This window comes from Microbacterium oleivorans (genome assembly GCF_001691565.1).
Lineage (GTDB): Bacteria > Actinomycetota > Actinomycetes > Actinomycetales > Microbacteriaceae > Microbacterium > Microbacterium oleivorans_B.
Window position 1 is genome coordinate 2,035,851 of sequence record NZ_MAYO01000003.1, and the last position, 56,959, is coordinate 2,092,809.

Here is a 56,959-nt window from a genome sequence, read left to right on the forward strand (position 1 = left end):
GCACCCGGGCCTGGAGATCGAGAGCTGCGCCTCCGGCGGGGCGCGCGTCGACCTCGGGATCCTCGACCGCACCGACCGGATCTGGACGAGCGACTGCCTCGACCCCGTCGAGCGCCTCGAGAACCAGCGCTACACCGCGCTCGTCGTGCCGCCCGAGATGATGGGCATGCACCTCACCACCCCGCACGTGCACTCCACCGGCCGCACCGTGTCGCTCACGATGAGCGGAGCCGTCGCCCTCTTCGGCCACTTCGGCATCGAATGGGACGTCACGACCCTGTCCGACACGGATGCCGCCACGGTCGGCGCGTGGGTCGCCCTCGCCAAACGGGTCCGCCCCCTCGTCGCCACCGGACGCCTGGTCAACGCGGACGTCGCCGACCCCGGACTCGACGTCCGCGGGGTCGTCGCGGAGGACGCGGCATCCGCCTTCTTCACGATCACGCAGACGCAGACGCTCATCTCGTCGCCGGCCGGTCGCGTGCGACTCCCCGGGCTCGACGCGAACCGCGTCTACCGCGTGCAGCTCGTCACTCCGGGCGGGATCGTCGAGACCCCCGCGCAGTCGCCGCTCGAGTGGGCGCACCACGACACGGTGCTGAACGGGCGTCAGCTCGCCGTCGTCGGCCTGCGTCCGCCCGTGCAGAACCCGCAGCAGTCGGTCGTCGTGGAGGTCACCGCGATCTGAGAGCCGTCAGATGCGTTCGAGCTGGTCGAGGAACTCGTCGGCCATCTCGACCTGACGGCGGAGCTTCTCGCGCCGAGCCGCAGCCTCGGCGCGGACGCCGTCGAGGCGGGCACGGCTCTGCGGGTCGTCGGCATCCTCAGCCATCGCGTCGACGACCTCGAGGAGTTCGCGCATCTCGTCGAGGGTGAACCCGAGCGGCTTCATGCGCCGGATGAGCAGGATGCGGGCGACGTCACCCTCGGTGTAGAGCCGGAACCCGCCGTCGGTGCGCGCCGACGGGGTGACGAGGCCGATCTCGTCGTAGTGACGAAGGGTGCGGAACGAGAGCCCGGTCCGCTCGGCGACCTCGCCGATGCGCATCGTGTCGTCGGTCATGCGGTTCCCTCCGAGTGGACAGCAAACCTCACGTTACGTTAGGTTTAGTCGTGCGCCATTTGCGCCCCCCTATTCTTCCGCGCCGCCCTCAGGCTTGCGCACGCCCCTCCCCCGACGGAGTCATCATGACCACCACCGCTCCCGCGCGCCCGCGCATCGAACCGACGGTGCTGCAGGCTCTCCGCAGCCCGCGCCTGCTGACCCGAGAGGTCCTCGCCGGTCTCGTCGTCGCGCTCGCCCTCATCCCCGAGGCCATCGCGTTCTCGATCATCGCGGGCGTCGACCCCCGGGTCGGGCTCTTCTCGTCGTTCATCATGGCCGTCGCGATCGCCTTCCTCGGCGGCCGCCCCGCGATGATCACCGCGGCGACCGGCGCCGTCGCGCTCGTCATCGCGCCCGTCGTCCGCGAGTACGGGATGGATTACTTCATCGCGACCGTCCTCCTCGGCGGGGCGATCCAGATCATCCTCGGGCTCGTGGGCGTGGCGAAGCTCATGCGCTTCATCCCCCGCAGCGTCATGGTCGGCTTCGTCAACGCGCTCGCGATCCTGATCTTCCTCGCCCAGCTGCCGCAGCTGTTCGGCGACGGCATCCCCTGGCTCGTCTGGCCGCTGCTCGCCGTCGGGCTGGTCGTCCTCTACGCGATGCCGCGGCTCACCAAGGCCGTGCCCGCGCCCCTGGTCACGATCGTGCTGCTGACCGCGGCCGTCGTCGTTTTCGCGTGGAACGTCCCCACCGTCGGCGACCAGGGCGAGCTCCCCGAGAGCTTGCCGTCCCTGTTCATCCCGAACGTGCCGCTGGCGCTCGAGACGCTGCAGATCATCGGCCCGTTCGCGCTCGCGATGGCGGTGGTCGGACTGCTCGAGTCGCTCATGACCGCCAAGCTCGTCGACGACATCACCGACACGCACTCCTCGAAGACGCGCGAATCGCTCGGCCAGGGCGCGGCGAACATCCTCTCCGGCGCCTTCGGCGGCATGGGCGGCTGCGCGATGATCGGCCAGACGATGATCAACGTGAAGGCATCGGGTGCCCGCACCCGCATCTCGACGTTCCTCGCCGGCGTGTTCCTGCTCATCCTCGTGCTGGCGCTCGGCGACGTCGTGGCGATCATCCCGATGGCCGCCCTCGTCGCCGTCATGATCATGGTCTGCATCGGCACGTTCGACTGGCACAGCATCCGCCCGGCCACGCTCCTCCGTATGCCCAAGAGCGAGACCGCCGTCATGGTCATCACGGTCGTCGCAACCGTCTGGACCCACAACCTCGCGATCGGCGTCGTCCTCGGCGTGATCGCCGCGATGATCATGTTCGCCCGCCGGGTCGCGCACTTCGTGACCGTCACGCGGACCCTGGATGCCGCGGCATCCACCGCCCACTACGCGGTCGACGGCGAACTGTTCTTCGCCTCGAGCAACGACCTGACGACCCAGTTCTCGTACCCGGACGACCCGGCGAACGTCGTGATCGACATGTCGCGCTCGCACGTGTGGGACGCCTCGACCGTCGCCGCCCTCGACGCCATCGTGAACAAGTACGAGCGGATGGGCACGGCGGTGACGATCGTCGGGTTGAACGACACGGCATCCGCGTTCCACGGCCGACTCAGCGGAAAGCTCGGCGCCGGCGAGTGATCGGGGGTTGACCGCGGTGCGACAGGCCTGAAGGATGCCGGGGGCGCCCCGCTTCGGAGCGTTCCGACGAAGGGGTCCCATGGCAGAGCCGGCACGATTCGCGATCATCGGCACGGGCTGGCGCTCGGAGTTCTTCCTGCGCGTCGCCGCGGCGGCGCCCGAGCGGCTGCAGGCCGTGGGCGTGCTCGCCCGGTCCGACGCGTCGGCGGCGCGGGTCGCCGGCTGGGACGTGCCAATCCACCGGTCGCTCGACGACCTGCTGGCCGCCAGGCCGGACTTCGTGATCGCGTCGGTGACGTGGCCCGCGATGCCGGGGGTGATCACCGAGCTCGTGGAGCGCGGTGTCCGCGTGCTCGCCGAGACGCCGCCCGCCCCCGACGCGGACGGTCTGCGGAAGCTGTGGCACGACGTCGGCACGAGCCGCCTCGTGCAGGTGGCGGAGCAGTACATGCTCATGCCGGGGCACGCCGCCCGACTCGAGGTGGTTCGGTCGGGCGCGCTCGGCACCGTCGGCGGGGTGCAGGTCTCGTCGACGCACCTGTACCACGCGACCTCGATGATCCGGACGTTCCTGGATGCCGGTATGGCCGAGGCGACCGTGTCGGCCCGGACCTTCACCGCACCGCTCGTCGATCCGTTGACACCGGCCGGATGGTCGGACGACCTCGCGCCGAAGGAGCGGACGACGACGATCGCGACGCTCGACTTCGGCGACGGACGGATGGGCCTGTACGACTTCGTCGACAACCAGTGGTGGAACCCCATCCTGTCGCGCCGGATCGTCCTCCGCGGCTCGCACGGCGAGCTCACCGACGACACCGTGCGCCGGTTCGAGGGCGCCGAGGTCATCACGTCGCCGATCACGTACCGCCGTACGGGTGTCGACCTGAACCTCGAAGGCAACGACCTCGTGTCGGCTGCCTTCGAGGGCCGGATCGTCTACCGGAATCCCTGGGTAGGAACGCGGCTGTCGGAGGACGACATCGCCGTCGCGTCGTTGCTCGAGCTCACCGGACGGTGGGCCCGCGGCGACGGCGCGGAGCCGTATCCGTTGGCCGACGCCTGCCAGGACCACCTGCTCGGTCTCGCGATCGGCGAGTCGGCGCGGACGGGCGCCGACGTGCGGGTCGCCCGCGACGTGTGGAGCTGACGGGTTCAGGCCTTGTCGTGAAGGGTGATCCGGTAGCCGTCCGGGTCGGCGAACGTGAACGTCCGGCCGAACGGGCCGTCGATGGGTGCTGCGACGATCTCGTGGCCGTCCGCGGCGAGCGCGTCGTGGATGTCCTGGACGTCGGTCGCGCGCAGCCAGATCGCAGCGCCCACGCCGGGGTAGGCCGCCGAGGCGAGATCCGTGCCGGGCACGACGTCACGCAGCGCGAAGGCGATCGGCGCGGTGTCGAACACGACGGCGTGCGGAGGCCCCGCGGGTGAGCGGACGAGGCCGAGGTAGTGCTCGTAGAAGCGCTGCGAGGCGTCGAGGTCGCTGACCTGCAGGGAGATGAAGTCGGGTCCGATGGCGGGCATGAGGCATCCTTTCGTGTGTCAGTTATCTGACACTAGCGAGTGTATGTCAGAATACTGACATGGTCCACTCCGACGAGATCGATCTGCCGACGTCGCTCGGCTATCTCCTGAAGGAGGCGGCGACCGCGCTGCGGGTCGCGATGGAGGATGCCCTCCGTCCGCTCGATCTGACCGTGACCGCCTACTCGTGCCTCGAGATCCTCGCGCAGCGGCCCGGATCGTCGAACTCGGATCTCGCTCGGGGCGCCTTCGTGACACGGCAGAGCATGAATGTCCTGTTGCAGACCCTGGAGCGCGAGGGCCTTGTGACGAAGCCCTCCACCGCGGCGGAGGGTCGCGTCCTGCCGATCACGCTGACCGACGCCGGACTGCAGCGCCGCGAGCAGGCGAGCGCCGTGGTCAAGACGGTGGAGGATCGGATGCTGGCCGAACTGTCGGCGGCGGAGCGCACTCAGGCGTTCGACGTGCTCACGCGCATGACGCGGGCGCTGCGCGAGGCCTGACCCGGGCTACGCGTTCGCGATGACGGCGACGACGGCCTCGCCGTAGGCCTCGCGCTTCTTCGCACCGATGCCGGTGATGCCGTCGAGGTCGGCGACCGACGTCGGGCGGTGCTCGGCCAGCGCACGCAGGGTCGCGTCGCCGAAGACGATGTACGCAGGGACGCCCTGCTCACGGGCCTGCTCGGCGCGCCACGCGCGGAGCGCTTCGAACAGGTCGCGGTCGCCCTCGGGCAGCGCGTCGGCGGCCGACTGCTTCTTCGCGCGGGTCGATCCGCCGCCGGTGCGCCCGAGGACGTCGCGCCGCAGCGGCACCGGCTCCTCGCCGCGGAGCACCGGCATGCCCGCCTCGCCGACCGCCAGGACGCCGTACTCACCCTGTGCGACCAGGATGCCGCGCGCCAGGAGCTGGCGGACGACCGAACGCCAGTCCTGCTCGGACAGGTCGTTGCCGACTCCGTAGGTCGAGAGCTTGTCGTGGCCCTGCTGGCGAATGCGCTCCGTGGAGGCGCCGCGGACGATGTCGATGAGGTGCCCGGCACCGAACGCCTGGTTCCGCTCGCGCTGCAGTCGCACGATCGTGGAGAGGAGCTTCTGGGCGGCGATGAGGCCGTCCCAGGTGTCAGGCTTCGTGAGGCAGGTGTCGCAGTTGCCACAGGCATCCGAGGACTGTCCGAAGTAGCCGAGCAGGTTCTGCCGGCGGCACGAGACCGTCTCGCAGAGGGCGAGCATCGCGTCGAGGTGCTGCCCCATGCGCATCTTGTAGGTGCGGTCGCCGGGCGACTGGTCGATGAGGCGGCGCTGCTGCACGACGTCGCCGAGGCCGTAGGCCATCCACGCGACGGCGTGCTCGCCATCGCGGCCGGCACGCCCCGTCTCCTGGTAATAGCCCTCGACAGACTTGGGTAGATCGATGTGGGCGACGAAGCGGACGTCGGGCTTGTCGATACCCATGCCGAACGCGATCGTGGCGACCATGACGACGCCGTCTTCGCGCAGGAACCGTGACTGGTGCCGGGCGCGGATCGAGGCATCCAAACCCGCGTGATAGGCCAAAGCGTCGAGACCCTGCGTCCGCAGGTACTCCGCCGTCTGCTCGACGGACTTGCGGCTGAGTGCGTAGACGATGCCGGCGGAGCCTTCGGGCTGGGAGCGGACGAACTGCACGAGCTGGCGACGCATGTCGACCTTGGGCTCGATGCGGTACTGGATGTTCGGCCGGTCGAAGCTCGCGACGAAGTGCCGCGCGTCGGGCAGATGCAGGCGCTCGGTGAGCTCGGTGTGCGTCGCGCGGGTCGCGGTGGCGGTGAGCGCCATGCGCGGGACACCGGGGAACCGCTCGGCGAGGTCGCCGAGGGCGAGGTAGTCGGGGCGGAAGTCGTGACCCCACTGCGACACGCAGTGCGCTTCGTCGATCGCGATGACGCTGAGCTGCGCGCGCTGCAGGAGCGCAGTCGTCGCGGGGACCGACAGCCGCTCGGGGGCGACGTAGAGCAGGTCGAGTTCGCCGTCGAGGAGCGCCTGTTCGACGCCCGCGCGCTCCGCCGGGGTCTGCGTCGAGTTGAGGAAGGCGGCGCGGACGCCGTTGGCGATGAGCGCGTCGACCTGGTCGTGCATGAGCGCGATGAGGGGGCTGACGACGAGGCCCGTGCCGGGACGCACGAGCGCGGGCACCTGGTACGTGATCGACTTGCCGCCACCGGTCGGCATGAGCACGACCGCGTCGCCGCCCGCGATCACGTGCGAGACGATGTCGCCCTGATCGCCGCGGAACGCCGTGTAGCCGAAGACCTCGGTGAGGACCTTGACCGGGTCGTCGCCGACGTGGTCACGGCGCTCGAGACGCAGGACGGATGCCGAGGGCGCGGCGGGGCGGGCGGGCTGAGCGCGCGTGGGCGCAACGCGCGTGGGTTCGGCGCGAGTGGCGCGGGCGACCGACGCGGCGTAGTCGTCGTACCGCGGGTCGGGCGGCGGCGGCGAGTCGAAGTCGTCCGGCGGCGGAACGTCGTCGGGATCCCACACGAGATCGGCGTAGGGGTCGTTCTGCCATCCGCCGTCACTCACCCGGTCAACCCTAGCCGCGGCATCCGACACGGTCTGCGGATGTGGAGAGCCCCGGCGCTCTTGCGAGGATGGGGAGGAGGGGCGAACGTTTCGCGAGACTGCACCCGCGCGACGAGGATGCGGCGCGTGGGCGCAGTCTCGTCGCACACGTGCAGTCTCGCCGCCAAGGGACGAGGCGCGGGCGGGGCCCGGATCCGGGGCGAGGCGCAGCGGCGATCAGCGGGGCGTGAGCTCGCGGACGTACCGACGGCAGACGTGGACGCGCGAGTAGCGGGCACGGAGGTCGGCTTCATCCTCGATGCGACCGCGCACGAAGGCCGTCACCGGGCTGCTCAGGCCGTCGGGCGTTCGGAACCCTGACGGATCGTCGCCGTCGCCGAGGTAGACGTGGAGGTAACGGGTGGTCTCGAAGAATCCATTCCGGCGGTACCAGGCGTTCGCCGCGACGTCCTCTCGAGTCCAGGCATCCAGGGTTCGGACCCCTCTGGCTTCAAGCCCGCGAATCCCCTGGTCAAGGAGCTGCGTGGCGACGCCGTCATGCTGCCAGCCGGGGAGCACTGCGACGGTGTCGATCGTGGCCTCGACGTCGTCGACCACGATGTCGAGGATGCCGACGATCTCGCCGTCACCTGCCGCGGCGACGAGCCCGATCGCACCGTTGGAGAGTTCTGGTCGCGTCTGCTTCACGTCGTCGTAGTACGCGGTGCGCAGGAAGCTCACAGCTCGGCAGACGACCCAGCCTTCGGCATCCGACTCGCGATACGGCCGGACGGATACGGGTTTCGTCATGTCGGGATCCTCTCTGGCCAGCCTCAACCTGCAGCGCACGACGTCACGGTAACGGGTGCCGGGGGTCGGGCCGTGTCGGAACCGATGTCGGAACCCCCTTCTAGTCTGGGACTATGTCCAGCCCTTCCCCGTATGTCGATGAGGTCCCCGAGGGGATCCCGACGACCCTGGACTGGGTCGTGCTGAGCGCGGACATGGCGACCATCCACGCGGCGCAGCGGTACGCGAGCATCGTCGAGTTGTGGGATGACGCGATCCGCGCGGCGACCCGGGATGAGGGTGCGTCGGTGCTGGTGGAACGGTCGGTGCGGCTTGAAGTCGCGTCGGCGTTGCGGATCACCGAGCACGCCGCGGGACGTCTCATGGGGGTCGGGCGGGCGTTGGTGAAGCGGTACCCGGCGGTGTGGGAGGCGATGAGCCACGCGGACATCACCGACACGCACGCGGCGATCATCGTCGACGGGCTCGATGAACTCGACGTCGTGCGGGATGACCTCGTCGGTGAGGTGCTGGCGCTGGCGGAGGAGATGCCGACCGGGCCGTTCCGCCGCGCGGTGCGACGGATCGTGGACCGGGAGCGTGAGGCGGCGATCGCGGAACGTCACTCTGATGCGGTCGCCCGCCGGCACGTGCGCGTCGAACCCGGTGCGGACGGGATGGCGTGGCTCACCGCGCACCTACCCGCCGTCGAAGCGCACGCGATCCACGGGCGGCTCACCGCTATCGCGAACACCCTCGATGATGAGCGTTCGCTGGACCAGAAACGTGCCGACGTGTTCGGCGACCTCCTCATCGACGGGGAGACCGAATCCCTTCCCGCCTCTGCCCGTGGCATCCGTCCGACCGTGGCGATCACGGTCCCCGCGCTCACCCTCCTCACCGGTGACGGCTCGGCCGCGCAGGTCGACGGCGTCGGCCCTATCCCCCTCGACCGTGCCCGGGAGCTGTGCGGGGCGGCATCCGGGTGGATGCGGGTCCTCACCCACCCCGAGACCGGAGTCGTCCTCTCCGTCGGACGAGAAAGCTACCGTCCACCCGCGGATCTGCGACGGCTCGTCGCCTGGCGGGCAGCCCGGTGCATGGCACCCGGATGCGGGATCCCCGCCGACCGGTGCGACCTGGACCACACCGTCGACTGGCAGCACGGCGGCGACACCGCATCCGAGAATCTCGCCCCACTCTGCCGAGGCCACCACACCCTCAAACACCGATCCGACTGGCGAGTCCGAGCCAAACCTGAGGGCGCGCTCGAGTGGACCTCACCCGCCGGGCGGGTCTACCTCGTGCACCCCGAACGACGCATCCCGCAGTTCACCACCGACCCACCCGGATACCCGCCGTTCTAGGGCTGCCTCACCGCACCATCCGCGCCTCGACGATCCCGGGCGTCCCGGGATCCGTCTGCTCCGCGTCCGGTTCGCGGATCACGCGGCGCACCATTTCTCGGCCAGAGTGCGGATCACGCTCGCATTTCGGTTCGTCGCGACCCCCAGCAGCGAAGCCGCACCCAACGGGTCGACCGTGCCGTCCTGATAGCCCGGCTCGAGCAGCGCGTGGGCCGCACGCCCCCGCACCAGCATCCGGCCCTTGTCGGACGCTCTCTCCTCGACAGCCGCGACCTGCGACGGCGACAGCTCGTCCTTCAGCAGGTAGACGTAGTGCCGCACGAGCCCGGGGTTCTCGTCATCCAGCGCCCGAGTCTGCTCGGCAAGCGCGCGGAACTCCGCAGCGGAGAACACGATCGTCGGCACGTCGAAACCTCGGTCCGCTCCGAAGGCCGTCTCCAATGTCTTCTCGACCCGTTCCCGCGACCGCATCCGCGACGCGAACCGGACATTGCCCGTGTTGATGTGCGTCACGACCTCCTCGAACCCGACACTCTCGACGACACGGCGGATGTCCTCCTTCGGGAACACCCGCTTCGCACCGAGGTTGATCGCCCGCAAGAAGGCCAGATACGTCGTCACCCGCCCAGTCTGCCCGGACCGGCCGACACCCCGCGAGGGAGCAGGATGAAGACATGAACGAGCTCACGCGCTGGCTTCGCGACCAACCGTCCCTCATCGGAACACCGCCGCCCCTCGATCTGTCCGACCTCCCGGCCGACCCTCACGACCTCTTCGACCGCTGGATCCGCGCCGCCGCCGACGCCGGCATCCCCGAAGTGCGTGCCGCGACCCTCGCGACGGCGGATGCCGCCGGCCGCCCGGACGCACGGACCCTCATCCTCAAGGGCGTCAGCGCCGACGGGTGGGAGTTCGCCGGCCCGCGCTCCTCCGCGAAGGGGCGCCAGCTCGCCGACAACCCCGCCGCCGCACTGAACTTCTGGTGGCAACCGGTCATGCGCGCGGTGCGCGTGCGCGGAACCGTGCACGAGGCCGCACCAGCCGAAAGCGCGGCCGACATCGCCGGCAGCCCCGCCGGTGCACTCCTCGAACCCGGCGAATGGGCGCTCTGGCGTCTCGTCCCCGAGCGCATCGAGTTCTGGCAGGGCTCGCCCGACCGCCGCCACGCCCGCATCGTCTTCACCCGCGACGGCGACGACTGGGCCCGCGAGGCCTAGAGCCTCACGACCTCGGTCACCCGCACGACCGCAGCGCCCTCCTCGACGGATGCCTCGAGGTCGACCTCTGCGCGGATCCGCCAGTCGTGGTCGCCGGCCGGATCGTCGATGATCTGCTCGACGCGCCATATGCCGTTCACGGCATCCGACTCGTCGAACACACACAGGGCGGGACTGCGCGCGGCGCCGCCTGTCAGGATCTCGTCGTGATCGTCGAAGTACCGGTCGAGGATCTCGGGCCAACCGGCATCCGGATCCAACTCGACCAGCGCGTCGTCGTTCTGCAGCGCGGCGAGCTGCACACGCCGGAACATCTCGTTGCGCACCAGCACGACGAACGCGCGCCGGTTCGCGATGATCGACGGCGGCGCGGGCGGAACGACCGGCGCCTCGGGATCGGCGGCCGGGTTGATGAGCGCGTTCCACTCGTCGACGAGACTCGAGTCGACCTGACGCACCAACTCACCGAGCCACTCGATGAGATCGAGCAACTCGTCGGTGCGCGCCTCGGCGGGCACCGTCTGCCGGATCGCCCGGTACGCGTCGGACAGGTACCGCAGCACCAGGCCCTCGCTCCGCCCCAGTTGGTAGAACGACACGAACTCGCCGAACGACATCGCCCGCTCGAACATGTCGCGGACGACCGACTTCGGCGACAGCTCGAAGTCCCGCACCCACGGCTGACTCGACGCGAACGTCTCGTACGCCTGCGCCAGCAGCTCCGCGAGCGGCTTCGGCCACGTCACCGACTCGAGCAGCTCCATGCGCTCGTCGTACTCGATGCCGTCGCGCTTCATCGCGCCGACCGCCTCGCCGCGCGCCTTGTACTCCTGCTGCGACAGGATCGCGCGCGGATCGTCGAGCGTCGACTCGATCACGCTCACCACGTCGAGCGCGTAATGACCCGTCCCGGTCTCGCTGTCGTCCGGGGACAGCAGGTCGATCGCGGCGAGCGCGAACGGCGACAGCGGCTGGTTGAGCGCGAAGTTGGGCTGCAGGTCGACGGTGAGACGGATGCCGTCGACATCGGCCACGACGATGTCCGCCGCCGTGAGGGTGCGGAACAGCGCGATAGCCCGGCGGGCCAGCTCGTACTGCCGGGCGCGCGGCTCGTGGTTGTCGAAGACGAGGGAGCGGACGTTCGCGAAGACGTCGCCGCCGCGACCGATCAGGTTGATGAGCATCGCCGAGGTCAGCTTCAGCTGAGGCGACAGCGGCTCGGGCTCCGCCGCGACCAGACGCTCGAAGGAGCCCTCGCCCCAGTTCACGACGCCCGTCGGCGCCTTCTTGCGGACGATCTTCTTGCGCTTGGCGGCATCGTCCCCGGCCTTCGCGAGAGCGACGGCGTTCTCGATCTCCCACTCCGGGGCCAGCACGACGACGCTGCCGTGTGTGTCGTACCCCGCCCGCCCTGCGCGTCCGGCGATCTGGTGGAACTCACGCGCCGAGAGCTGGCGCATCTTCGTCCCGTCGTACTTCGACAGCGCCGTGATCAGCACGGTGCGGATGGGCACGTTGATGCCGACGCCGAGGGTGTCGGTGCCGCAGATCACGCGGAGAAGCCCGCGCTGCGCGAGCGTCTCGACGAGCCGCCGGTAGCGCGGCAGCATCCCGGCGTGATGGACGCCGATGCCGGCGCGCACCAGCCGCGACAGCGTCTTGCCGAATCCGGTCGTGAACCGGAACCCGCCGATGGCGTCGGCGATCTCGTCGCGCTGCTCGCGGGTCGTGAGCTTCACGCTCGACAGCGCCTGCGCCCGCTCGAGCGCCGCGGCCTGCGAGAAGTGGACGATGTAGACCGGCGTCTCGCGGTTCTCGAGCAGCCCCTCCACCACCTCGTGCACGGGCCGCCGGGCGTAGGAGTAGTCGAGCGGCACCGGGCGCTCGACGCCCGCGATGTGCGCGACCGCTCGCCCGGTGCGGCGTTCGAGGTCGGTCTTGATGGCCGTGACGTCGCCGAGGGTCGCCGACATCAGCAGGAACTGCGCCTTCGGGAGGAGCAGCAGCGGCACCTGCCACGCCCATCCGCGGTCGGGGTCGCCGTAGTAGTGGAACTCGTCCATCACGACCTGGTCGATCTCTGCGTCGGGGCCGAGGCGCAGTGCGACGTTCGCCAGGATCTCGGCGGTGCAGCAGATGATCGGCGCGTCGGGGTTCACCGACGAATCGCCCGTGACCATGCCCACGGCATCCGGTCCGAAGATGTCGACGAGAGCGAAGAACTTCTCGCTGACGAGGGCTTTGATGGGAGCCGTGTAGTACGTGCGGCCGCCGCGGGCGAGGGATGCCGCGTGTGCCGCGACCGCGACGAGGGACTTGCCCGTGCCGGTCGGCGTCGCGAGGATCACGTGCGATCCGGACGCGAGCTCGAGGACGGCCTCGTCCTGCGCGGGGTACAGGTCGATGCCGCGCTCGATCGTCCACTCGAGGAAGCCCTCGTAGACGGCGTCGGGGGTCGACCCCGCCGGAATGAGGTCCCGGAGCGTCGAGGTCATCCCTCGAGTCTGCCCCACCGACGGCGGGACGGCGGCACACGACCGAGCACGCGTCAGGGCATGTCCGCCTTCGCGGCGAGCACGCGTGCCGCGGCCGCGTCGACCTGGGCGGCGAACTGGGGGTCGGCCTTCGCCTTCGCGAGCACCGCGTCGTACATCGCGGGGAACACCGACGGCTTCGCCGACACGAGCACGACGTCGACGCCGGCCGAGATCGCCTTCACGGCGCGGTCGGCCGGCGACCAGGCCGAGACGGCGACCGCCGCCGACAGGTCGTCCGAGAACACCACGCCGTCGAAGCCGACCTCGCTCCGCAGGAGTCCGACGACCTTCGGCGAGAACACGGCCGGGGTGGATCCGTCGATCCGGTCGTAGATCGCCGACGAGACCATCACCGCCGACGGGCCCGCCGCGACGAGGGGACGGTAGACGTCGACGTCCGGGCCGTCCCGCGTCACCGTCGTGTCGACGACGTCGGCCGTGGTGTCGGTGTTCGCGGACACGTGGCCGAGGCCGGGGAAGTGCTTGAACGTGGGGAGGATGCCGGCGCCCCGCATCCCCTCGGCGAAAGCCCCCGCCTTGTCGGCGACGGTCGACGCGTCGTAGCCGTACTGCCGTCCATAGCCGCCGATCGGCGGGTTGTCGAAGCGCGTCGCCTTGCTCGTGACGATGTCGGCGACGGGAGCGAGGTCGAGGTTCACTCCCGCATCGGCGAGCTCACGCCCCCACGCCCCGGCCTTCGCCTGGAGCTGGTCGGAAGGCAGGTCTGCCTGGCGGATGCCGTAGGGCATCGCGTCGAACCCCGGTCCCCGCAGCACCTGGACCTCGCCTCCCTCCTGGTCGGTCGCGACCCAGAGCGGCAGGTCCGGCTCGGCGAGCGAGGTGAACCGCGACACGACGCTCGCCGTGGCCGCCACCCCGCCCGTCGACCGTCCGCTCAGGAAGATGCCGCCGGCGTGCCGGTCGCGGACGGCCGCCAGGGTGCCCGGCGACGCCGCGGTCGCGGGGGTCCCGACCATGAAGAGCTGACCGACACGCTCCTCGAGGCTGAGCGCGTCCAGCGCGTCCGGCGTCGGGACCGCCGAGGGCGACGCGGCGGGAGAGGACGCCGGCGGGGACGCCCCCGGAGAGGGTGAGACAGACGGCGACGAAGCTGACGGTGGCGGGGACCCCGTGGGAGAGGGGGCGCACCCTGCAAGGATCGACGCGGCCATCGCCATGGCGAGCACGGACCATCTCCACGACCGACGCACACCGACATTCTGCGCCTGCTCCGGCCGTTGTGCGCCGGGGCCCGGTGTTCCGTATTCAGTCTCGACGGATACTCATAAGGACGTGCCACACCGGATCGCCGGGCATCCGCCCGTCATAGGTCGGCACCGAGACTGAATACCGAACGCGTGTCAGCGAACACCGAACACGTGTCAGCGAACATCGAACACGTGGCGAGGCGCACCGGATCGCCCGGCACGCGCTCTCGCCGACGCCGCCCGCCTCAACTCCTCCCCGGCGTGTGCAGCCTCGCGAGGTAGGCGCCCGCGCGCACGGGCGCGCCGGAGCGATCGGTGAGCGATACGACGACCGAGACGGCGGTCGCGAGGGGAATGGTCCACGCGGCGGGCTGCGCGAGTAGCGGAGCGGCCATGCCGACCCCGCCGACCGCCGCGTGCACGAGGAACGCGAGCCCGCACGCGACCGCGCCGATCACCATGCCCGCCACCGCGCCGCGGGCCGTCAGGCGCGACCACCAGATCGACAGCAGCAGGACGGGCGACAGAGCGGATGCCGCGAACACGAACACGGCGCCGACCGAGGCCACGAGTCCCGCCGGCTGGGTCAGCAAAGCGATGGCGAGCGGGACGAGGGCCACGAGCAGGGCGGACAGCCGGAACGAGCGGACGGAACCGCTGAACACGTCCTGGCTGATGACGCCGGCGAGCGAGACCGTGAGTCCCGCCGACGTCGCGAGGAAGGCGGCGAAGGCTCCCGCGACCACGAGGGCGGTGAGCAGTTCCCCGACGAACCCGGGGAAGACCCGTGCGGGCAGGACGAGCGCGACGGTGTCGGCGAGGCCCGGTCGGGCGAGGTCGGGCGCCACGATCCGCGCGAGCAGACCGATCACGCTCGAGACGGCGTAGAAGACGCTCACCATCACGATGACGAGGACGGTCGTCCGCCGCGCCGAACCGCCGGTGGGGCTCGTGTAGAACCGAACCAGCACGTGGGGAAGACCCATCGTGCCGAGGAGCAGTGCGAGCAGGAGCGACCCGGCGGCGTAGGCGTCGAGACCCGAAGGGCCCGCCTCGGCCGGGAAGACGACGAGCGGATCGATGTCTCTCGCGCCCCCGCCGACGGCGAAGGCGATGAGTACGGCGGGCACGAGCAGGGCGGTGAGCTTCAGCCAGTACTGGAACGCCTGCACGTACGTGATCGCCCGCATCCCGCCGGCGGCGGCCGCCGCCGCGACGAGGACCGCCACGAGCACAGCGCCGACCCACGGCGGGATGTCGGCCACGACCTGCAGCGTGATCCCTGCGCCGTGGAGCTGCGGCACGATGTACAGCCACCCGATGAGCAGGCACGCGGCGCTCGTCACCCGTCGCGCCCGTCTCGATTCCAGTCGCGCCTCGATGAAGTCCGGGATCGTGTAGGCGCCGCTGCGACGAAGAGGTGCCGCGACGAACAGCAGTACGAGCAGGTAGCCGGCGGCGTATCCGATGGGGAACCAGAACCCCTCGGCGCCGCTCAGCAGGACGAGTCCCGACAGGCCGAGGAACGTCCCGGCCGAGAGGTACTCCCCGCTGATCGCGGAGGCGTTCCAGACGGGCCTGACGGTGCGGGATGCCACGAAGAAGTCGCTCGTGGTCCGCGAGATACGCAGGCCGTACGCACCGATGAGCGTCGTCGCGCCGACGACGAGCGCGACGGCGACGAGGTCGAGGACGGCGTTCACCGCTCGTCCTCCTCGCGGAGCGCACGGTAGCGCCGCTCGTTGCGATTCGCGCCGCGGACGTAGAGGATCGCGAACCCCGCGATCGCGGGGTAGAACCCGAACGCGTGCAGCAGCCACGACAGCGGCACGCCGAACCACACGATCTGATCCAGCTCCGGGATCAGCGTGAGCGCGCCGTACAGGACGAGCACCACCACGACGAACCCGAACAGCGTGCCGAGCGCGAGGCGCAACTGCGACCGCCGCAACGCCCGCGCGTACGCAGCCTCGACGTCGTCGACGGGCGCCCCCGGGAGGGCGATCCCGCGGGTCGGTGCGCCGGGCTTTCCGGCGCCTGCCGAGACGCGGACGCGGCCCGCGCTCACGCGCCGCTCCGGCCGATCAGCGCCTCCCGCACGAGCGGCACGAATCGGCGGCTGACGGGGAGCGCGGTGTCCCCGACCCACACGGCGGGTTCGGCACCCGAGAGGCGTACCTCGGTGACGGATGCCGCCCGCACGAGGAACGAGCGATGGATCCGGACGAAACCGGCATCCGCCCATCGCGTCTCGAGCTCGGAGATCGGGATGCGGACGAGGTGCCCCGCGTCGCCGTCGGTCTGCAGCCTCGTGTAGTCGCCTTCCGCCCGCACCCAGCGGACGTCGCGGCGGTGGACGAAGCGGACGGTCGCACCGACCGTGACGGGCAGGACCTCGTCGCCGTCCACGGGTCCGTCGGTCACGACGATCCGGTCGACGGCACGGCGCAGGCGATCGGCCCGGACCGGCTTCAGCAGGTAGTCGAGCGCTCGCAGCTCGAACGCGTCGACGGCGTGCGCGTCGTCCGCGGTCACGAAGACGACAGCCGGCGGGGACGCCAGCGCGCTCAGCGCGGTCGCGAGGTCGAGACCCGACAGCCCCGGCATGTGGATGTCGAGGAACGCCGCCGCGACCTGGCGCTCCGTCAGCAGCCGCAGCGCGTCAGCGCCGGACGAGGCCGTGACCACCTCGCCGATCCGCTCATCTGCGCGCAGGAGGAAGGCGAGCTCGTCGAGCGCCGGCTTCTCGTCGTCGGCGACGAGGACGTCGATCATGGCGGTCACCTCAGCCCTGCCGATTCGTGATGCGGCTGCGACTTCGGCACGCGCATCCGCACCAGGGTACCGGCGCCCGTGTTCGTCTCGACGACGAGCCCGCCCTCGGCGCCGTAGAGCTGTCGGAGCCGGGTGTCGACGTTCCGGAGCCCGACGTTCGCCGCGTCGCCGGTGCGTGTCAGGAGCGCGTGCAGTTCGTCCGGATCCATGCCCGCCCCGTCGTCCTCGACCGTGATCTCGGTGTGGGTCGCGGCATCCTCCGATGCGATGAGGATCGTCCCGCCGCCCTCCCCCGGCTCGAGCCCGTGCCGGACGGCGTTCTCGACGAGCGGCTGCACCGACAGGAACGGGATGACGGTGGCCAGCGTCTCGGGCGAGATCCGCAGCGTCACGGTGAGGCGGTCGCCGAAGCGCGCCCGCTCGAGTTCGAGGTAGGAGTGGATGCTGCGGAGTTCCTCTGCGAGCGTCGTGAACTCGCCCTGGCGTCGGAACGAGTAGCGCGTGAAGTCGGCGAACTCCAGCACCAGTTCGCGTGCGCGAGGCGGATCGGTCGTGATGAACGAGGCGATCGCGGTGAGCGCGTTGTAGATGAAGTGCGGCGAGATCTGCTGCCGGAGCGCCCGCAGGTCTGCTTCGGCGAGCGCCGCGCGCGAGGCATCCAACTCCCCGAGCGTCGCCTGCGCGGCGCACCACTCGGCGACCTCCCCCGCCGCGCGGACGAGAGCGGCCCGGACGGGCGCGGCGAAGGCGACGAGCACACCCGCGACGGCACCGTCCACGCGGATCGGTGCGCCGACGGCCTCGAGCCCGTCCCCGCCATCGGCGCGGGGGAAGACGCGGCGCTTGCCGGTCTCGGCGACCTGCGCCGCGATGCGGCGAGCCGCGGCATCCAATCCCTCGGACTGGCCGTCACGCGCGACGATCACGTCGCCGACCACGAGAGCCACGGCTGTGCTGCCGAGGACGGCCCGCAGGTGCCGCGCCGCGCGGGCGACGTCGGGGGTCGCGAGACCGCCCCGCAGGTAGGGCGCCGCGAGGCTCGCCTGATGCAGCGCTCGGTAGGTGGCCTCCTCGGCCTCGCTGCCGAGCCCTCCCGCGCCGCGCGCGTAGCGCCGGGCGAACATCAGCAGGGCGGACAGCACGATGCCGCCGACCACGCCGAGCAGGGCGGCGAGGACGACGGCATCGGTCATGCGACGAGCCTAGATCGCGGGCGTCAGCAGCAGCGGGCGCCCGGGTTGCGGTCCTGGTCGTCCATCTTCTGACGCCAGAACTGCCGTTCGGTCATCGGCGCCTCGTCGGGGTGCACCCGGCGGTGGTGCGCGACGTAGGTCGCGTACGCCGTGTCGCCCATGAGGGTGGTCATGTACCAGCGGATGCCGCGGCCCACCCGCACGACGAGGTCGAGCATCGCCCGCATCGGCGTCACCGCGGCATCCGTCCGAACACTCATGTCAGTGCCTTCTTCCTCAGTGCCTGTTCGCGGCGCGCTCGTCGGCGAGGAGCGGCTCCCACTGCTTCTCGAGCTCGCGCTCGGAGGCGGTGCCGATGAACCCGGCGGGGGCGAAGCGGCGCGAGGCGACCGGCTCGTCCTCGTGGTTCTCGCCGCCGCCGCGGCGGATCGCGGCGATCGTGACGACCACGGCGGCGATGATCACGATGATGGCGAGGACGACGAACACGATCGACAGGGTGCCCTGCACGAAGGTGTTGCGGATGACGGCCTCCATGACCTTCGGCTCGCCGAGTTCCGTGTTCCCGGCGGCGAGCGCGTCGCGGTATCGGAAGTGGTTCGACCAGTATCCGATCGCCGGGTTCGGCGAGAAGATCTTGTAGGCCGACGCGGTGATCGTCACGACCGCCGCGAACGCCAGCGGCAGGGCGACGATCCAGAGCCACCGCACGTACGACGGGCCGCGCTTGGCGATGATCGCGAGGACCACGGCGAGCGCGATCGCGGCGAGCAGCTGGTTGGCGATGCCGAACAGCGGGAAGAAGGTGTTGATGCCGCCGAGCGGGTCGGTCACCCCGAGGATGAGGATCGCGCCCCAGCCGGCGACCATGATCGCCGTCGTGATCCAGACACCCGGACGCCACGACACGTCGCGGAACTTCGGGACCCAGTGGCCGATCGAGTCCTGCAGCATGAAGCGCGCGACGCGGGTACCGGCATCCACCGCCGTGAGGATGAACAGCGCCTCGAACATGATCGCGAAGTGGTACCAGAACGCCATCATCGCGGGACCGCCGAGGGCCTGGTGCATGATGTGCGCGAGACCCAGCGCCAGGGTCGGCGCCCCACCGGTGCGCGAGACGATCGACTCCTCGCCGACCGCCGCGGCCGTACTCGTGAGCATGTCGGGGGTGAGGTTCACCCCGGTGATACCGAGCGAGTTCACGAAGGCGACGGCACCCTCCACGGTGCCCATCGTCGACGCGGCCGACGCGTTCATCGCGTAGTAGATCCCCTGGTCGATCGAGATCGCGGCGACGAGGGCCATGATCGCGACGAAGGACTCCATGATCATGCCGCCGTAGCCGATGAAGCGCGTCTGGCGCTCCTTCTCGACGAGCTTCGGGGTCGTGCCCGAGGAGATCAGCGCGTGGAATCCCGAGAGGGCGCCGCACGCGATCGTCACGAACAGGAACGGGAAGAGGGGACCGGCGAACACCGGCCCGGTGCCCTCGAGGGCGAAGTCGGTGACGGCGGGAACGGTGATCTCGGGGCGGACGAGGACGATCGCGCCGGCGAGCATCACGATGACGCCGATCTTCATGAACGTCGAGAGGTAGTCGCGGGGGGCGAGCAGCAGCCAGACGGGGAGGACGGCGGCGATGAAGCCGTAGATGATGATGCCCCACGCGATGACGCTGCGGTCGAGGTGCAGGAACTCCTGGCCCCATGCGGTCTCGGCGACCCAGCCGCCGGCGACGATCGCGCCGATGAGCAGGACGAAGCCGATGATCGAGACCTCGGTGACCTTGCCGGGGCGGAGGTACCGCAGGTACAGGCCCATGAAGAGGGCGATCGGGATGGTCATCGACACCGAGAAGACGCCCCAGGGGCTCTCGCCGAGCGCGTTGACGACGACGAGGGCGAGGATCGCGACGATGATCAGCATGATCAGCAGCGACGCGACGATCGCGGCGGTGCCGCCGATCTTGCCGAGCTCCTGGCGAGCCATCTGGCCGATCGTCCGGCCGCCGCGGCGCATCGAGAAGAAGAGCACCGTGTAGTCCTGGACAGCACCGGCGAGCACGACGCCGACGATGATCCAGATGGTGCCGGGGAGGAAGCCCATCTGTGCCGCGAGCACGGGACCGACGAGCGGGCCCGCGCCGGCGATGGCGGCGAAGTGGTGACCGTAGAGCACGCGACGGTCGGTCGGAACGTAGTCCTTGCCGTCCTGCTTCACCTCGGCGGGCGTGGCGCGACGGTCGTCGGGGCGCAGCAGGTGCTTCTCGATGACCTTCGAATAGAAGCGGTAGCCGATCAGGTAGGTCGCGACGGCCGCGAATACGAACCAGATCGCGTTGACGGTCTCACCGCGGACGATCGCGAGCATCGTCCAGCCGAGGCCGCCCGCGAGGGCGATGAGCGCCCAGATGACGATCTTCAGCGGCGTCCAACGGCTGTCCTTCGTCTTCTGCTCCTCGGTGAGGGCGACGGGGGGAAGTGAGGGATCGGGTTCGAGCGTGGCGGCCTTGCCGCGGCGCGACGGTGCAGACATGGGCGACTCCTTCGGGCGCGTCTTTGCGTACACGCCAGGGTAGGAAGACGGATGCCGCGGCCCGGGGCGCTCGAGCGGCGTATGCGACGAGCGGCGCGGCCCGTGCGACGAACGGCGCGGTTCCCGGTTGTCCAGTCCTGGCGAGGAGGTACTCGCCGCACATACGGTTGACCCACACGACAGAGGGAGTCCCCGTGGCACACGACGCCGCACCGACGGTCACGCGCAACGACGAGAAGAACCGCTACGAGATCCACGTCGACGGAGCGGTGGCCGGCTACACGCTCTTCACGACCGACGACGCGGGCCGCACCGTGATGCCCCACACCAAGGTCGACCCGGCGTACAAGGGCCAGGGCCTCGGTTCGACCCTCGTCGCGGACGCCCTGTCGGACCTCGCCCGCCGTGGCGACGAGGTCGTGCCGCAGTGCCCGTTCGTCGCGGGCTACCTCGCCGAGCACGAGGTCCCCGGCCTCGCGGTCGCCTCGCCCGACGCGGAGTGAGGAATGACCCGCCTCGACGCCGACCCGACCGAGACCGTCGACGCCCCGGCATCCTGTGACGGCCCCCGAGCGCTCCTGCTGACGGCGCGCGAGGTTCCGCTCGGGGGCGTCCGCGGCATGCAGGTGCACCGCGCCCTGCCGCAGCGCGAGCTGCCGATGGTCGGCGCGTGGTGCTTCCTCGACCGGTTCGGGCCGCAGGTGACGACCATGCGCGTCGAACCGCACCCGCACATCGGGCTGCAGACGGTCACGTGGCCGTTCGCCGGCGAGACCCGCCACCGCGACACGATCGGCTCCGACGTCGTCATCAAGCGCGGGCAGCTGAACATCATGACCAGCGGCGCAGGCATCGCCCATTCCGAGTACTCGATGGGCGACGAGCCCACCGTCACCGACGCCCTCCAGCTCTGGGTCGCGCTCCCCGAGTCCCGCCGCCACGGCGGCCCCGACTTCGAGCGACACACCGACCTGCCCGTCGTGGACCTGGGCGATGGGGCGGCGGCCGTCGTCGTGGTCGGCGAGCTCGCCGGCATCCCCTCTCCTGCCACCATGTACACGCCGATCGTCGGCGCGGAGGTGTTCATCCCCGGCGGGACCCGCGTGCGGATACCGCTGAACCCCGCGTGGGAGCACGCCCTCGTCGGAGTCGACGGCTCCCCCGTCGTCCACGCCGCCGATGAGGAGTCGGTGACGCTCGGCGACCACGACCTGCTCTATCTCGGCCTCGCGCGCGACGTCATCGAGGTCGAGGCGCCGACCGACGTCACCGTGTTCGTGCTCGGCGGCGAGCCCTTCGAGAGCGACATCGTCATGTGGTGGAACTTCGTCGGCCGCAGCCACGACGAGATCGTCGCCGCACGCGAGGAGTGGGAGGCGGATTCGCCGCGCTTCGGGCACGTCGTCACCCACGGCGACGAACGGATCCCCGCACCGCCGCTGCCGACCGTGCGCCTCACGAAACGTCGCCGGCGGCTCTAGCCCTTTTGCACGGCCGGGCCCGGTCCGGCCGCGGATAGCCTTGGATCCGTGGCCCGAACCCCCTTCCTCTCCACACGCGTCCTGCTCGTGTGCGCGGCGCTCGGGGTCGCCACGGGGCTGCTCGGCGGCGTCGCCGGGGCCGTCACACCCGTCGTCCTCGCGGTGGCGCCGTGGGCGTACGGACTCGTCCTCGGCTCGCACGTGCTGCCCGGGATCATCGCGCAGCAGGTGTTCCGGATGCCGCTCGTCGCCCTCACGACGCACGTCCTGGCCGCGCTCGTCGCCAGCGCCGTCAACCCGGCGTGGATCTGGCGCTTCGTCGGAACGGCGCTGCTGTTCGGCGCGATCCAGGAGGGCGTGGCCGCCCTCACCCGCTATCGCTCGTGGGGAGCGTGGCGCTTCTTCGCCGCGGCGCTCGTCATCGGCGTCCTCGTCGCCGCCGTCGTCTTCGCGGCCGCCGACCTCGGCAAGCTCGCCGTGTGGGCCCAGATCGCCTACCTGGTCATCGCCCTCGCCGGCCCGATCCTCTGGACGGCCGCGGGACTCGCCCTCGGCGAGCGCCTGCGCCGGGCGGGCGTCGCCCGCGGAGTCAGGACCGGCTGACGTGACCGACGACCCGGCGCCGCTGCTGCATCTGCGGGGCGTCGCGATCACCCATGACGGAGCGGATGCCGCAGCCCCGGCATCCGCCTCGTTCGACGTCCGCCCGGGTGAGGTCGTTCTGCTGCTGGGTCCGAGCGGATCGGGCAAGTCGACACTCGCGCTCGCGACCAACGGGCTGATCCCGCAGGCCGTGCCGGCGCGGCTCGAGGGCACCGTCGCGGTGCGCGGCCTGTCGACCCGCGAGACGCCGGTCGCAACCCTCGCCCGTCACGTCGGTATGGTGTTCCAGGATCCCGACGCGCAGTTGGTGACCGGGAGCGTCTTCGACGAGGTCGCCTTCGGCCCCGAGAACCTGCGGATGCCGGGAGCCGATGTCCTCGCTCGCACCGAGCAGGCACTGCGTCGAGTCGGACTGTGGGACAGACGCACGGAGAACCCCGACCGACTGTCGGGCGGCGGCAAGCAGCGGCTCGCGATCGCCTGCGCGCTCGCGATGGGGTCCGAGCTGCTCGTCCTGGACGAGCCGACCGCCAACCTCGACCCGGCCGGCATCGAGGCCGTCTACGAGGCGCTCGCGCTCGTCGCGACCGAGGGACGCTCGATCCTGCTCGTCGAGCACAATCTCGACGCTGCGGTCGAGATGGCCGACCGGGTCGTCGTGCTCGACGCCGAGGGGTGCACGATCGCCGACGGCGGCGTCGACGAGGTGCTCCGCGAGCGTGCCGACGAGCTCGATGCCCTCGGCGTCTGGCTGCCCGTCTCGACGATGGCCGCGCTCGCGCTGCGACGGGCGGGCTGGGACCTGCCGCGGCTGCCGCTCACCCCGGCGGAACTGACCGTGTCGCTCGAGGCTGCCGAGGCGCCGATGCCGTATTCAGTCTCCGCCGAAGAAGAGGATGCGACGTCCGCGGTCGTTCCGCCGAACGCCGGCAGCTTCACACGCCACGCCGAGTCCTCGAGACTGAATACCGAACAGTCGGCGAGGGAAGACCACCCGGCGGTCGAGGTGCGCGGTCTGACGCTCCGGCGCGGGCGGCGGACGGTGCTGCACGACGTCGACCTGACGATCGGGGCGGGCGAGTTCGTCGCCGTCGTCGGCGCGAACGGCGCCGGCAAGACGACGCTCGTGCAGGCGGTCGCCGGCGTTCTCACCCCGCCCCGCGGCACCGTGCGAGTCGACGGTGCGGACCCCGCGACCATCGCGCTCCGCGACCTGTCGCGGCGGATCGGCTTCGTCTTCCAGAACCCCGAGCACCAGTTCATCGCCCACACGGTGTTCGACGAGCTCGCCCACGGCCTGCGCGGTCGCGGACTCGACCCGGACGAGATCCGCGCCCGCACCACCGACATGCTCACCCGTTTCGGCCTCGAGGCGAAGGCCGACGTGCACCCGTTCCTGCTCTCGGGCGGCCAGAAGCGGCGCCTCTCCGTCGGCACGGCGCTCATCGCCGGGGCCCCCGTGCTGGCCCTCGACGAGCCGACCTTTGGGCAGGATCGCGCCCGGGCCGACGACCTGCTGCGGCTGCTCCGCGATCTGAACGACGCGGGTACGACGGTCATCGTCGTCACGCACGACATGCAGCTGGTCGCCGAGTACGCCGAGCGCACCGTCGTCGTGCACGACGGTCGGATCCGAGCGGATGCCGCGACCCGCGACGTCTTCGCGGATGAGGCCCTGCTCCACGAGGCGGGGCTGCGGCGCCCGCCTCTGCAACAGGCGCTGCGGGGCGTCATCCGGCATCCGCAGCTCGCGGGGATCACCGCTCTCCGCGATCTCGCCGGGGGACGCGGATGACCCTCGACCCCTACGCGGACGGGCCGCCTGGCTTCCTCGCTCGCACCTCGCCCCTCGCGAAGCTCGCCGCGCCGCTCCCCGCGATGATCGTGCTCGTCGTCGCGCGCGACCTCGTCACGCCGCTCGTGTTCCTCGCGCTCGCGTACCTGCTGATCATCGTCGGCAGGCGGATGTCGGGGCGCGTCGCCGCGCTGCTGTTCCTCGGCATCCCGATCGGCGCGGTGATCATGGGTCTCGCGCTCGGGCTGTGGGTCGATGCGGGGCTCGTCGACGACACCCCCGCCGTCCTCCGGATCGGCGCGTGGACCCTGCACGCCGGCGCGATCGAGGCGGGTCTCGCGACGGGCGCGCGGCTCGCCGCGATCCTCGCGCTCGGCCTGATCGCGGGCCTCACGACGACGGGGCCCGACCTCGTCCGCGCGGCGGTGCAGCAGCTGCGCGTGCCGTACCGCATCGGGTACGCGGCACTCGCGGCGATCCGCTTCGTGCCCAGATTCGGCTACGAGCTCGAGCTGATCCGTCAGGCGCATCGCGTGCGGGGCGCCCACGGCGGGCGCGGGCCCGTCGCCGCGGTCGCACGCTGGTCCGGGTACGTCGTGCCGTTGCTGGCCGGGGCGATCCGGCACGCGGAACGCGTCGCGCTGGCGATGGATGCCCGAGCGTTCGGCGCGCACCCCGATCGCACCGAGCGGCACCTGCTGCCGTGGCGCCGGCGCGACACCGTCTTCGTCGTGGCGTTCTGGGCCGTGTCTGCGGTGGTGCTCGCGGCTCTGTTCCCCTGGGGGCTCTGACCGCCCCCGACCGCCTGAAATCAGGTCTCGTGCGGCGCGGAACTCCGGTGCTACTGTGAGGCACCCTTCCCGCGAGGCCGGCACTCCCGAGGTCACCGGTCGCACCCCGCGCGGGGCCGGTTCGCGTTTCTGAGGAGGCCCGCGTGACCACGACACCCGTTCACCTGACCCGGCCGGACGGCAAGGGTCTCGCCGCCGGCACGCTCGGCCTCTGGGGGTCGACCGTCATCGGTCTCGCCTCGACGGCGCCGGCCTACTCGCTCGTCGCGACGCTCGGTTACGTGGTCATCGCCGTCGGCGCGCAGGCGCCGATCGCGTTCGTCATCGCCTTCATCCCGATGCTGCTCATCGCCTTCGCCTACCGCGAGCTCAACAACGCCGTCCCGGACTGCGGCACGGCGTTCACGTGGGCGACGAAGGCGTTCGGCCCGTGGGTCGGCTGGATGGGCGGCTGGGGCGTCGCGATCGCCGGCATGATCGTGCTCGCCAACCTCGCTCAGGTCGGGTCGGTGTACTTCTGGGCGCTCCTCGGGCAGGAGTTCGAGGAGCAGAACGACTGGCGCATCATCCTCGTCGCCGTCCTCTTCATCGCCGCGATGACCTGGATCTCGTGGCGCGGCGTGGAGATCGGCGAGCGCATCCAGAACGTGCTGCTCGGCATCCAGTACCTCGCCCTCATCGTCTTCGTGATCGCCGCGCTCACGCAGTTCTTCACCGGCGGTGCGCCAGATGCGACGCCTTTCAGCTGGGAGTGGCTCAACCCGTTCGCCTTCGGCGACTGGGACGGTTTCGTCCAGGCGATCCTGCTGGCGATCTTCATCTACTGGGGCTGGGACACCTGCCTCGCCCTCAACGAGGAGACGAAGGACCCGAAGCGCATCCCCGGACTCGCCGCCCTGCTCACCTGCGTCCTCCTGCTCGTCACGTACGTCTCGGTCACGATCGCGGCGATGATGTACGCGGGCCTCGGCGAAGAGGGCGGCGGGCTCGGCAACCCCGAGAACGCCGACGACTTCTTCCTCGGCATCCGCGACGGACTGCTGGGGCCGTGGGGCTGGCTGCTGGTGGTCGCCGTGCTGATCTCGGCGGTCTCGTCGACGCAGACGACGATCCTCCCGACCGCCCGCGGCACCCTCGCGATGGGCGTCTACCGGGCCCTGCCCGCCAAGTTCAAAGACGTCCACCCCGACTACCGGACCCCGTCGTTCTCGACGCTCGTCATGGGTGTCGTCGCGATCGTCTACTACGTCGTGATGACGACGATCAGCGACGCGATCCTGCAGGACACGATCCTCTCCCTCGGCCTGGCGATCGCCTTCTACTACGCCATCACGGGGTATGCGTGCGTCTGGTACTTCCGGGCCGACCTCTTCCGCTCCGCCCGCGACTTCTTCTTCAAGGGACTGTTCCCCCTCATCGGCGCACTCATGCTGACGTACGCGTTCATCCAGTCGGCGATCGACATGCTCGCGCCCGACTACAGCTACTACGGCACGCTGCTCGGGGTCGGCTCGACGTTCGTGGTCGGCATCGGCGCGCTCGCGCTGGGCGCGGTCCTCATGGTCGTCTGGTTCTTCTTCCCCCGGGCCAAGCGCTTCTTCCGCGGCGAGAGCCTCAACCGCGACACCCCCGTCCTCGTCCCCGACGACACGAGCTCCCTCCCCCGTTCGATCGACGGCGGCATCTGACCGCCCGAAAGGAACCCTCCGCATGCGCATCCTCATCATCGGCGCGGGCGGTGTCGGCAGTGCTGCCGCCCGCATCCTCCGCCGCCGCGACTTCTACGAGGCCGTCGTCATCGCCGACTACGACCCGGCCCGCCCGCAGGCGCTCGTGGACGAGCTCGGCGACGAGCGGTTCGCCGCCGCGCAGGTGGATGCCTCGAGCGCCGAGTCCGTGGCATCCCTCATCCGCGAGCACTCCGCGACCCACGTGCTGAACGCCGTCGACCCGCGGTTCGTCATGCCGATCTTCGACGGCGCGTTCGAGGCCGGGGCGACGTACCTCGACATGGCCATGAGCCTGTCGCAGCGGCATCCGGAGCGCCCGTACGAGGAGGTGGGCGTCAAGCTCGGCGACGCGCAGTTCGCGAAGGAGCAGGAGTGGACGGATGCCGGGCGTCTGGCGCTCGTCGGGATCGGCGTCGAGCCGGGCCTGTCGGACGTGTTCGCCCGGTACGCGGAGGACGAGCTGTTCGACGAGATCGACGAGCTGGGCGTCCGCGACGGGGCGAACCTCGTCGTCGCGGGCTACGACTTCGCGCCGTCGTTCTCGATCTGGACGACGATCGAGGAGTGCTTGAACCCGCCCGTGATCTACGAGGAGGGGAAGGGGTGGTACGTCACCGAGCCGTTCAGCGAGCCGGAGGTGTTCGACTTCCCCGACGGGATCGGACCGGTCGAGTGCGTCAACGTCGAGCACGAGGAGGTGCTCCTCATGCCGCGGTGGACGAAAGCGAAGCGGGTGACGTTCAAGTACGGCCTCGGCGATGAGTTCATCGAGGTGCTGAAAGTTCTGAACAAGCTCGGCCTCGACAAGACCGACCCGCTGACCGTGAAGGGGGTGCAGGTCTCGCCGCGCGACGTCGTGGCGGCGGCCCTTCCCGACCCCGCCACGATCGGCGACAGGATGAGCGGCAAGACGTGCGCCGGCGTGTGGGTGACGGGCACCGGCAAGGACGGGCAGGCGCGCTCGACGTACCTGTACCACGTGGCCGACAACGAGCAGACGATGCGCGAGGACAACTCGCAAGCCGTCGTCTGGCAGACGGCGATCAACCCCGTGATCGCGCTCGAGCTGCTCGCCCGCGGCACCTGGTCGGGCACGGGCGTGCTCGGTCCCGAGGCATTCGACGCGAAGCCGTTCCTCGAGCTGCTCGCCGCACCGAAGCCCGAGGGCTACGGCTCGCCGTGGGGTATGCGGGAGCAGCCGCATCCCGTACCGTCCGAGGCCTGAACGACGGCGAGGTCCCGATCCGGCCGGGAAACGGGCGCGCATACCCGGCCCGATCGGGACTTCGAGGCCGGTGTCAGCTCAGGTCGACGGCGACCGACACGCCCTCGGTCGCCGAGCGCTGCGCGGCGTCGGCGAGCAGCAGCGCTGCGCGGCCGTCGTCGAACGTCGGGCTCGCTGACTCCTCGCCGCGCACGAGCTTCAGGAACTCGGCGAGCTCGGCCCGGTACGAGGGGGTGTAGCGGGTGACCATGGATGCCTCGAACGGCGCACCGGCCGCGACGCCGTGCGCGTTGGACAGGCTCACGAGGCTCGTGCCCTGGTTGGCGACGGTGAGGTCTCCCTCGCTGCCGTAAGCCTCGATGCGCTGGTCGTAGCCTGTCGTGCTGTGGCGCGAGTTCACGATGGTGACGAGCGCACCCGAGGCGGACTTGAGGATCGCGGTCGTCGTGTCGAAGTCGCCGTGCTCGCGGGCGCCGTCGTCGAAGGTCGTCGTGCCGAAGGCGGTGACCTCCACGATGTCGGGCAGAAAGTAGCGCGCCATGTCGAAGTCGTGGATCGTCATGTCGCGGAAGATGCCGCCTGAGACGGCGACGTACGAGGCCGGGGGCGCCGAGGGGTCGCGGCTGATGATCGTCAGCTGCTCGAGCCGGCCGATCTCGCCCGCGGCGACGCGGTCGCGGGCGGTGCGGAAGCCGGGGTCGAAGCGCCGGTTGAACCCGAGCGCGACGGGAACGCCGGCCGCGACGACGACGGGGCGCAATGCCTCGACGCGGGCGATGTCGAGGTCGATCGGCTTCTCGCAGAGGACCGGGATGCCGGCTTCCACCGCGGCGCGGATCAGGTCGACGTGCGTGGGGGTCGGCGAGGCGACGAGCACGGCGTCGACCTCGCCCGAGGCGAACACCTCGGCGGGATCGGTCGTGGTCTTCCCGCCATACTGGGCGGCGAGGCGCTCGGCACCGTCGATGAACGGGTCGGCGATCCACGCCAGCTCGGCATCGGGTGAGGCGGCGATGCTCGCGGCGTGCACCTGGCCGATGCGTCCGGAGCCGAAGAGTCCGAAGCGGACGGGAGTGGCGGTCATGTCGTTCCTGTTCGTCGAGGGGGTTCGGGGTCAGACCCAGGCGCGCAGGGCGTCGCGGTTGGTGACCTGATCGATGGAGCGGGCGGTGACGAAGGCGTCGAGGGCGACGTCGGGGCCGTTGAGCACGTCCTGCTCGACGACGACCCAGCCCTCGTACCCGCGGGCGTCGAGGGCGGTCATGACGGCGGCGAGGTCGATGTCGCCCTGACCGAAGGCGACGAACGAGCCGCCCGACCAGACCTCCGGCATCCCGCCCCCGGCGGCGAGCACGCGGCCGAGCGCGGCGAGGTCGACGTCCTTGAGGTGCAGGTGGTTGATGCGGTCGCCCCAGCGCTCGACGGCGGCGAGCGGATCGCCGCCCGCGATGAAGAGGTGGCCGGTGTCGAGGGTCAGGTCGACGTCGGTGTCGGCGACGAACCGGTCGATCTCGTCCGGCGACTCGACGAAGGTCCCCGCGTGGTGGTGGAACGTCGGCTCGAAGCCCGCGTCGCGGACGATGCGCGCGGCGCGGGCGACGTTGTCGGTGAGGCGTCCCCAGGCATCCGCGTCGAGCCGGTCGACCTCGGCGCCGCGACCCGGCGCACCACGGCGGAGCGACGACCCGTCATCGGCGAGCGTCGGAAGCGGCAGCGGGCCCGCACCGGCGTCGGCACCCGCCGAGAACTGCCGGAGCGCGGCGCGCAGGTCGGGGAGGGCGGCGGCGAAGGCCTCGTCGTCCGAGAACGGCAGCTGCACCCAGCCGCCCGCGAGCCCGAGACCGAACCGCTCGAGGCGGTCCCGGAGGGCGGCGTCCTCGCCGAGGAAGCCGAGGGGGCCCAGGTCGATGCCGGCGTAGTCGCTCTCGGCGAGGATCTCCATCATCGCGTCGGGCGAGATCGTCTCGGCGCCCTCGGGCGTCAGCTCGAACACGCCGAAGCTGACCGGTGCGCCGGCGACTGTCGCCTTCATGGCCGACCTCCGCCGAGGAGCGGGCGCTGCGCGGCGCGTTCGCCGACGTAGGCCTCGCGGGCCTGCTGCGTGGACTCGATGGTCGAGACCTCCGGAACGGGCACGTCCCACCACCCGGCGCCATCGGGTGCGTAGACGAGCGGATCGCTGTTGATGTGGATGAACGTCGACCGATCGGATGCCTTCGCGGCGGCGACGGCGGCGGTCAGGTTCGCCGCGGCATCCGGTCCTTCGGCGATCTCGACCACATCGAGGCCGTAGCTGCGGGCGTTCATCGCGAGGTCGACGGGGAGGATGTCGCCGCCCTGGAAGTTCTTCGCGGCGGGGTCGTACGTGCGGTACTGCGTGCCGAAGCGCTGCGACCCGACCGTCTCGGAGAGGTGGCCGATCGAGGCGAAGCCGTGGTTCTGGATGAGGACGACGATGATCTTGATGCCCTCGGCGACAGCCGTCACGAGCTCGCTGTTGAGCATCAGGTACGACCCGTCGCCCACCATGACGATGACGTCGCGGTCGTCGCCCGCGGCTTCGAGACCGCGCTTCGCGCCGAGGCCGCCGGCGATCTCGTACCCCATGCACGAGAAGGCGTACTCGACGTGGTAGCCGAGCGGATCACGCACCCGCCACAGCTTGTGGAGGTCGCCGGGGAGGGATCCTGCCGCCTGCACGATGACGTCGCGCGGGTCGGTCGCCGCGTGCACGGCGTGGATGATCTCGGGCTGGCCCGGGCGGTCCGCGCCCGACGGAGCGAACGCGCGGTCGACGATCTCGTCCCACTCCGCCTTCTGCCGGGCGATCCGCTCGGCGTGGTCCGGCGCGACGCGGAAGCCCTCGAGCTCGCGCGCGAGCGCGACGAGCGCTTCGCGGGCGTCGGCGACGACGGGCAGCTCGGAGCCGTGCTTGTAGGCGTCGAAAGCGGCGACGTTGATGTTGACGAAGACGACGTCCGGGTTCTGGAACGCGGTCCGCGACGCGGTGGTGAAGTCGCTGTACCGGGTCCCGATTCCGATGACGACGTCCGCCTCGGCCGCGAGCCGGTTGGCGGCGAGCGAGCCGGTCGCACCGACGCCGCCGAGGTACTGCGGGTGGTCCCAGGCGAGGGAGCCGCCGCCGGCCTGCGTCGTGCCGACCGGGATGCCGGTGGCCTCCACGAAGGCGCGGAGCTGCTCCTCGGCCTCGGAGTAGATGACCCCGCCACCGGCGACGATGAACGGCCGCTGCGCCGAGAGGATCGCGGCGACCGCGCGCTCGAGCGGGCCGCGCTCGGGGAGCGGACGGCGGATGTGCCACTCGCGGTCCTGCAGGAACTCGATCGGCACGTCGAGCGCCTCGGCCTGCACGTCCTCGGGCAGGGCGATCGTGACCGCACCGGTCTCGGCGGGATCGGTGAGGACCCGCATCGCGGCGAGCGCGATGGAGTACAGCTGCTCGGGCCGCTGCACGCGGTCGAAGAACTTCGAGAGCGGGCGGAAGGCGTCGTTGACCGTCAGCCCGATGTCCCACGGCTGCTCGAGCTGCTGGAGCACCGGGTCGGCGACGCGGGTCGCGAACGTGTCGCTCGGCAGGAGCAGCGCGGGAAGTCGGTTGGTCGTCGCGAGAGCCGCTCCCGTGAGCATGTTGGTCGCGCCCGGACCGACGGATGCCGCGGCCGCATACGTGCCGCGGCGGCGATGCATGCGGGCGTAGCCGACGGCCTGATGCACCATCGCCTGCTCGTTTCGCGCCTGGTGGTACGGCATGAGGTCGGGGTCGTGCACGTTCAGCTGCGTGAGCGCCTGCCCGATGCCGGCGACGTTGCCGTGCCCGAAGATCCCGAAGACGCCGGGGATCGTGCGCTCGCGCACGTCGCCGTCGACCGTCCACTGGTGGGCCAGGAACTCGATGAGCGCCTGGCTGACCGTCATCCGCTTCGTCTCTGCCATCAGGATCGGCCTTCCTCGTTCGGGTACGGGAGTCGCGGATCGATCCGCTGATCCGCCCAGGTGTCGCGGACCCACGCGTGCGCGGAGTCGTCGCTGATGAGCCACGCCCGGTCGGGGTCGGGCCCGGCCATGACGTTCAGGTAGTAGAGGTCGTACCCCGGCGCCGCGACGGCGGGGCCGTGGTAGCCGTAGGGCACGAGGGCGATGTCGCCCGTGCGCACCATCGCGTTGATGTCGATCTCGCCGGCGGGTGAGGAGTAGGTGCTGAACATCCCGAACGCGGTGTCGGCGGATGCCGCGGACCCCGCCGCCGGCGCGGACTCGAAGTAGTAGATCTCCTCGAGGCGCGACTCGTGCCCGGGAATGTGTTCGTCGTGCTTGTGGGGCGGGTAAGACGACCAGTTGCCCTCGGGGGTGATCACTTCGCAGACGATGAGGCGGTCGGCATCCAGCGCCTGCGGCGTCCCGAAGTTGTGCACCTGGCGGCTCGACGATCCCGCCCCGCGGAGCTCGACCGGGGTCTCGGCGGCGGCGATGTACCGCCACGGGTGGCGGACGGATGCCGGGGCCTCTGCGACGGCCACGCGGCCGCGTCCCGTGAGCGTCGCCGTCCGTCCGACCGGCAGGTAGAGCACGTCGGTCGGGCCGTCGAAGACCGACCGACGCCCCTGCAACGTCGTTCGTGCACTGTCGTCGCCGTCTGAATGGTCGACCTCGAACGAGCCCGCGAGCGGCACGATGATGCGCTCGACATCGGTCTCGGTGAGCTCCACCCGGTCGCCCGCACCGAGGTCGGCGACACGGATGCCGGTGTGCTGCCAGCCGGGGGTGTCCCGTCCGACGACGCTCTCCCAGCCGCCGTCGGACAACTCGCCGCGGCGGTGGAACCAGGTGTTCTCGATGCTCATCTTCGCGCTCTCGGGGTGCCGCCGCCGGGCGGCGTGCGATCAGGTGTTCTGGGGGAAGCCGAGGTTGATGCCGCCGTGCTCGCCGAGGGCACGCGTGGCGGGGTCGAGCCACCGGCTGGTGATCGCCTTCTCCCGGGTGAAGAAGTCGAACCCGTGGACACCGTACGCTTTCGCGTCGCCGAACAGCGACTTCTTCCAGCCGCCGAACGAGTGGTAGGCGACGGGGACGGGGATCGGCACGTTGATGCCGATCATGCCGACCTGCACCTCGTGCTGGAACCGCCGGGCGGCGCCGCCGTCGTTGGTGAAGATCGCCGTCCCGTTGCCGAACTCGCCCGAGTTGATGAGCGCGAGGCCCTCGTCGTAGCTCTCGACGCGGACGACCGACAGGACCGGCCCGAAGATCTCCTCGGTGTAGGCCCGGGAGGTCGTCGGGACGTGGTCGAGGAGGGTCGGACCGAAGAAGAACCCGTCCTCATGACCGTCGACCGTGAACCCGCGGCCGTCGACGACGACCGTCGCGCCGTCCGCCTCGGCGATGTCGACATAGGAAGCCACCTTGTCGCGGTGGACGTCGGTGATGAGCGGGCCCATGTCGGGCTCGACGCCGTCCTGGCCCGCGCCGTTGCCGATGCGGAGCTTCGCGATCCGCTCGGTCACCTTGGCGATCAGCTCGTCGGCGACGGGCTCCACTGCCAGGACGACGCTGATCGCCATGCACCGCTCGCCCGCCGCGCCGAAGCCGGCGTTGACCGCCTGGTCGGCGACGAGGTCGAGGTCGGCGTCGGGGAGGACGAGCATGTGGTTCTTCGCGCCGCCGAGGGCCTGCACGCGCTTGCCGTTCCGCGACGCGGTCTCGTAGATGTACTGCGCGATCGGCGTCGAGCCGACGAACGAGATCGACTGCACGACCGGGCTGTGGAGCAGCCCGTCGACAGCGAGCTTGTCGCCCTGCAGGACGGTGAAGACACCGGCGGGCAGGCCCGCCTCGGCCCACAGCTCGGCGAGCCAGAGGGCGGCGGACGGGTCCTTCTCGCTGGGCTTGAGGACGACCGCGTTACCGGCCGCGATCGCGATCGGAGCGAACCACAGCGGCACCATGACGGGGAAGTTGAACGGCGAGATGACGCCGACGACGCCGAGGGGCTGCTTGATCGAGTAGACGTCGACGCCGGTCGACGCGTTCTCGGAGTAGGCGCCCTTGATGAGGTGCGGGAACCCGGTCGCGAGCTCGACGACCTCCTGGCCGCGCAGGATCTCGCCCATGGCGTCGGAGACCACCTTGCCGTGCTCGCTCGTGATGAGCTCTGCCAGCTCGCCCTTGCGCGCATTCAGCAGCTCACGGAACGCGAAGAGCACGGTCTGGCGCTTCGCGATCGAGAACGCGGACCACAGCCGGAAGCCGGCGTCGGCCGCAGCGATCGCCTCGTCGATCTCGGCCTGATCGGCCAGAGCGACCTCGGCCTGCACCGCGCCCGTCGCCGGGTTGTAGACGGGAGCCGTCCGGCCGCTCGTCGACGCACGGTGCGAACCGCCGATCCAATGGCCGATGACGCGGGTGCGGGGGGAGGAGGTGCTCATGACGGGTCCTTCGCGAGGAGTGAGGAGTGGACGAGGCCGGCGGCGATGTCGACCGCCGCAGCGGTGTCGCCGTCGGGCGGGTAGAGGAGGGTCCGGCCGACCGTGAGTCCGCGGACGCCGGGAAGCGCCAGCGCATCCTGCCACGAGGCGAACGTCTCGTCGGGGTCGTCGCCGGAGTCGCCGCCCAGGAGCAGCGTCGGCAGCGTCGTGGCCGCCATGACGCGCTCCATGTCGGGCACGACCGGGAGCTTCATCCAGGTGTACGCGCTCGATCCGCCGAGACCCGACGCGATCGCGACCGACAGGACCACGGCATCCGTCGACAGGTCGTTGACGATGCGGCCGTCGCGCCACGTGCTCATGAACGGCTCCAGCATGATCGGGATGCCGGCGCCCGCCGCCGCGGTCACGGCATGCGCCGTCGCCTCGAGGGTCGCCGCCGTCGCCGGGTCGCCCAGGTTGATGCGGACGAGCGCCTTCGCGAAGTCGAGGTTCGCCGAGATCATGGATTTCACGTCGTAGGCGCCGTAGCGGTCGTCCATCTCGAACGAGGCGCCGCGCAGGCCGCCGCGGTTCATCGACCCGACGACGATCTTGCCGTCGAGCAGGCCCAGGGCGGCGAGATCGTCGATGATGTCGGGCGTGCCGAGGACGCCGTCGACACCGGGGCGGCTGAGCGCGATGGCGAGGCGCTCGATCAGCTCGTAGCGGTCGGCCATGGCCGTGGCATCCGACCCGACCGCCAGTGCACCGCGGGCCGGGTGATCCGCGGCGACGATGAACAGGCGACCGTCGCCGGAATCGAGGTGTCTGCGGGTGCGCGTCGCGACGGCGTGACGGATCGCCTCGGGGTCGAAGGCCCGCAGCTCACGCAGACGCGCGAAGGCGGCCTCGCTGATGACTCGGTCGCTCATGCCGCGCTCCCCGCACTCAGGATCGCCTCGACCTCGTCGGCCGTCGGCATCGCCGTCGAACATTCCAACCGCGACGCGACGATGGCGCCGGCCGCGTTCGCGAAGCGCAGGATCCGCTCCAGGTCCCAGCCGAGCAGCAGGCCGTGGCACAGAGCGCCGCCGAACGCGTCGCCCGCACCGAGCCCGTTGACCACGTCGACAGGGTGCGGGGGTGCGACGACGGTCTCGTCACGGGTCTTCGCGAGCACGCCCTCGGGCCCCTGCTTCACGATCGCGAGCTCGACACCGCGCTCGAGCAGGGCGTCGGCGGCCCGCATCGGGTCGGTCTCGCCGACGGCGACCTCGCACTCCTCGCGGTTGCCCACGGCGACCGTCACGTGCTCGAGGGCGGCGGACACCTGCGCACTCGCTTCGGCCGGGTCGGGCCAGAACATGGGCCGGTAGTCGAGGTCGAGGATCGTGTGACGGGCGCGGCCGCGGCGACGCAGGGCGTCGAGGTGGGTGGACCGGCTGGGCTCCTGGCTGAGCCCGGTGACGGTGAGCCAGAAGATGGATGCCTCGGCCAGCACGTCGCCCGGCAGCTGGTCCGGCGTCACCTCGAGGTCGGGAGCCTTCGGCTCGCGGTAGAAGTACAGCGGGAAGTCGTCGGGCGGGAAGATCTCGCAGACGGTCAGCGGCGTCTTGTACGTGGGGTCGACCGCGACGAGAGCGGGATCGACCGAGAGGCGGTCGAGTTCGGCGCGGAGGTATCGGCCGAACGGGTCGTCGCCGACACGGGAGACGAGCGACACGTCATGTCCGTAGCGGGCAGCCGCGACGGCGACGTTCGCGGCGCTGCCGCCGAGGAATTTGCCGAAGGACGAGACCTCTTCGAGTCCCACACCGATCTGCAGCGGGTAGATGTCGACGCCGAGACGTCCGAGCGACAGGACCTCCGGGGCAGCGGCGCGAGAGGTCATCCTGCGGTCGTGTTTCGAGGCGCGAACATGTCCTAACAATATCACATGGATAAATCCGGGGTCCAGGTGTGATGTGCCGTTAGCCTGACACGTGATGTTGTCGGTACAAATGCCGATGACACCCGATATCCATGACAAGGAGTGTGAGGGCTGTGGTCGACGCCGACACCTACTGGCCCGCGGAACTCTTCGCCGACCTGGACCGAACCGGCCCCGTACCGCTGTACTTCCAGGTCTCCAGCCGGCTCGAAGCCGCCATCCACTCCGGCGCGATCCCCGCCGGCGGCCGCCTGGAGAACGAGATCGCGATCGGCCAGCGCCTCGGCCTCTCCCGCCCCACGATCCGCCGCGCGATCCAGGAGCTCGTAGACAAGGGACTGCTCGTCCGGCGCCGGGGCATCGGCACGCAGGTCGTGCAGGGTCAGGTGACGCGAGCGGTCGAACTCACGAGCCTCTACGAGGACCTGAGGAACTCCTCGCACGTTCCCGCGACCCGCGTCCTGGGTCACGAGGTGGTGCCCGCCTCCGAGGTGGTCGCGCAGAGCCTGGGACTGAGCGTCGGCGACGACGTCGTCTTCGTGCGGCGCCAGCGCAGCACCGACGGCGTCCCGGTCGCGGTGCTCGAGAACTACCTGCCGCCCGAATTCGCCGACATCACCCGAGAACAGCTCGAAGCGCACGGGCTGTACGAGATCCTCCGCGCCCGCGGCGTGACGATCCGCGTCGCCAAGCAGAAGATCGGCGCGCGCAGCGCGACGGGCGACGAGGGCGACCTGCTCGACATCGAGTCCGACGGCCCGGTGCTGACGATGGAGCGCGTCGCGTTCGACGACTCCGGCCGCGCGTTCGAGTACGGGCACCACTGCTACCGCCCCGACCTCTACAGCTTCGAGACGACGCTCGTCGCCAAGTAGGCACGCCCCGCCCCGCGCCTGACGCAGCCGAGGTCCCGATCGGGCCGGGAAACGTCGCATCGTTTCCGGCTCGATCGGGACCTCGCGTGTCCGGGTCAGCGCTTGCCGGCGATCCGGCGCGACACGATGTCGCGCATGATCTCGTTCGTCCCGCCGTAGATGCGGTGCACGCGGGCGTCGAGGAAGGCGCGGGCGATCGGGTACTCCATGATGTAGCCGTAGCCGCCGTGCAGCTGGACGCAGGCGTCGAGCACCTCCCACTCGCGCTCGGTCGCCCAGAACTTGACCTGGGCGGCATCCTCGGCCGACAGCTTGTTCTCGCCGTAGAGCGCGATCGCGCGGTCGATGTAGGCCCACATGACGTCGACCGTCGTGACGAGGTCGGCCATGGCGAAGCGCGTGTTCTGGAAGTCGATGATCCGCTGGCCGAATGCCTCGCGGTCTTTCGTGTAGGCGATCGTCCATTCGACACCCGCCTGCGCGGCGGCCGCACCGGCGACACCGATCGACAGGCGCTCGAGCGGCAGGTTCATCATCAGCTGGACGAAGCCCTTGCCCTCCTCACCGCCGATGAGGTTCGCGTCGGGGACGAAGACGTCGGTGAAGCTGAGCTCGGCGGTGTCGTGCCCCTGGAAGCCCATCTTGTGCAGCTTCTTGCCGTGGTCGAACCCGGCCATGTCGGACTCGAGCAGCAGCAGCGAGAACGCGTCGGGCCGGTTGCCCTCCCCCGTCTTCACGAAGACGACGAAGATGTCGGCCGTCGTGCCCGACGAGATGAACGTCTTCGCGCCGTTGACGATGTACCCGCCGTCGGTCTTCTTCGCGGTCGTCGAGATGCCGCGGAGGTCCGACCCCGCGCCGGGCTCGGTCATGGCCAGCGCGCCGAGGACCTCGCCGGTCGCCATCCGAGGGAGCCACTTCTCCTTCTGCTCCTGCGTTCCCATGTGCACGAGGTACGGGACGGCGAGGTCGTCCTGGATGCCGAAAGCGCCGGCGAGCGAGCCCGCACCGGCGCGGATGATCTCCTCGTTGACGACCGTCCGGAAGCGATAGTCCTGCAGCATGCCCGCGCCGCCGAACTCCTCGGGAACGCTCAGGCCGATGACGCCGGCCTCACCCGCCGCGAGCATCGTCGCGCGGTCGATCTCACCCGCGGCATCCCACTGTTCGCGCTTCTCGTTCGTGACGTAGCGCTTGACGAACTCCTTGACGACGTCGCGGAACGCTTCGTGGTCCTCGTCGTAGATGTTCCGCTCCATGCGCGGACCCCCCTTCGTGTCGCGCGACGCTGCGCTCGTGGGCGGCGTCGCCGGCATCCACTGTACGCGCCCCGTGGGATTGAATGCCAGGGTGAGCGCGACTGAGTGCCGCGGCGCGGCATCCGATCGTTCCGGTCCGCAGAAGTCGGGCGTGACCCGGGCGCGAAGATGAGAGTGGATGCCGGAGGAGGAACCGTGATCAGCGCACTGACCCGCGTCGTCGAGCACATCGAGGCGCATCTCGGCGACGAGCTCGACATCGGCGCCGTGGCCCACGAGCACGGCACGACCGAGTACCACCTGCGTCGGATGTTCTCGTCGCTCGCCGGGATGCCGCTGTCGGAGTACGTCCGGCGTCGGCGGATGACGGTCGCGGCGAGCGACCTCGTCGGGTCCGAGGACCTGCTGACGATCGCGGTGCGCTATGGCTACGGCTCGACCGAGGCGTTCGCCCGCGCGTTCCAGGCCGTGCACTGCGCCCCGCCGTCTGCCGTGAGGCGAGACGGCGGCCCCCTCCGCACACAACCGCAGCTCAGGTTCCGCCTGACCGTAGAAGGGAGCAGCCCCATGGACACCCGTATCGTCGACCACCCCGCTTTCCGCCTCATCGGGCACGCCGCACGCGTGCCACTGATCCACCGCGGGGCGAACCCCGCCATCCAGGCGCACATCGCGTCGCTGCCACCCGCCGAACACGCTCGCTTGAAGGGGCTGAGCGATACCGAGCCCGCCGGGCTGCTGCAGGTGAGCGACGGCGTCGACCCCGACTATGCGGAGGGGACCGAGCTGACGTATCTGCACGGGGTCGCGCGCGCCGCGGAAAGCTCCGTGCCGCCGGATCTCGACGTCATCGAGGTCCCCGCGGGCACCTGGGCGGTGTTCCGCTCGAGCGGGGCATACCCCGATGCGCTGCAGACGGTGTGGGCGGCGACGGCGACAGACTGGTTCCCGGCGAACCCGTGGCGGCTGCGCCCCGGGCCGTCGATCGTCTCGGTGCTCGAACGTGCCGATGACTTCTCGACGGCGACGTGCGAACTGTGGCTGCCGGTGGAGCGGTAGCCTCAGCCGTAGTCAGGCGCCGGCTCGAGGCTGAAGAACTCCTCGAGCGTGTGGAAGCCGCCGTCGGCGTACGCGGCGGCGAGTTCGCGGCCGACGAAACGCAGGTGCCACGGTTCGGCGGAGTATCCCGTGGTGGCGGTGTGCCCCTCCTCATAGCGGACGATGAAGCCGTACCGCCAGGCGTTCGCGACGATCCACTCGGACTGCGGGGTGCCGCCGAAGCCATCGTGGTCGCCGCATCCGGAATCGCACGCGACCACGTCGACCGCGAGTCCGGTCTGGTGCTCGCTGTGGCCGGGGCGGGCGCTGCGGAGGTCGGCCGCGGCCTTGCCCCGGTTGGCGACATGGCGGTTGTAGGTCTCGACCTGGAAGTCATAGGGGCGGAAGCCGCTGCTGACACCGATCGTGCCGGCGCCGGCGGCGCGAACGTCCGCCGAGAGCTCGTCGAGCGCGGCGGCGGTCTGGTCGAGCAGCCACCCGCCCGCGACGATGCGCGTGCTCTGCGGTCGCGCCTGCGGCGTGGGCCAGTGATCGATCGGTTCGAGCGCGTGGCGCTTGTTCGCAACGACCCAGATGCGACCCGCCTCGTGGAGATCGACGCAGGGCGCCTCGCCCGCGGCGACGGCAGCTCGGAACGGCTCGCCACCCCCGAAGGCGGCGATCACGTTGGCGTCGGAACCCTCCGCGAGCGCCGAGACCACGGCATCCGTCTCGCAGATCGGCCGGGTCGCTTCTGCGGGGTCGGCGGCAGGCGGGGAGGACACGGCAACGGGTGACGACGCGGCCGGAACGGGATCGGATGCCGGGTCTGCGACGGCGTCGTCGGGCGCGATCGCCCGGGAGACGACCACGACGAGCGTGACGATCAGGGCGGTGGTGAGCGTCAGGAGCACGAGCGCTCGGCGCTGACGGCGCCTGCGGAGCACCTGCCGCCGGGCGGCGCTCCTCGTCTCAGACACCTGCCCAGTCTCGCAGTCCATCTCTCGCGTTCCCGGTGTTCGACCACTCCGCGTGTGTCGTTGACAGTATTTCGAAGATGTGTTCGAATGTGGAGATGCGTTGGCAGGGTCAGAACATCACGGCGGTCGACGAGGCCGCGCTGCCCGGCCTCGAGTCCATGGGTGGACTCGTCCGCTCGGTCGCGACGCCGGAGTTCGCGGGGATGACCTTCCACGAAGTCGTCGCGAAGTCCGCGCTCAACCACGTGCCGAGCGGATCGGCGATGCCGTTCTCCTGGTCGGTGAATCCCTATAGGGGGTGCCAACATGCATGTGCCTATTGCTTCGCGCGCAACACGCACACCTACCTCGACCTCGACGCCGGCGCGGACTTCGACTCTCAGATCGTCGTCAAGGTGAACGTGGCGGAGGTGCTCGCCCGCGAGCTCGCCAAGCCGTCGTGGCGACACGAGCCCGTCGCTCTCGGGACCAACACCGACCCGTATCAGCGGGCCGAGGGACGCTACCGGCTGATGCCGGGAATCATCGACGCCCTCGCGTCGAGCGGCACACCGTTCTCGATCCTCACCAAGGGCACGCTGCTGCGCCGCGACCTGCCGCTGCTGACGGATGCCGCGACCCACGTCCCGATCCACATCGCCATGTCGATCGCGATCCCCCACGAACCGCTGCGGCAGCTCCTCGAGCCGGGAGCCCCGTCGTTCCAAGCCCGGCTCGACACGGTGAGGGCCGCGACCGATGCCGGGTTCTCGGTGACGGTGTTCCTCATGCCGATCGTCCCGCACCTGACCGACGGGGTCGACGTCCTCGACGATGCGATCCGTCGGATCGCGGCATCAGGTGCTCGTCGGGTCGTCTTCGGCGCGTTGCACCTGCGGCCGGGCGCGAAGGAGTGGTTCTGGCAGTGGCTGGAACGCGAGTGCCCGGACCTCGTGCCGGCCTACCGCGGCCTCTACCCCGGCGTCTCCGTGTCGGCACCGAAGGGCTATCGGTCGTGGCTGTCGGCGCGGGTGCGCCCGCTGCTGCGACGACACGGCCTGCATGGAAGGCTCGAGGAGGAGGACGCCCCGCCGCGCGGAATGGGCCAGGTGCGGACCACGGGGCCGGTCATGAAGACCGCGACCCGGGAACAGGCATCCGCGATGCTGTTCTGATTCAGGCGTCCGGGATCAGGCGCTTGCCGAGGACCGAGGTGGCGTCGCGGACGTAGCCGATGGCGTCGTAGAAGTCGGTGACGGCGTCGTTCCCCTCACGGACCATGAGCATCACCTTCGGGCAGCCGAGCGCCTCGAGTCGACGTTCGGCCTCGGCGACCAGCATCCGCCCGGTGCCCTCGCCGCGGCGCTCCGGGTCGGTCGCGAGGTAGTACAGCCAGCCCCGGTGGCCGTCGTACCCGGCCATGACCGAGCCGACGACGCGATCGCCGTCGGCCGCGACGAGCAGGAGCTCCGGCCAGACGGCGCGGGCTCGCGCAATGTCGCGGTGCGGGTCATTCCACGGACGCGTCAGGCCTGTCGCATCCCACAGGGACACGACCTGCCCGACGTCGGGATCACCGAGGGGGCGGATGACGATCGGCATCCGCCCACCCTAGTGAGCGATCTCAGGCGTCGACGTTCGCGGCCTGACGACCCGTGATCTCTTCGAGCACATCGTCGCCGGCGCGCGCCTCGTCGAACGGCGCGTCGATCTCGGCACGCTCGAGCATCTCGGTCATGCGCCGACGACGCTGACGCGTGATCAGCGTGACGACCGTTCCCGCGCGGCCCGCGCGGCCGGTGCGGCCGGAGCGGTGCGTATACGTCTTGTACTCGTCGGGTGCGTCGGCCTGGACGACCAGGTCGATGTCGTCGACGTGGATGCCGCGGGCCGCGACATCGGTCGCGACGAGCACGTTCACCTTGCCGTCGGTCAGGCGCTGCAGGTTGCGTGTGCGCTTGGCCTGGTTCAGGTCGCCGTGGAGGGCGACGGCGGCGATCCCGGCATCCTCGAACTGCTCGACGAGCATCTCCGAGTAGGCGCGCGTACGGGTGAAGACGAGCGTCTTGCCGTCGCGGTCGACGAGCGACGTGAGGATCTCGGCCTTGTCGCGGTGGTCGATCACGAGTACGCGGTGGTCGATCGTGCTGGTCTCCTGGGTTTCGCCGGCGACCTCGTAGACGGCCGGGTTCACGAGGAACTCGTCGACGAGCGCGGCGACCTCGCGGTCGAGCGTGGCGGAGAAGAGCAGCTTCTGCGCGTCGTCCTGCACGAGGCGCAGGATGCGCTGCATCGGCTCGAGGAAGCCCAGCTCGCTCATGTGGTCCGCCTCGTCGAGGACGACGATGCCGACCTCGGACAGGTCGAGCTTGCCCTGCTTCTCGAGGTCCTCGATGCGGCCAGGGGTGCCGATGACGATGTCGACGCCCTTCTTGAGCGCGCCGACCTGACGGCCCTGCGGGACGCCGCCGTAGACCTGCGTCGTGAACAGGCCCACGCTCTGCGCGAGCTCCTGCACGGTGCGGTCGATCTGCAGTGCGAGCTCGCGCGTCGGCGCGAGGATCAGCGCCTGCGGCGAACGGCCCCAGGCGCGGCGCTTGCCGGCCTGTCCGCGCAGCACGCGCTCGACGAGCGGAGCGCCGAAAGCGATCGTCTTGCCCGAGCCGGTGCGGCCACGGGCGAGGACGTCGCGGCCGTCGAGGATCGGACGGACGGTGGCCGCCTGGATCGGGAACGGGCTCGTGGCGCCGAGGCCCTCGAGGGTCCGGACGATGTTCTGGCCGAGGCCGAGGTCGCTGAACGAGGCCTGCTCGACGGATGCGGCATCCACCGCTTCGGCCTGCAGCCGCTCGTGCACGACGTCGACGTGGTCCTGGTGCGCCTTCGACTTCTCGTCGGCGTTCCAATCCGACCGGTTCGCGCGCTCATCGCGGCGGGGACGGTCATCCCGGCGGGGACGGTCATCACGACGCGGACGGTCGTCGAACGACCGAGCCGGACGCTCGTTCCGGTCGAAACGGGGACGCTCCGTCCGGTCGTCACGACGCGGACGGTCGTCGAACGAGCGGGCGGGACGCTCGCTCCGGTCGAAACGGGGACGCTCGGTCCGGTCATCACGACGCGGACGGTCATCGAACGACCGAGCCGGACGCTCGTTACGGTCGAAACGCGGACGCTCGGTCCGGTCATCACGACGCGGACGGTCATCGAACGAACGCGCGGGGCGGTCGTTGCGGTCGAAGCGCGGACGCTCGGTCCGGTCATCACGACGCGGACGGTCATCGAACGACCGAGCCGGACGCTCGTTCCGGTCGAAACGGGGACGCTCCGACCGGTCGAAGCGCGGGCGCTCGCCCTCGGCGTCGCGACGCGGACGGTCGTCGAAGCCACGGTCGCCTCGGGCGTTCGAGCGGATGCCGCGGGCCTCGGCCCGGCCGGCGCGATCCTGCTCCGTCCAGCGGCCCTTGGCGGGTGCCGATTCCTCGGCGGCGCGGAAGCCGCGGTGCTTGGGGCTCTTGCTGCCGGTGGTCCCGGCGGAGGCCTGACCCGGGCGACGCTTCGCGTCCTGGTAGGAGGTCTTCTTGCCGTAGCGGGGTTCGAAGTTCTGCGCGCGGCCGCCGGCCGGCTTCTTGTTCTTGGGCATGCGTGTGCTTTCTGAGTTCTCGCACGAAACAGCGCCGTGCGCCACGCACGGTGATACCCGGACTTCCGTCGGCCGGGGGCCATTCCAGTTACTGGTTCCGAAACCGCGGATCGGGTTTCGAGATCGGCCCCGAGGACTACACAGGATGCCCGCGCACAGCGCGGCGTCCTCCGCCGACGGATTCACGATACCCGCCCCACCTGTGAAGCGGCCGCGCGGATACGCTGGCCGCATGGCCGCCGACCCCACCGGAACCCGCTTCAGCCTCCACGCCGCCGCTGTCTCGGCGGAGATCACCGAAGTGGGCGCCGCCCTCCGCGCGCTGCGCGTCGGCGGCGTCGACCTCGTCCCGGACTACCCCGACGACACGCCGACCCCGGCGGCGTGCGGCATCGTGCTCGTGCCGTGGCCGAACCGCATCCGCGACGGCCGCTGGGAGGACGACGGCGAACTCCGCCAGCTCGCCATCACCGAACCGAAGTTCGGCAACGCGTCGCACGGACTTCTGCGGTTCGCGCCCTACCGGGTGCAGGAGCAGACGGATGCCGCCCTCACTCTGCGGGCCGACGTCTTCCCGCAGTCGGGGTACCCGTACCACCTGGAGAACCGCGTGACCTACGAGCTCGTCGAGCACGGCCTGCTCGTCACGCACGCGATCACGAACGTCGGCGCGGGAGACGCGCCCGTCGCCGTCGGGACGCACCCCTACTTCCGGATCTCCGACGTCGACACGGCAGATCTCTCGCTGCAGCTCGAGGCGCGAACGTGGTTCCGTCTCGACGAGCAGAACATCCCCATCGCCGAGGAGCCGATCGACGAAGCACACGACCTGAGCTCGCCGCGCCGCGTCGGCGACCTGTCGCTCGACGTCGCGTTCGCCGGGCTCCCCCGCCACGACGGTCGTATCGAGGCTCACCTCGTTGCGCCCGACTCCCGCCGCCTCACGGTGTGGGCGGGCGAGGGGTTCGAGTACATGCAGGTGTTCACGACCGACCGCTTCCCCGGCCACGACCTCGCGGTCGCGATCGAGCCGATGACCGCACCCGCCGACGCGTTCAACTCCGGACGAAGCCTCCGCCGGCTCGCTCCCGGCGAGACCTGGACGCTCGAATGGGGCGTCGACCTCGCCGAGGCCGACTGACCCTCACTCCTCGCGCCGAGGCTCCTCCGCGGCCTGCTCATCCGCGATCGTCTCGTCGACCACCGGGGCCGCGGGGACGGGCTCGTCCATCGGGATCTCCACGTCCGGAGCCTCCTCGATGACGAGGGCCGTGTCGACGGCTGCCGCGCCGGTGACGGCAGCGGATGCCGCATCCCGCCGCGCCCGCCGCGTGAGCGGAGCCTGGCTGCCCGCCGACGCCTCGGACACCGGGACGACGTCACCGCGCTTGGCGGCGCGACGCTCTTTGGCGCCTTCGACGAGGTTGTAGAGGGCGGGGAGGACCAGCAGCGTCAGGATGGTCGAGGACACGAGGCCGCCGATGACGACGATCGCGAGCGGCTGCGAGATGAACCCGCCGTGCCCCGTGATCCCGAGCGCCATGGGTGTGAGCGCGAAGATCGTCGCCAGTGCCGTCATGAGGATGGGCCGCAGACGGCGAGCGCCGCCGGCGAGGACCGCCTCGGGAGTCGACAGACCCTTCTCCCGGTACTGGTTGACGAGGTCGATGAGGACGATCGCGTTCGTCACGACGATGCCGACGAGCATCAGCACACCGATGAGCGAGGCCACGCCGAGGGGTACACCCGAGACGATCTGCAGGAGGATCGCGCCGGTCGCCGCGAAGGGCACCGAGACGAGCAGCAGAATCGGCTGGCGGAGCGACTTGAACGTCGCGACCATCACGATGTACACGATCAGGATGGCGGCGAGGATCGCGAGGCCCAGCTGCGCGAAGGCATCCTGCTGCTGCGTCACGACGCCGCCGACCTCCGCGTCCGCACCCTGCGGGAGCTTCGCATCGGCGAGCGCTGCGGTCACCGTGGCGCTCGCGGCGTTCAGGTCGTCGCTCGCGGGGGTGACCGTGACGGTCGCGGTCCGCTGGCCGCGCTCGCTCGTGATCGAAGAGGGCCCCTCGGACTGCTCGACCGTCGCGACCTCGTCGAGGCGGATGAGTCCCGATGCACTCGCGATCTCGAGTCCGCGGAGCTTCGCGATGGTGTCCGGGATCTCAGCGGCCTTGAGATAGACGGTCAGGGTCGAGTCGTCGATCTCGACCGTGCCGATCTGGCGCGGCTGCATCGTGTTGGCGACGAGACCGCCGACCGCGACCTCCGACAATCCCAGCTCGGCCGCCTTGTCGCGGTCCACGGCGACCGAGACGAAGGGGAGGGATGCCGACAGGTTCGAGTCGACCTGGTCGACGCCTTCGGCGTCCTTCAGTGCCGTGACGACCTTGTCGGTCGCGTCGCGGAGGACACCGGCGTCCGGCGCGGTGATGTCGACCTCCACGTCACTCGATCCGAAGCCGCCCTGCGCGGCCGCGACGGTGATCTCGCCGGCATCCGTCACGTCGGCGACGGCCTTCTGCACGTCCGTGCGGATCTGCTCCTGATCGGCGTCGGGGTCGGTCGTGATCGAATACGTGATGCCGGTGCCGCCGCCCGAGAAGGCGTCGCGGAGCGCGGAACCGGTGGAGCCGATCGAAGTCTGCACGGTGTCCACGCCGGTGACGTCGAGGAGGACCTCCTCGACGCGCTTCGCGGCGGCGTCCTGCGCGTCCAGGCTCGCGGTCGCACCGATGTCCTGGCGAACGGTGAAGGTGTTCTGTCCCGAGTCGCCGAGGAAGTTGACCTTCATGAGCGGAGCCGCGGCGATGGTCCCGCCCAGGACGACGACGGCGAGGAGGAGAGTGACCACGGAATGCCGGAGCGTCCAACGGAGGACGGGGAGGTACGACTTCTGCAGGCGGCTCGGCGGCGCGGCGGGGTCTTCGGGGTCGATGGCGCGACCAGCGGCATCCAGGACCGGCTTGCCCGGCCGCAGGAACCAGTACGCCAGCACGGGCACGATCGTGAGGGCGACGAAGAGCGACGCGAGCATCGCGATGGTGACGGTCAGCGCGAACGGCCGGAACAGCTCGCCGGTGAGGTCGCCGACGAACGCGATGGGGAGGAACACTGCGACGGTCGTGAGAGTGGATGCCGTGATCGCCGACGCCACCTCGCGAACCGCCAGGCGGATCGAGGCGAGCTTGTCGGCATCGCCGACGTAGTGCCGCTTGATGTTCTCGATGACGACGATGGAGTCGTCGACGACGCGGCCGATCGCGATCGTCAGCGCGCCGAGCGTGAGGATGTTGAGCGAGTAGCCGAACGCCTGGATCCCGATGAACGTGATGAGCACGCTCGTCGGGATCGAGATGGCGGTCACGAGGGTCGAGCGCACCGACAGCAGGAAGACCAGGATGACGACGACGGCGAAGGCGAGGCCGAGCAGACCCTCCTGGGCGAGGGCCTCGATCGACTGCTCGATGTAGGGCGCCTGGTCGAAGACCACCGTCACGGTCGCGCCGTTGCCGAGGTCGTCCTTGATCCTGGACAGCGAATCGCGGACGAGGTGCGAGACGTCGACCGTGTTGGCCGCGGGCAGCTTCGTGATCGAGACGGTGAGTGCCGCCTCGCCGTCGACGCGCGAGATCGAGGTCACCGGGTCGGTGTCGAGGACGACCTTCGCGACGTCACCGATCGTGACATCGCCGGCGGCGATCTGGTCTGCGTTGGTGGGCACGAGCGGGAGATCTGCGATCCCGTCTACGGAGTCGAGCTTCGTACCCGTCTGCACGGTGAGGGTCTGGTCGCCCTCGGAGACGGTGCCGCCGGGGAACAGCTTGCCGTTCTGGTCGAGCGCATCGGTGATCGCCGTCTGGGTGTAGCCGGCTGCGGCCAGCTTCTCCTGGTCGGGCGTGATCGTGACGCGCGAGGTGCGGCCACCGACGATCTGCGCCGCGGCGACTCCGTCGAGATCCTCGATGTCCGGGATCACGGCGTTCTCGAGCCGGTCCTGCACAGCGGTCTCATCGCTGTAGCCGGTCACGGCGATCGAGATGACCGGCAGGTCATCGGTCGAGAATGCGAGCACGTTGGTGTCGAGGTCGTCGGGCAGCGAATCGAGACGGTTGATCGCCTGGAGGATCTTCTGCTCAGCCGTTGCGAGGTCGGTGCCGTAGGCGAAGGATGCCTGGACGATCGACGCGTTCGTCGTGCTCGTCGAGGTCGTGGACTCCAGGTCGGGGACAGCCTGGATCGCCTGTTCGATCGGGGTCGACACATCGTTGTTCACGACGTCGGGCGACGCTCCCGGGTAGGTCGTCAGGATCGACAGCTGCGGCAGCTGGATCGGCGGGATCAGCTCCTGCTTGAGGCTCGTGAGCGCGAGGCCTCCGAAGATCGCCGCGACGATCGTGATGAGGGCGATGAGCGCACGGTTCTTGAGGCTCAGGACGGCGAGGTGAGACAACGAGGGCCCATTTCCACGGTGCAGGTGAAGGGTGCGGGGACGGGCGCAAGTATTTCACGCTCATCAGCCCCTGAGGCTGGGAACCGTGGTCAGGCGAGGATGAGCGTGCGGATGGCTGATTCGGGCGACACCGTGGTGTCGAGCACCACACCCCGCCGGTACCGATCGAAGACCCTCGGGTCGATGTACGAACTCCGCGCGACGGAGGGAGTGTTGCCGAGCGCTTCGGCGGTGACCTTCACGGCGAGCACCTCGGCCCGCTTGAGGTCGCTCTTCTTCGCCGCCGGACCGATCTGGGCGAGCGCTTCCGCCGCGGTGATCGTGCCGCGAAGAGTGCGGAAGTCCTTGGCAGTGAAGGTTCCACCGGTCATCGACCGGACGTAGAGATTCACGTCCCGGGGGCTGAGCGCCACGCGCCGACGCCCGCGCAGGTAGGCGAGGAGGGGCGAGCTGGGACGACCTCCCACGAGCAGTTCGATCGCCGCCGCGAGGTCGACGTCGTCGACCTCCATCTCCTGTCGCTGTCCGCTCTTGCCGGGGAACCGCAGCGCGACGACGGTGCCGTCGACCACGGCGTCCCGTCGGATCAGTGTCGTGAGCCCGCGGCTGCCGTGCTTGACGAGGTATCGCTCGGCTCCCACGCGCGGGGCGGCGAGGTCGAGGAGCCGGAACGCCGCAGCGAGGACGCGCTCCTGGTCGATGTCCTCCCGCCGGAGCGACGTGGTGACTCGCCCGCGGGCACGCGGCAACGCCTCGGCGAGCTGCAGCGCGCGAGCGTACTTGCCCTTGTCCCGGCCGGCGGTCCACTGCGGGTGGTAGCGGTACTGGACACGCCCGGCCTCATCCACGCCGGTCGCCTGGACGTGGCCGTTCGCGTCGGCGCAGATCCACACGTCCTGCCACGCGGGCGGCAGGACGAGCGCGCGGACGCGATCGGCTTCCGCCTTCGGGAGGGGGGCGCCGTCGGCATCCACGTAACGGAACCCGGTGCCCGAACGCATCCGGCGGTAGCCGAGGTCGACGCCCGGCCGCACGCGCGTGAGTCGTGGCACGTCAGTGCGATCGGAGCAGGTCGATGAGCTCCGCCTTGCGGGCGCGGGAGTACCCGCTGAGCCCGAGCTCCTTCGCCCGCGCACGCAGGTCGGCCACCGTCCAGTCCTCGTAGTCGCCGGCCTTGCCGCCGCGCTTCCCGACCGCTTTCCGACCGTCGCGGGCAGCGGCGTTGGAGATGCGCGCGGCCTTCTCCTTCGACGCTCCGTCGGCGCGGAGCTCTTCGTAGAGCTCGGGGTCTTTCAGGCTGTTCGAGCCGCGTCCTGCCGGCATGATGCATCCGCCTCACGTGTCGATCGCGGGCAAGGATCGCCCGCGTGCGGCCACGTTATGTCACCGTAGGGCCGACCTGTCAAGGGCCTGTGATCACCTGAAAGAACGCTGATAACAATGTCAGGACGCACACCCGCGTCACCCCCGCTCCGGCGGACAACGGAGACAAACAGAGGGAGCCTCCAATGAACCTCGCACTCATCATCATCATCGTGATCGCCATCGTGCTGGCGATCGTGGGTGGCATCACGGAAGGCCTCCAGTTCCTGCTGTGGGTCGCCATCATCGTCGGTGTCATCGCTCTGATCGCCTTCTTGCTGCGAGTGCTGCGCAAGAACACATGACCGTCTGACGCGCTCCCCCAGGCGTGTCAGCGGCGCTCTCCCCCAGGAGCGCAACGAGGCCCCCTCCCGTTCACGGTCGAGGGGGCCTCATCATGTGCGGCATCCGATCATCCGCCGACGTGGTGGCGAAGCGCCTCGCGGACGAACGACGCACCGGCCGTCCCGCCGTAGTTCGCACCGAAGCGGTCATCGGTCACGTACATGTCGGCGAGTCCGAGCACGTAGCCCCGGATGTCACCGCCGTCGGCCGCCGGCGTGCCCGGGATGCCGCGCAGCCACGCCACGTGCCGCGCGGCGAGCTCCTGCGCTTCGGCCGAGTCGGGTCGGATGCCGCGTTCCGCCGCGTCCGCCCATTCCTGAGCGAGCTCGGCGGTCTCGTCCTGCCATCGCTTCTTCTGCGCGGACGGCAGGCCCCGCCACCACGCGTCGGATCGCGCGTAAGCATCCGCTCCCCATCTCGAGGTCACCTCCTCGCGGTGGACCGTGTGGTCGAAGCCGTCGAACATCTTCTCTGCCATGGGTTCCTCTCCCTGTCGTCTCGCGTCGAGGGTCGACGCGACCGCGGCGATCTGCCGCCGGATCCGTTCCTGCTCGGCCTCGAGCCACCCGAGGTGGGCGGTCAGCGCCGCCTCCTCCGGGACGTCCTCCGCGAGGACCTCGGCGATGCGGGGCAGCCCGAGGCCCAGTTCCCGCAGCAGCAGGATGCGCTGCAGGCGGCGCAACCCTGCGGCGTCGTAGAACCGGTAGCCGCTCGCCCCCGCCCGAGAGGCAGGCAGCAGACCGATCTGGTCGTAGTGCCGGAGGGTCCGGCTCGTCGTCCCGGCAAGCCGGGCGAGCTGTTGGATCGACCATTCGTTCGTCATGACCATCACGGTAGGAGTTGACGCTGCGTCAAGGTCAAGTCCCGTCGTGATCGAGATCTCGACACTCGAGATATATCGTGTTATGTTCACCTACAACGCGATATATCTTGATTCGCGCTCATCCGCAGGAGACAACATGACTCTCGAGAAATGGCTGGTCCAGCCCGGGGAGACCCGCGTCATCGATCTCGACGGCATCCGTCGACTCAAGGTCGGGCTCGTCGGAGGGCAGATCGACGTCGTCGGGCACGACGAGCCCGGCGTCCGGATCGAAGTCCATTCGGTCACCCAGAAGGAACTCCGCATCGAGGCCCAGAACGGCGCGATCGAGATCGATCACGCCCAACTGCGCTGGGACAACTTCCTGACCTCGTTCCGCAACTTCGGCAGCGGCGGCCCCCACGCCGAGATCAGCATCGCCGTCCCCCGCGACGTGGCCCTGACCCTCGGCGTCGTGAGCGCGAGCGCCCTCGTCGCCGGTCTCACCACCGACGCGAAGCTCAACACCGTCTCGGGCGACATCATCGTCGACGGCCTCACCGGAGACGTGACGGCGAACTCCGTCTCGGGTGACGTCCAGATGCGCGGTCTCACGGGCACCCTCAACGCCAACGCCGTGTCGGGAGCCATCACGGCCGCCGGGACGATTCGTACGGCCTTCGCCGACACGGTCAGCGGCGCGGTGCTGATCGACTCGACCGGGCCGACGCAGAACGTCTCCTTCAACACGGTCAGCGGGGCCGCGACACTGCGCCTCGACGAGTCGGTGGCCGCGAAGTACACCCTCCGCACCGTGAGCGGCAAGCTCAACGTCGACGGAATCGACCGCTCCCAGAGCGGAATCGGCTCCACCTACACCGGCACAGTCGGCGAGCTGAGCGGCTCGTTCGCAGAGGTCCGCGCCAACACGGTTTCGGGCGACGTCACCGTCATCCGACGCGTCAGCGCGGCCATCGCCGACGACGCTCCGATCCGCGAGGAGAGCTGACATGCCCCCCGTCTTCTCCCACGGCGACCTGCGCATCTACCTGCTGAGCCTCCTCGACGAAGCCCCGCGCCACGGCTACGACCTGATGCAGGCGCTGTCCGACCGCACCGGGGGCACCTACACTCCCAGCGCCGGCACCATCTACCCGCGTCTGTCCAAGCTCGAAGAGGAAGGTCTCGTCACCAAGTCCGTGGACGGACGGAAGACCGTCTACGAGATCACGGATGCCGGTCGTGCCGAGGTCTCGTCGCGGACGGGCGACCTCGCCGGGATCGAGGCCGGACTCGCCGACAGCGTGCGGCTCATCGCTGACGAGGTGCGCGCCGGCGTCCGCGAGGCGATGCGCAGCCTCCAGGCGGACCTCGCCGCGGCCTCGCAGACCACAGGCCATCCGTCGCCGACCCCCGCACCCGATCCGCGCGCAGCCGCCCGCGAACAGGTGCGGCGCGCGGACGAACTGCTGGCGGAGTTCCGTGCCGAGCTCCGGGCCGACCTGCGCAGCCACGTCGCGCGGGGCGGCGACCTCGCGGCATCCGTCATCGACGAGCTGAAGAGCGCGCTCGACGAGGCGGCCGAGGCCGTACGGCGTGCGACGCGGGGCTGATCAGCCGCCGGGCCAGAGTTCCTCGGGCCAGCTCTGCTTCTCAGGTCCGTTCTGCTTTTCAGGCTCGTTCTGCTTTTCAGGCCACGGATCCTCGTCGTCGCGCGCCGGTTCGCCGATGGGCACGACGAGGATCGGTCGCGGTTGGCGGTGGGCCAGGCGGGCCGCGACGGACCCCGTGAAGAACTCGCGGATCGATTCACCGATGCCGCGCTTGCGCGTCCCTACGACGATCAGGCGCGCGTCGGTCCGTTCGGCCAGATCCTTCATCGCCAGAGCAGGGTCACCGGCGAGCATCTCGAGCTGCCAGGCGATGTCCACGCCGCCCAACGCGCGCGTCGCCTCGTCGCGCAGCTGCGTTTCGAGCGCTTCGCCGGGGATCGCGTCCAGGTTTATCGGCGCGGTGTGCACGTAGCCGTCGGGGTCCTCGTAGGAGACGAACCGCGTCACGTCGACATGGGTGACCAGCAGCGGCGCGCCGTGCATCCGGGCGTACTGCGCCGCTTCACGCAGCACCCGGGAGGACTGACCGGGCACGATCCCGGCGATGACGGGTCGGTGAGGGCGACGGACCGTGGACTGCGACTCGGCATCGGTCATGGCGGATCACCTTTCCTGGATCCCCGCCCGCGAGGGCGGCGTGAACGCTCCGTGGTACCCTGAATGCTACTCTTCCCGGCCTCTGCCGGACTGTGACTGCGTCGGGCTGCCGGACCAAGCCCGCACTCGTGAAATGAGGGGGTTACGCATGGGGCGTGGCCGTCAAAAGGCGAAGAACACCAAGATCGCCCGTGAGCTGAAGTACGACACCTACAGCTTGAACATCAACGCGCTCGAGCGTGAGCTCGGCGCGCCCGGTGACGAGCAGTACGAGGACAAGTGGGCCGATCAGTACGACGATGAGGACGACGAGGACGACGAGTCCGAATCCCCCTCCCCGTCACTCGAGAAGGCCTGACCTCCCGGTCGCACTCACCACGATCCGTGGCGCTGTTCCCACTCCTGTTCGACCGTCTTCCGTCGTGCGATCACGAGGCCTGCGGGAATCGCCAGAACGGACATCACGCACAGAAGTGCGAGGGCGCCGACCCATGAGTCGGTCGCGTCGTGCAGGAGTCCGACGCTGAGCGGCATCACCGACGTCGCGCCGTAGCCCAGGCTCTGCACGAACGAGCTCAGGGCGACGGTGGCGTCATGGCCGCGCGAGCGGAGGCCGACGAGTACAAGCACGATCGGGAACAGCATCGGTGCCGTGCCCAACAGCGTCACCCACAACCACGGTGCCGCCGCCGGTGCGAGGATGAGACCCAGCGAACCGGCGATCCCGCACCCTGATGCCACGGCGAACAGCGGCATGACCATTCCCGTTCGGGCGACGAGAGCCGGGACGATCAGCGATGCGGGAAGCCCCATCAGCGCGAACAGCGACAGCATGACGCCGGCGACCGCCGGTGTCACCCCCGCGGTGTCGACGAGGATTCGCGGGAGCCACGCGAACGACACGTAGGCGATCGTGCTCGAGGCGAAGAACGCGACGACGAGCGCCCAGGGCGTCGCCAACCGCCACATTCGACCGAACACCCGCTGGCTGACGCCTTCGACCTCGCGGTCGGCCGACGCCGCCGAGCGCGAGCGGAGAAGGATGACGATCCACGGAATGACGCCGGCGGCGGCGAACACGGTCCACAGCCCCAGGGAGGAGCGCCACCCCGCGGCATCCGCGATCGGCACCGCCACCAGCGGCGGAGTGAAGCTCGAGAGCGCCATCGTCGTCGTGTAGACCGTGGTCATCAGGCCGAGCCGGTCGGAGAAGTAGCGCTTGGCGAGCGCGGGCAGCATGACGTTCCCGACGCCGACGCCTGCGAAGATGATCGCCGATCCGACGAGGAGCCCGGCGGCGTTCGGGGCGAGAGCGCGGGTCGCGAGACCGATCGACATGACGACGAGCGCGAGCAGCGTCGTCCGTTCCACCCCCAGCCGTCGATCGATCCCGGCGGCCGTCAACCCGAACACGGCGAAGCACAGCGGCGGGACGGTGCCGATGAGGCCCGCCACCGCGGCGGGCACCGCGAAGTCCTTCTCGATGAGGGTGTAGAGCGGCGAGAGCGATGCCACCGCCGAGCGCAGGGAGAACGCCAGCAGGACGATGCCGAGGAGGGCGAGGGCACGTCCTCGCCACAGGACGTTCGGGGTCGTGGAGGTCAAGACTCCTGCGTGCCTTCGACCCAGGCGAGGTACTCGTCGCTGACCGTCCCGGTGACGTAGCGGCCGTCGAAGCAGCTCATGTCGAGGTCCTCGACATCGGGCGCGCCCTCGAGGATCGCCGCCTTCAGGTCGTCGATCTCCTGGTAGACGAGATAGTCGCAGCCGAGCTCCTCGGCGATCTCGGGGATCGTCCGGTTGTAGGCGACGAGTTCGTGACGCGACGGCATGTTGATGCCGTAGACGTGCGGGAAGCGGATGGGGGGCGCGGCGGAGGCGAACGTCACCGACTTGGCACCGGCATCGCGCGCCATCTGGATGATCTCGCGCGACGTGGTCCCGCGCACGATCGAGTCGTCGATCAGGAGGACGTTCTTGCCCTTGAACTCGGTCGACATCGCGTTGAGCTTCTGACGCACGCTCTTCTTGCGGATCGCCTGACCCGGCATGATGAACGTCCGGCCGATGTAGCGGTTCTTGTAGAAGCCCTCGCGGTACTCGATGCCGAGCTTGCGCGCGACCTGCATCGCGGCGGGACGCGAGGAGTCCGGGATCGGCATGACGACGTCGATCGAGCCTTCGGGGGTGTACTTCGCGATCGTGTCGGCGAGGCGCTCTCCCATCCGCAAGCGCGCCTCGTACACCGAGATGCCGTTCATGACCGAGTCGGGACGGGCCAGGTAGACGTACTCGAACGAGCACGGCACGAGCTTCGGGCTCGGGGCGACCTGCTGCGTGAAGAGGTTGCCGTCGAGGTCGATGAAGACGGCCTCGCCGGGCTCGACGTCGCGGACGACCTCGAAGCCGCCGTTCTCCAGGACAAGGGACTCGGATGCCACGGTCCACTCGTACCGGCCGTTCTCGGCCTGGCGGGTGCCGAGGATCAGGGGACGGATGCCGAAGGGGTCGCGGAAGGCGAGGAGTCCGTACCCGGCGATCAGAGCGATGGCGGCGTAGGAGCCCTCGACGCGCTGGTGCACGCGGGTGACGGCCTCGAAGATCTGCTCGTGATCGAGCTCGAGACCCGAGATGACCGTCTGCAGCTCGTTCGCGAGGACGTTGACGAGCAGCTCGGTGTCGGAGCTCGTGTTGAGGTGACGACGGTCGGTGCGGAAGAGCTCCTCGGTGAGCTCACGCGTGTTCGTGAGGTTGCCGTTGTGGACGAGGACGATGCCGTAGGGAGCGTTGACGTAGAAGGGCTGCGCCTCTTCTTCGTTCGACGCCGTGCCCTTCGTCGCGTACCGGACGTGACCGAGGCCGATCGTGCCGAGCAGCGCCCGCATGTCGCGGGTCCGGAATGCCTCGCGCACCATGCCGCGGTTCTTCGCGATGTGGAAGATGCCGCTGGATTCGGCCGTGGCGATGCCGGTCGAGTCCTGACCGCGATGCTGCAGCAGCAGGAGGGCGTCGTAGACCTCTTGGTTGGCGGGTCCCTGAGCGACGACGCCGACGATTCCGCACATTGGTGTAGCTCAGTCCGTTTCTGCGTAGGAGCCGACCAGGCGCACAGCGCCGCCGTCGACGCCCTTCGCGCCCTGCTCGTAGTCGCCGGCCGGCAGCGCCGCATCCGACACCGTCCCGACCTGCCAGGTATGGATGCCCTCCGCCGAGAGGGTGGATGCCGCGGCGTCAGCGGCCTCGGCCGAGACGACTGCGAGGAAGCCGATGCCGAGATTCCAGGTGCCCTCGGTCTGCTCCAGCGACAGCCCGCCGATGTCGGCGAGGACGCGGAAGACCGGCGACGGCGACCATGTGGAGCGGTCGACGTCGACCCAGGTGCCGACGGGCAGCACGCGTGCGAGGTTCGCCGCGATTCCGCCGCCCGTCACGTGGCTGAGCGAGTGGATCGCGCCGGGGTGCGCGTCGATCGCGCGCAGCAGCGGCGATGTGTAGAGGCGCGTCGGCTCGAGGAGCTCCTCGCCCCACGTGCGGCCGAAGTCGGCGGCGTTGTCGCCGTAACCGATGCCCGCGTTCGCGATGATGTGCCGGATGAGCGAGTAGCCGTTGGAGTGGGGACCGCTCGAGGCGAGTGCCAGG

At 70.2% G+C, this 56,959-nt stretch carries 53 protein-coding genes (1 of these 53 running past the window's edge); 21 read left to right on the top strand and 32 right to left on the bottom strand.

What is annotated here, in order from left to right:
* Window positions 1-688, top strand: a 688-nt coding sequence (locus tag BBA86_RS12525; RefSeq protein ID WP_141677904.1) for an alpha-galactosidase, incomplete at its 5' end; no start/stop codon positions are given.
* Window positions 689-694: 6 nt separating this feature from the next.
* Here BBA86_RS12525 and BBA86_RS12530 read toward each other — a convergent pair.
* Window positions 695-1,063 carry a MerR family transcriptional regulator gene (locus BBA86_RS12530; RefSeq protein WP_065571858.1) on the bottom strand — a complete coding sequence of 123 codons (369 nt, stop codon included), beginning with the start codon at window positions 1,061-1,063 and terminating at the stop codon, window positions 695-697.
* 125 nt (window positions 1,064-1,188) lie between these two features.
* Between BBA86_RS12530 and BBA86_RS12535 the strand changes: the two genes are divergently transcribed.
* Together BBA86_RS12535 and BBA86_RS12540 are read left to right on the top strand one after the other, a co-directional pair.
* Window positions 1,189-2,697 (top strand): SulP family inorganic anion transporter, encoded by a 1,509-nt coding sequence (locus tag BBA86_RS12535; protein ID WP_065571859.1) that lies wholly within the window; start codon window positions 1,189-1,191, stop codon window positions 2,695-2,697.
* Window positions 2,698-2,776: 79 nt separating this feature from the next.
* Window positions 2,777-3,847 carry a Gfo/Idh/MocA family protein gene (locus BBA86_RS12540; protein WP_065571860.1) on the top strand — a complete coding sequence of 357 codons (1,071 nt, stop codon included), beginning with the start codon at window positions 2,777-2,779 and terminating at the stop codon, window positions 3,845-3,847.
* A gap of 5 nt (window positions 3,848-3,852) precedes the next feature.
* On the opposite strand, the gene BBA86_RS12545 is transcribed toward BBA86_RS12540, so the two are convergent.
* The gene (locus BBA86_RS12545) at window positions 3,853-4,221 is read right to left on the bottom strand and encodes a VOC family protein (RefSeq protein WP_065571861.1); all 369 of its coding nucleotides are present in this window, start codon (window positions 4,219-4,221) and stop codon (window positions 3,853-3,855) included.
* A 59-nt stretch (window positions 4,222-4,280) separates the two neighbouring features.
* Between BBA86_RS12545 and BBA86_RS12550 the strand changes: the two genes are divergently transcribed.
* Complete coding sequence (locus BBA86_RS12550; RefSeq protein WP_065571862.1) at window positions 4,281-4,724, top strand: MarR family winged helix-turn-helix transcriptional regulator; 444 nt, start codon at window positions 4,281-4,283, stop codon at window positions 4,722-4,724.
* A gap of 6 nt (window positions 4,725-4,730) precedes the next feature.
* Here BBA86_RS12550 and recQ read toward each other — a convergent pair whose 3' ends face one another.
* Together recQ and BBA86_RS12560 are read right to left on the bottom strand one after the other, a co-directional pair.
* Window positions 4,731-6,785, bottom strand: a complete 2,055-nt coding sequence (recQ, locus tag BBA86_RS12555) for a DNA helicase RecQ (protein ID WP_141677877.1) — start codon at window positions 6,783-6,785, stop codon at window positions 4,731-4,733.
* Window positions 6,786-7,001: 216 nt separating this feature from the next.
* The gene (locus BBA86_RS12560; protein WP_065571863.1) at window positions 7,002-7,574 is read right to left on the bottom strand and encodes a GNAT family N-acetyltransferase; all 573 of its coding nucleotides are present in this window, start codon (window positions 7,572-7,574) and stop codon (window positions 7,002-7,004) included.
* 113 nt (window positions 7,575-7,687) lie between these two features.
* On the opposite strand from BBA86_RS12560, the gene BBA86_RS12565 reads away from it, so the two are divergent.
* Entirely contained in the window at window positions 7,688-8,920 is a 1,233-nt protein-coding gene (locus BBA86_RS12565; protein WP_065571864.1) for an HNH endonuclease signature motif containing protein, read from the top strand.
* Between the two features lie 78 nt (window positions 8,921-8,998).
* Here BBA86_RS12565 and BBA86_RS12570 read toward each other — a convergent pair whose 3' ends face one another.
* Window positions 8,999-9,541, bottom strand: coding sequence for a DUF1697 domain-containing protein (locus BBA86_RS12570; RefSeq protein WP_065571865.1), 543 nt, complete (start codon window positions 9,539-9,541; stop codon window positions 8,999-9,001).
* Window positions 9,542-9,594: 53 nt separating this feature from the next.
* Here BBA86_RS12570 and BBA86_RS12575 point away from each other — a divergent pair, with 53 nt between their 5' ends.
* The gene (locus BBA86_RS12575; RefSeq protein ID WP_065571866.1) at window positions 9,595-10,137 is read left to right on the top strand and encodes a pyridoxal 5'-phosphate synthase; all 543 of its coding nucleotides are present in this window, start codon (window positions 9,595-9,597) and stop codon (window positions 10,135-10,137) included.
* Here the strand turns inward: BBA86_RS12575 and BBA86_RS12580 are convergent.
* The 8 genes from BBA86_RS12580 to BBA86_RS12615 form a co-directional block, all read right to left on the bottom strand.
* A complete protein-coding gene (locus BBA86_RS12580) occupies window positions 10,134-12,632 on the bottom strand; it encodes a DEAD/DEAH box helicase (RefSeq protein ID WP_065571867.1) in 2,499 nt (832 codons plus the stop codon). The two genes, BBA86_RS12575 and BBA86_RS12580, sit on opposite strands and share 4 nt — an antisense overlap.
* A gap of 53 nt (window positions 12,633-12,685) precedes the next feature.
* Window positions 12,686-13,846 carry a glycoside hydrolase family 3 N-terminal domain-containing protein gene (locus BBA86_RS12585; RefSeq protein WP_065572305.1) on the bottom strand — a complete coding sequence of 387 codons (1,161 nt, stop codon included), beginning with the start codon at window positions 13,844-13,846 and terminating at the stop codon, window positions 12,686-12,688.
* A gap of 281 nt (window positions 13,847-14,127) precedes the next feature.
* Entirely contained in the window at window positions 14,128-15,585 is a 1,458-nt protein-coding gene (locus tag BBA86_RS12590) for a cation acetate symporter (protein ID WP_065571868.1), read from the bottom strand.
* A complete protein-coding gene (locus tag BBA86_RS12595) occupies window positions 15,582-15,950 on the bottom strand; it encodes a heavy metal transporter (protein ID WP_065571869.1) in 369 nt (122 codons plus the stop codon). Before BBA86_RS12595 ends, BBA86_RS12590 begins: the two co-directional genes overlap by 4 nt.
* Window positions 15,947-16,657 (bottom strand): LytR/AlgR family response regulator transcription factor, encoded by a 711-nt coding sequence (locus tag BBA86_RS12600; protein ID WP_065572306.1) that lies wholly within the window; start codon window positions 16,655-16,657, stop codon window positions 15,947-15,949. The genes BBA86_RS12595 and BBA86_RS12600 overlap by 4 nt, the downstream gene beginning before the upstream one ends.
* A gap of 5 nt (window positions 16,658-16,662) precedes the next feature.
* Entirely contained in the window at window positions 16,663-17,850 is a 1,188-nt protein-coding gene (locus BBA86_RS12605; protein WP_065571870.1) for a sensor histidine kinase, read from the bottom strand.
* Window positions 17,851-17,873: 23 nt separating this feature from the next.
* The gene (locus BBA86_RS12610) at window positions 17,874-18,110 is read right to left on the bottom strand and encodes a YbdD/YjiX family protein (RefSeq protein WP_223247094.1); all 237 of its coding nucleotides are present in this window, start codon (window positions 18,108-18,110) and stop codon (window positions 17,874-17,876) included.
* A 16-nt stretch (window positions 18,111-18,126) separates the two neighbouring features.
* The gene (locus BBA86_RS12615) at window positions 18,127-20,388 is read right to left on the bottom strand and encodes a carbon starvation CstA family protein (RefSeq protein ID WP_065571871.1); all 2,262 of its coding nucleotides are present in this window, start codon (window positions 20,386-20,388) and stop codon (window positions 18,127-18,129) included.
* 194 nt (window positions 20,389-20,582) lie between these two features.
* On the opposite strand from BBA86_RS12615, the gene BBA86_RS12620 reads away from it, so the two are divergent.
* The 7 genes from BBA86_RS12620 to BBA86_RS12650 all read left to right on the top strand — a co-directional run bounded on the left by BBA86_RS12620 (window position 20,583) and on the right by BBA86_RS12650 (window position 28,013).
* Window positions 20,583-20,891, top strand: a complete 309-nt coding sequence (locus BBA86_RS12620) for a GNAT family N-acetyltransferase (RefSeq protein WP_065571872.1) — start codon at window positions 20,583-20,585, stop codon at window positions 20,889-20,891.
* A 3-nt stretch (window positions 20,892-20,894) separates the two neighbouring features.
* Window positions 20,895-21,869, top strand: coding sequence for a pirin family protein (locus tag BBA86_RS12625; protein ID WP_065571873.1), 975 nt, complete (start codon window positions 20,895-20,897; stop codon window positions 21,867-21,869).
* 48 nt (window positions 21,870-21,917) lie between these two features.
* Entirely contained in the window at window positions 21,918-22,472 is a 555-nt protein-coding gene (locus BBA86_RS12630) for an ECF transporter S component (protein WP_065571874.1), read from the top strand.
* A gap of 1 nt (window position 22,473) precedes the next feature.
* On the top strand, window positions 22,474-24,267 hold the full coding sequence (locus BBA86_RS12635) for an ABC transporter ATP-binding protein (RefSeq protein WP_065571875.1): 1,794 nt from the start codon (window positions 22,474-22,476) through the stop codon (window positions 24,265-24,267).
* A complete protein-coding gene (locus BBA86_RS12640; protein WP_065571876.1) occupies window positions 24,264-25,058 on the top strand; it encodes an energy-coupling factor transporter transmembrane component T in 795 nt (264 codons plus the stop codon). Before BBA86_RS12635 ends, BBA86_RS12640 begins: the two co-directional genes overlap by 4 nt.
* Before the next feature lie 143 nt (window positions 25,059-25,201).
* A complete protein-coding gene (locus BBA86_RS12645) occupies window positions 25,202-26,746 on the top strand; it encodes an APC family permease (RefSeq protein WP_065571877.1) in 1,545 nt (514 codons plus the stop codon).
* Between the two features lie 22 nt (window positions 26,747-26,768).
* Entirely contained in the window at window positions 26,769-28,013 is a 1,245-nt protein-coding gene (locus BBA86_RS12650) for a saccharopine dehydrogenase family protein (protein WP_065571878.1), read from the top strand.
* A 73-nt stretch (window positions 28,014-28,086) separates the two neighbouring features.
* Here the strand turns inward: BBA86_RS12650 and iolG are convergent, their stop codons facing one another.
* The 7 genes from iolG to iolC are packed head-to-tail and all read right to left on the bottom strand — an operon-like array spanning window position 28,087 to window position 36,329.
* Window positions 28,087-29,097, bottom strand: a complete 1,011-nt coding sequence (gene iolG / locus BBA86_RS12655) for an inositol 2-dehydrogenase (protein WP_065571879.1) — start codon at window positions 29,095-29,097, stop codon at window positions 28,087-28,089.
* A gap of 30 nt (window positions 29,098-29,127) precedes the next feature.
* Window positions 29,128-30,045, bottom strand: a complete 918-nt coding sequence (locus BBA86_RS12660) for a sugar phosphate isomerase/epimerase family protein (protein WP_065571880.1) — start codon at window positions 30,043-30,045, stop codon at window positions 29,128-29,130.
* Window positions 30,042-31,967 carry a 3D-(3,5/4)-trihydroxycyclohexane-1,2-dione acylhydrolase (decyclizing) gene (gene iolD, locus BBA86_RS12665; protein WP_065571881.1) on the bottom strand — a complete coding sequence of 642 codons (1,926 nt, stop codon included), beginning with the start codon at window positions 31,965-31,967 and terminating at the stop codon, window positions 30,042-30,044. The genes BBA86_RS12660 and iolD overlap by 4 nt, the downstream gene beginning before the upstream one ends.
* Complete coding sequence (gene iolB, locus BBA86_RS12670; RefSeq protein ID WP_065571882.1) at window positions 31,967-32,875, bottom strand: 5-deoxy-glucuronate isomerase; 909 nt, start codon at window positions 32,873-32,875, stop codon at window positions 31,967-31,969. The genes iolD and iolB overlap by 1 nt, the downstream gene beginning before the upstream one ends.
* A gap of 39 nt (window positions 32,876-32,914) precedes the next feature.
* Window positions 32,915-34,456, bottom strand: a complete 1,542-nt coding sequence (locus BBA86_RS12675; RefSeq protein ID WP_065571883.1) for a CoA-acylating methylmalonate-semialdehyde dehydrogenase — start codon at window positions 34,454-34,456, stop codon at window positions 32,915-32,917.
* Entirely contained in the window at window positions 34,453-35,370 is a 918-nt protein-coding gene (locus tag BBA86_RS12680; protein ID WP_065571884.1) for a deoxyribose-phosphate aldolase, read from the bottom strand. The genes BBA86_RS12675 and BBA86_RS12680 overlap by 4 nt, the downstream gene beginning before the upstream one ends.
* Entirely contained in the window at window positions 35,367-36,329 is a 963-nt protein-coding gene (gene iolC / locus BBA86_RS12685) for a 5-dehydro-2-deoxygluconokinase (protein ID WP_065571885.1), read from the bottom strand. Before iolC ends, BBA86_RS12680 begins: the two co-directional genes overlap by 4 nt.
* 152 nt (window positions 36,330-36,481) lie before the next feature.
* On the opposite strand from iolC, the gene BBA86_RS12690 reads away from it, so the two are divergent.
* On the top strand, window positions 36,482-37,243 hold the full coding sequence (locus BBA86_RS12690) for a GntR family transcriptional regulator (protein WP_083199587.1): 762 nt from the start codon (window positions 36,482-36,484) through the stop codon (window positions 37,241-37,243).
* 95 nt (window positions 37,244-37,338) lie between these two features.
* On the opposite strand, the gene BBA86_RS12695 is transcribed toward BBA86_RS12690, so the two are convergent.
* On the bottom strand, window positions 37,339-38,502 hold the full coding sequence (locus BBA86_RS12695; protein ID WP_065571887.1) for an acyl-CoA dehydrogenase family protein: 1,164 nt from the start codon (window positions 38,500-38,502) through the stop codon (window positions 37,339-37,341).
* A 195-nt stretch (window positions 38,503-38,697) separates the two neighbouring features.
* On the opposite strand from BBA86_RS12695, the gene BBA86_RS12700 reads away from it, so the two are divergent.
* Complete coding sequence (locus BBA86_RS12700) at window positions 38,698-39,561, top strand: AraC family transcriptional regulator (protein ID WP_065572308.1); 864 nt, start codon at window positions 38,698-38,700, stop codon at window positions 39,559-39,561.
* A gap of 2 nt (window positions 39,562-39,563) precedes the next feature.
* Here BBA86_RS12700 and BBA86_RS12705 read toward each other — a convergent pair whose 3' ends face one another.
* On the bottom strand, window positions 39,564-40,520 hold the full coding sequence (locus tag BBA86_RS12705) for a M15 family metallopeptidase (protein ID WP_223247095.1): 957 nt from the start codon (window positions 40,518-40,520) through the stop codon (window positions 39,564-39,566).
* Between the two features lie 95 nt (window positions 40,521-40,615).
* On the opposite strand from BBA86_RS12705, the gene BBA86_RS12710 reads away from it, so the two are divergent.
* Entirely contained in the window at window positions 40,616-41,674 is a 1,059-nt protein-coding gene (locus BBA86_RS12710; protein ID WP_065572309.1) for an Rv2578c family radical SAM protein, read from the top strand.
* 1 nt (window position 41,675) lies between these two features.
* Here BBA86_RS12710 and BBA86_RS12715 read toward each other — a convergent pair whose 3' ends face one another.
* On the bottom strand, window positions 41,676-42,101 hold the full coding sequence (locus tag BBA86_RS12715; RefSeq protein WP_065571889.1) for a GNAT family acetyltransferase: 426 nt from the start codon (window positions 42,099-42,101) through the stop codon (window positions 41,676-41,678).
* A 22-nt stretch (window positions 42,102-42,123) separates the two neighbouring features.
* Complete coding sequence (locus BBA86_RS12720) at window positions 42,124-44,142, bottom strand: DEAD/DEAH box helicase (RefSeq protein ID WP_065571890.1); 2,019 nt, start codon at window positions 44,140-44,142, stop codon at window positions 42,124-42,126.
* A gap of 232 nt (window positions 44,143-44,374) precedes the next feature.
* Between BBA86_RS12720 and BBA86_RS12725 the strand changes: the two genes are divergently transcribed.
* Window positions 44,375-45,283: an aldose 1-epimerase family protein gene (locus BBA86_RS12725; protein ID WP_065571891.1), complete on the top strand. Its 909-nt coding sequence runs from the start codon at window positions 44,375-44,377 to the stop codon at window positions 45,281-45,283.
* A gap of 3 nt (window positions 45,284-45,286) precedes the next feature.
* Here BBA86_RS12725 and BBA86_RS12730 read toward each other — a convergent pair whose 3' ends face one another.
* The 3 genes from BBA86_RS12730 to BBA86_RS12740 all read right to left on the bottom strand — a co-directional run bounded on the left by BBA86_RS12730 (window position 45,287) and on the right by BBA86_RS12740 (window position 49,924).
* Window positions 45,287-48,601 (bottom strand): efflux RND transporter permease subunit, encoded by a 3,315-nt coding sequence (locus BBA86_RS12730; protein ID WP_065571892.1) that lies wholly within the window; start codon window positions 48,599-48,601, stop codon window positions 45,287-45,289.
* A gap of 89 nt (window positions 48,602-48,690) precedes the next feature.
* Window positions 48,691-49,653, bottom strand: a complete 963-nt coding sequence (locus BBA86_RS12735; RefSeq protein ID WP_189318468.1) for a DNA topoisomerase IB — start codon at window positions 49,651-49,653, stop codon at window positions 48,691-48,693.
* Window position 49,654: 1 nt separating this feature from the next.
* Entirely contained in the window at window positions 49,655-49,924 is a 270-nt protein-coding gene (locus BBA86_RS12740) for a Rho termination factor N-terminal domain-containing protein (RefSeq protein WP_065571893.1), read from the bottom strand.
* 185 nt (window positions 49,925-50,109) lie between these two features.
* Between BBA86_RS12740 and BBA86_RS14630 the strand changes: the two genes are divergently transcribed.
* On the top strand, window positions 50,110-50,268 hold the full coding sequence (locus tag BBA86_RS14630) for a hypothetical protein (RefSeq protein ID WP_164499361.1): 159 nt from the start codon (window positions 50,110-50,112) through the stop codon (window positions 50,266-50,268).
* A gap of 107 nt (window positions 50,269-50,375) precedes the next feature.
* Here BBA86_RS14630 and BBA86_RS12745 read toward each other — a convergent pair whose 3' ends face one another.
* A complete protein-coding gene (locus tag BBA86_RS12745) occupies window positions 50,376-51,131 on the bottom strand; it encodes a MerR family transcriptional regulator (protein WP_065572311.1) in 756 nt (251 codons plus the stop codon).
* A gap of 136 nt (window positions 51,132-51,267) precedes the next feature.
* On the opposite strand from BBA86_RS12745, the gene BBA86_RS12750 reads away from it, so the two are divergent.
* On the top strand, window positions 51,268-52,119 hold the full coding sequence (locus BBA86_RS12750) for a DUF4097 family beta strand repeat-containing protein (protein ID WP_065572312.1): 852 nt from the start codon (window positions 51,268-51,270) through the stop codon (window positions 52,117-52,119).
* 1 nt (window position 52,120) lies between these two features.
* On the top strand, window positions 52,121-52,723 hold the full coding sequence (locus tag BBA86_RS12755) for a helix-turn-helix transcriptional regulator (RefSeq protein WP_065571894.1): 603 nt from the start codon (window positions 52,121-52,123) through the stop codon (window positions 52,721-52,723).
* Here the strand turns inward: BBA86_RS12755 and BBA86_RS12760 are convergent, their stop codons facing one another.
* Window positions 52,724-53,320: a universal stress protein gene (locus BBA86_RS12760; RefSeq protein ID WP_065571895.1), complete on the bottom strand. Its 597-nt coding sequence runs from the start codon at window positions 53,318-53,320 to the stop codon at window positions 52,724-52,726.
* A 148-nt stretch (window positions 53,321-53,468) separates the two neighbouring features.
* Here BBA86_RS12760 and BBA86_RS12765 point away from each other — a divergent pair, with 148 nt between their 5' ends.
* Complete coding sequence (locus tag BBA86_RS12765) at window positions 53,469-53,678, top strand: DUF3073 family protein (protein ID WP_065571896.1); 210 nt, start codon at window positions 53,469-53,471, stop codon at window positions 53,676-53,678.
* A 14-nt stretch (window positions 53,679-53,692) separates the two neighbouring features.
* Here BBA86_RS12765 and BBA86_RS12770 read toward each other — a convergent pair whose 3' ends face one another.
* The 3 genes in view from BBA86_RS12770 to purM are tightly spaced (at most 9 nt apart) and all read right to left on the bottom strand, a layout consistent with a single transcriptional unit that may run on beyond the window.
* Window positions 53,693-54,925: a CynX/NimT family MFS transporter gene (locus tag BBA86_RS12770; RefSeq protein WP_065571897.1), complete on the bottom strand. Its 1,233-nt coding sequence runs from the start codon at window positions 54,923-54,925 to the stop codon at window positions 53,693-53,695.
* Complete coding sequence (purF, locus tag BBA86_RS12775; protein ID WP_065571898.1) at window positions 54,922-56,385, bottom strand: amidophosphoribosyltransferase; 1,464 nt, start codon at window positions 56,383-56,385, stop codon at window positions 54,922-54,924. The genes BBA86_RS12770 and purF overlap by 4 nt, the downstream gene beginning before the upstream one ends.
* A gap of 9 nt (window positions 56,386-56,394) precedes the next feature.
* Window positions 56,395-56,959 carry the 3' portion of a phosphoribosylformylglycinamidine cyclo-ligase gene (gene purM, locus BBA86_RS12780; RefSeq protein ID WP_065571899.1) on the bottom strand. It continues 554 nt past the right edge of the window, so 565 of the gene's 1,119 nt are visible here — the last part of the coding sequence; the start codon falls outside the window, past its right edge — the gene reads right to left on this strand; it ends in the stop codon at window positions 56,395-56,397.

Coding starts and splice junctions, on each gene's coding strand:
- BBA86_RS12530 (WP_065571858.1), bottom strand. CDS start 1,063: ATGACCGACGACACGATGCGCATCGGCGAGGTCGCCGAGCGGACCGGG.
- BBA86_RS12535 (WP_065571859.1), top strand. CDS start 1,189: ATGACCACCACCGCTCCCGCGCGCCCGCGCATCGAACCGACGGTGCTG.
- BBA86_RS12540 (WP_065571860.1), top strand. CDS start 2,777: ATGGCAGAGCCGGCACGATTCGCGATCATCGGCACGGGCTGGCGCTCG.
- BBA86_RS12545 (WP_065571861.1), bottom strand. CDS start 4,221: ATGCCCGCCATCGGACCCGACTTCATCTCCCTGCAGGTCAGCGACCTC.
- BBA86_RS12550 (WP_065571862.1), top strand. CDS start 4,281: ATGGTCCACTCCGACGAGATCGATCTGCCGACGTCGCTCGGCTATCTC.
- BBA86_RS12560 (WP_065571863.1), bottom strand. CDS start 7,574: ATGACGAAACCCGTATCCGTCCGGCCGTATCGCGAGTCGGATGCCGAA.
- BBA86_RS12565 (WP_065571864.1), top strand. CDS start 7,688: ATGTCCAGCCCTTCCCCGTATGTCGATGAGGTCCCCGAGGGGATCCCG.
- BBA86_RS12575 (WP_065571866.1), top strand. CDS start 9,595: ATGAACGAGCTCACGCGCTGGCTTCGCGACCAACCGTCCCTCATCGGA.
- BBA86_RS12580 (WP_065571867.1), bottom strand. CDS start 12,632: ATGACCTCGACGCTCCGGGACCTCATTCCGGCGGGGTCGACCCCCGAC.
- BBA86_RS12585 (WP_065572305.1), bottom strand. CDS start 13,846: ATGGCCGCGTCGATCCTTGCAGGGTGCGCCCCCTCTCCCACGGGGTCC.
- BBA86_RS12600 (WP_065572306.1), bottom strand. CDS start 16,657: ATGATCGACGTCCTCGTCGCCGACGACGAGAAGCCGGCGCTCGACGAG.
- BBA86_RS12605 (WP_065571870.1), bottom strand. CDS start 17,850: ATGACCGATGCCGTCGTCCTCGCCGCCCTGCTCGGCGTGGTCGGCGGC.
- BBA86_RS12610 (WP_223247094.1), bottom strand. CDS start 18,110: ATGAGTGTTCGGACGGATGCCGCGGTGACGCCGATGCGGGCGATGCTC.
- BBA86_RS12615 (WP_065571871.1), bottom strand. CDS start 20,388: ATGTCTGCACCGTCGCGCCGCGGCAAGGCCGCCACGCTCGAACCCGAT.
- BBA86_RS12625 (WP_065571873.1), top strand. CDS start 20,895: ATGACCCGCCTCGACGCCGACCCGACCGAGACCGTCGACGCCCCGGCA.
- BBA86_RS12640 (WP_065571876.1), top strand. CDS start 24,264: ATGACCCTCGACCCCTACGCGGACGGGCCGCCTGGCTTCCTCGCTCGC.
- BBA86_RS12650 (WP_065571878.1), top strand. CDS start 26,769: ATGCGCATCCTCATCATCGGCGCGGGCGGTGTCGGCAGTGCTGCCGCC.
- iolG (WP_065571879.1), bottom strand. CDS start 29,097: ATGACCGCCACTCCCGTCCGCTTCGGACTCTTCGGCTCCGGACGCATC.
- BBA86_RS12660 (WP_065571880.1), bottom strand. CDS start 30,045: ATGAAGGCGACAGTCGCCGGCGCACCGGTCAGCTTCGGCGTGTTCGAG.
- iolD (WP_065571881.1), bottom strand. CDS start 31,967: ATGGCAGAGACGAAGCGGATGACGGTCAGCCAGGCGCTCATCGAGTTC.
- iolB (WP_065571882.1), bottom strand. CDS start 32,875: ATGAGCATCGAGAACACCTGGTTCCACCGCCGCGGCGAGTTGTCCGAC.
- BBA86_RS12675 (WP_065571883.1), bottom strand. CDS start 34,456: ATGAGCACCTCCTCCCCCCGCACCCGCGTCATCGGCCATTGGATCGGC.
- BBA86_RS12680 (WP_065571884.1), bottom strand. CDS start 35,370: ATGAGCGACCGAGTCATCAGCGAGGCCGCCTTCGCGCGTCTGCGTGAG.
- iolC (WP_065571885.1), bottom strand. CDS start 36,329: ATGACCTCTCGCGCCGCTGCCCCGGAGGTCCTGTCGCTCGGACGTCTC.
- BBA86_RS12695 (WP_065571887.1), bottom strand. CDS start 38,502: ATGGAGCGGAACATCTACGACGAGGACCACGAAGCGTTCCGCGACGTC.
- BBA86_RS12710 (WP_065572309.1), top strand. CDS start 40,616: ATGCGTTGGCAGGGTCAGAACATCACGGCGGTCGACGAGGCCGCGCTG.
- BBA86_RS12715 (WP_065571889.1), bottom strand. CDS start 42,101: ATGCCGATCGTCATCCGCCCCCTCGGTGATCCCGACGTCGGGCAGGTC.
- BBA86_RS12720 (WP_065571890.1), bottom strand. CDS start 44,142: ATGCCCAAGAACAAGAAGCCGGCCGGCGGCCGCGCGCAGAACTTCGAA.
- BBA86_RS12725 (WP_065571891.1), top strand. CDS start 44,375: ATGGCCGCCGACCCCACCGGAACCCGCTTCAGCCTCCACGCCGCCGCT.
- BBA86_RS12740 (WP_065571893.1), bottom strand. CDS start 49,924: ATGCCGGCAGGACGCGGCTCGAACAGCCTGAAAGACCCCGAGCTCTAC.
- BBA86_RS14630 (WP_164499361.1), top strand. CDS start 50,110: ATGAACCTCGCACTCATCATCATCATCGTGATCGCCATCGTGCTGGCG.
- BBA86_RS12745 (WP_065572311.1), bottom strand. CDS start 51,131: ATGACGAACGAATGGTCGATCCAACAGCTCGCCCGGCTTGCCGGGACG.
- BBA86_RS12750 (WP_065572312.1), top strand. CDS start 51,268: ATGACTCTCGAGAAATGGCTGGTCCAGCCCGGGGAGACCCGCGTCATC.
- BBA86_RS12755 (WP_065571894.1), top strand. CDS start 52,121: ATGCCCCCCGTCTTCTCCCACGGCGACCTGCGCATCTACCTGCTGAGC.
- BBA86_RS12760 (WP_065571895.1), bottom strand. CDS start 53,320: ATGACCGATGCCGAGTCGCAGTCCACGGTCCGTCGCCCTCACCGACCC.
- BBA86_RS12765 (WP_065571896.1), top strand. CDS start 53,469: ATGGGGCGTGGCCGTCAAAAGGCGAAGAACACCAAGATCGCCCGTGAG.
- purF (WP_065571898.1), bottom strand. CDS start 56,385: ATGTGCGGAATCGTCGGCGTCGTCGCTCAGGGACCCGCCAACCAAGAG.